Annotated in this window: 58 protein-coding genes and 1 pseudogene (2 of these 59 running past the window's edge); 31 read left to right on the top strand and 28 right to left on the bottom strand. The window is 53.0% G+C overall.

Annotated elements, in window-relative coordinates; all coding sequences use genetic code 11:
* Positions 1-782 carry the 3' portion of an alpha/beta hydrolase gene (locus ACO6S1_RS19145; RefSeq protein ID WP_422344134.1) on the top strand. The gene continues 34 nt to the left of window position 1, outside the view, so only the last 782 of its 816 coding nucleotides appear in the window; its start codon lies beyond the left edge, outside the window; its stop codon occupies positions 780-782.
* A gap of 9 nt (positions 783-791) precedes the next feature.
* Here ACO6S1_RS19145 and ACO6S1_RS19140 read toward each other — a convergent pair whose 3' ends face one another.
* Both ACO6S1_RS19140 and ACO6S1_RS19135 read right to left on the bottom strand, forming a co-directional pair.
* Positions 792-1,946: a serine hydrolase domain-containing protein gene (locus ACO6S1_RS19140; RefSeq protein WP_422344133.1), complete on the bottom strand. Its 1,155-nt coding sequence runs from the start codon at positions 1,944-1,946 to the stop codon at positions 792-794.
* Positions 1,947-2,028: 82 nt separating this feature from the next.
* Positions 2,029-3,183, bottom strand: coding sequence for an N-acetyltransferase (locus ACO6S1_RS19135; RefSeq protein WP_422344132.1), 1,155 nt, complete (start codon positions 3,181-3,183; stop codon positions 2,029-2,031).
* A gap of 190 nt (positions 3,184-3,373) precedes the next feature.
* On the opposite strand from ACO6S1_RS19135, the gene ACO6S1_RS19130 reads away from it, so the two are divergent.
* On the top strand, positions 3,374-4,468 hold the full coding sequence (locus ACO6S1_RS19130) for a fatty acid desaturase family protein (RefSeq protein ID WP_422344131.1): 1,095 nt from the start codon (positions 3,374-3,376) through the stop codon (positions 4,466-4,468).
* 2 nt (positions 4,469-4,470) lie between these two features.
* Here the strand turns inward: ACO6S1_RS19130 and lptG are convergent, their stop codons facing one another.
* Together lptG and lptF are read right to left on the bottom strand one after the other, a co-directional pair.
* Entirely contained in the window at positions 4,471-5,559 is a 1,089-nt protein-coding gene (lptG, locus tag ACO6S1_RS19125; RefSeq protein WP_422344130.1) for an LPS export ABC transporter permease LptG, read from the bottom strand.
* A 39-nt stretch (positions 5,560-5,598) separates the two neighbouring features.
* Positions 5,599-6,810, bottom strand: coding sequence for an LPS export ABC transporter permease LptF (lptF, locus tag ACO6S1_RS19120; protein ID WP_422344129.1), 1,212 nt, complete (start codon positions 6,808-6,810; stop codon positions 5,599-5,601).
* Between the two features lie 124 nt (positions 6,811-6,934).
* Between lptF and ACO6S1_RS19115 the strand changes: the two genes are divergently transcribed.
* From ACO6S1_RS19115 to ACO6S1_RS19100, 4 genes are read left to right on the top strand one after another with little or no spacing between them, the layout of a single operon-like run.
* Positions 6,935-7,417, top strand: coding sequence for a DUF2141 domain-containing protein (locus ACO6S1_RS19115; RefSeq protein WP_422344128.1), 483 nt, complete (start codon positions 6,935-6,937; stop codon positions 7,415-7,417).
* A gap of 35 nt (positions 7,418-7,452) precedes the next feature.
* Positions 7,453-8,427 (top strand): diacylglycerol/lipid kinase family protein, encoded by a 975-nt coding sequence (locus ACO6S1_RS19110; protein WP_422344127.1) that lies wholly within the window; start codon positions 7,453-7,455, stop codon positions 8,425-8,427.
* A 15-nt stretch (positions 8,428-8,442) separates the two neighbouring features.
* Positions 8,443-9,345 carry a hypothetical protein gene (locus ACO6S1_RS19105; RefSeq protein WP_422344126.1) on the top strand — a complete coding sequence of 301 codons (903 nt, stop codon included), beginning with the start codon at positions 8,443-8,445 and terminating at the stop codon, positions 9,343-9,345.
* A gap of 37 nt (positions 9,346-9,382) precedes the next feature.
* Positions 9,383-9,778: a cupin domain-containing protein gene (locus ACO6S1_RS19100; RefSeq protein ID WP_422344125.1), complete on the top strand. Its 396-nt coding sequence runs from the start codon at positions 9,383-9,385 to the stop codon at positions 9,776-9,778.
* A gap of 9 nt (positions 9,779-9,787) precedes the next feature.
* Here the strand turns inward: ACO6S1_RS19100 and ACO6S1_RS19095 are convergent, their stop codons facing one another.
* Genes ACO6S1_RS19095 through ACO6S1_RS19085 form a run of 3 tightly spaced genes read right to left on the bottom strand, consistent with a single transcriptional unit; the run spans position 9,788 to position 12,096 of the window.
* Positions 9,788-10,582, bottom strand: coding sequence for an enoyl-CoA hydratase/isomerase family protein (locus ACO6S1_RS19095; protein WP_422344124.1), 795 nt, complete (start codon positions 10,580-10,582; stop codon positions 9,788-9,790).
* Between the two features lie 21 nt (positions 10,583-10,603).
* Entirely contained in the window at positions 10,604-11,803 is a 1,200-nt protein-coding gene (gene spt, locus ACO6S1_RS19090) for a serine palmitoyltransferase (protein WP_422344123.1), read from the bottom strand.
* A 47-nt stretch (positions 11,804-11,850) separates the two neighbouring features.
* Positions 11,851-12,096 (bottom strand): acyl carrier protein, encoded by a 246-nt coding sequence (locus ACO6S1_RS19085; RefSeq protein WP_422344122.1) that lies wholly within the window; start codon positions 12,094-12,096, stop codon positions 11,851-11,853.
* A 186-nt stretch (positions 12,097-12,282) separates the two neighbouring features.
* On the opposite strand from ACO6S1_RS19085, the gene ACO6S1_RS19080 reads away from it, so the two are divergent.
* Positions 12,283-12,801: a Pycsar system effector family protein gene (locus tag ACO6S1_RS19080; protein WP_422344121.1), complete on the top strand. Its 519-nt coding sequence runs from the start codon at positions 12,283-12,285 to the stop codon at positions 12,799-12,801.
* 2 nt (positions 12,802-12,803) lie between these two features.
* Here ACO6S1_RS19080 and ACO6S1_RS19075 read toward each other — a convergent pair whose 3' ends face one another.
* From ACO6S1_RS19075 to ACO6S1_RS19055, 5 genes are all read right to left on the bottom strand, one after another.
* On the bottom strand, positions 12,804-14,000 hold the full coding sequence (locus tag ACO6S1_RS19075) for a cytochrome P450 (protein WP_422344120.1): 1,197 nt from the start codon (positions 13,998-14,000) through the stop codon (positions 12,804-12,806).
* 69 nt (positions 14,001-14,069) lie between these two features.
* On the bottom strand, positions 14,070-14,996 hold the full coding sequence (locus ACO6S1_RS19070) for an NAD-dependent epimerase/dehydratase family protein (RefSeq protein ID WP_422344119.1): 927 nt from the start codon (positions 14,994-14,996) through the stop codon (positions 14,070-14,072).
* Positions 14,997-15,020: 24 nt separating this feature from the next.
* A complete protein-coding gene (proB, locus tag ACO6S1_RS19065; protein ID WP_422344118.1) occupies positions 15,021-16,130 on the bottom strand; it encodes a glutamate 5-kinase in 1,110 nt (369 codons plus the stop codon).
* Positions 16,127-17,200, bottom strand: coding sequence for a GTPase ObgE (gene obgE, locus ACO6S1_RS19060; RefSeq protein ID WP_422344117.1), 1,074 nt, complete (start codon positions 17,198-17,200; stop codon positions 16,127-16,129). Before obgE ends, proB begins: the two co-directional genes overlap by 4 nt.
* A gap of 83 nt (positions 17,201-17,283) precedes the next feature.
* Positions 17,284-18,585, bottom strand: a complete 1,302-nt coding sequence (locus tag ACO6S1_RS19055; RefSeq protein WP_422344116.1) for an aromatic ring-hydroxylating oxygenase subunit alpha — start codon at positions 18,583-18,585, stop codon at positions 17,284-17,286.
* Between the two features lie 230 nt (positions 18,586-18,815).
* On the opposite strand from ACO6S1_RS19055, the gene ACO6S1_RS19050 reads away from it, so the two are divergent.
* Positions 18,816-19,217, top strand: coding sequence for a hypothetical protein (locus ACO6S1_RS19050; RefSeq protein WP_422344115.1), 402 nt, complete (start codon positions 18,816-18,818; stop codon positions 19,215-19,217).
* A 35-nt stretch (positions 19,218-19,252) separates the two neighbouring features.
* On the opposite strand, the gene ACO6S1_RS19045 is transcribed toward ACO6S1_RS19050, so the two are convergent.
* The gene (locus ACO6S1_RS19045) at positions 19,253-19,975 is read right to left on the bottom strand and encodes a LuxR C-terminal-related transcriptional regulator (RefSeq protein ID WP_422344114.1); all 723 of its coding nucleotides are present in this window, start codon (positions 19,973-19,975) and stop codon (positions 19,253-19,255) included.
* A 445-nt stretch (positions 19,976-20,420) separates the two neighbouring features.
* Here ACO6S1_RS19045 and ACO6S1_RS19040 point away from each other — a divergent pair, with 445 nt between their 5' ends.
* Positions 20,421-21,854 carry a hypothetical protein gene (locus ACO6S1_RS19040; RefSeq protein WP_422344113.1) on the top strand — a complete coding sequence of 478 codons (1,434 nt, stop codon included), beginning with the start codon at positions 20,421-20,423 and terminating at the stop codon, positions 21,852-21,854.
* A 22-nt stretch (positions 21,855-21,876) separates the two neighbouring features.
* Positions 21,877-22,656, top strand: coding sequence for a methyltransferase family protein (locus tag ACO6S1_RS19035; protein WP_422344112.1), 780 nt, complete (start codon positions 21,877-21,879; stop codon positions 22,654-22,656).
* Positions 22,657-22,683: 27 nt separating this feature from the next.
* Here the strand turns inward: ACO6S1_RS19035 and ACO6S1_RS19030 are convergent, their stop codons facing one another.
* The 3 genes from ACO6S1_RS19030 to ACO6S1_RS19020 form a co-directional block, all read right to left on the bottom strand.
* Positions 22,684-23,295: a TetR/AcrR family transcriptional regulator gene (locus ACO6S1_RS19030; protein WP_422344111.1), complete on the bottom strand. Its 612-nt coding sequence runs from the start codon at positions 23,293-23,295 to the stop codon at positions 22,684-22,686.
* The gene (locus ACO6S1_RS19025; protein WP_422344110.1) at positions 23,292-23,744 is read right to left on the bottom strand and encodes a PaaI family thioesterase; all 453 of its coding nucleotides are present in this window, start codon (positions 23,742-23,744) and stop codon (positions 23,292-23,294) included. Before ACO6S1_RS19025 ends, ACO6S1_RS19030 begins: the two co-directional genes overlap by 4 nt.
* 118 nt (positions 23,745-23,862) lie before the next feature.
* On the bottom strand, positions 23,863-26,001 hold the full coding sequence (locus ACO6S1_RS19020) for a molybdopterin-containing oxidoreductase family protein (RefSeq protein WP_422344109.1): 2,139 nt from the start codon (positions 25,999-26,001) through the stop codon (positions 23,863-23,865).
* A gap of 154 nt (positions 26,002-26,155) precedes the next feature.
* Here ACO6S1_RS19020 and ACO6S1_RS19015 point away from each other — a divergent pair, with 154 nt between their 5' ends.
* Complete coding sequence (locus tag ACO6S1_RS19015) at positions 26,156-27,001, top strand: class I SAM-dependent methyltransferase (protein WP_422344108.1); 846 nt, start codon at positions 26,156-26,158, stop codon at positions 26,999-27,001.
* Here ACO6S1_RS19015 and ACO6S1_RS19010 read toward each other — a convergent pair.
* The 3 genes from ACO6S1_RS19010 to ACO6S1_RS19000 all read right to left on the bottom strand — a co-directional run bounded on the left by ACO6S1_RS19010 (position 26,998) and on the right by ACO6S1_RS19000 (position 28,970).
* Positions 26,998-27,654 (bottom strand): DUF2461 domain-containing protein, encoded by a 657-nt coding sequence (locus tag ACO6S1_RS19010; protein WP_422344107.1) that lies wholly within the window; start codon positions 27,652-27,654, stop codon positions 26,998-27,000. The genes ACO6S1_RS19015 and ACO6S1_RS19010 overlap by 4 nt on opposite strands.
* 49 nt (positions 27,655-27,703) lie before the next feature.
* Positions 27,704-28,162 carry an ExbD/TolR family protein gene (locus ACO6S1_RS19005; protein ID WP_422344106.1) on the bottom strand — a complete coding sequence of 153 codons (459 nt, stop codon included), beginning with the start codon at positions 28,160-28,162 and terminating at the stop codon, positions 27,704-27,706.
* A 121-nt stretch (positions 28,163-28,283) separates the two neighbouring features.
* The gene (locus ACO6S1_RS19000; RefSeq protein ID WP_422344105.1) at positions 28,284-28,970 is read right to left on the bottom strand and encodes a hypothetical protein; all 687 of its coding nucleotides are present in this window, start codon (positions 28,968-28,970) and stop codon (positions 28,284-28,286) included.
* A 197-nt stretch (positions 28,971-29,167) separates the two neighbouring features.
* Here ACO6S1_RS19000 and ACO6S1_RS18995 point away from each other — a divergent pair, with 197 nt between their 5' ends.
* From ACO6S1_RS18995 to ACO6S1_RS18985, 3 genes are all read left to right on the top strand, one after another.
* Positions 29,168-30,343 carry a DUF3667 domain-containing protein gene (locus tag ACO6S1_RS18995; protein WP_422344104.1) on the top strand — a complete coding sequence of 392 codons (1,176 nt, stop codon included), beginning with the start codon at positions 29,168-29,170 and terminating at the stop codon, positions 30,341-30,343.
* A gap of 3 nt (positions 30,344-30,346) precedes the next feature.
* Positions 30,347-31,984 (top strand): alkaline phosphatase D family protein, encoded by a 1,638-nt coding sequence (locus ACO6S1_RS18990; protein WP_422344103.1) that lies wholly within the window; start codon positions 30,347-30,349, stop codon positions 31,982-31,984.
* A gap of 100 nt (positions 31,985-32,084) precedes the next feature.
* On the top strand, positions 32,085-33,263 hold the full coding sequence (locus ACO6S1_RS18985) for an LL-diaminopimelate aminotransferase (protein ID WP_422344102.1): 1,179 nt from the start codon (positions 32,085-32,087) through the stop codon (positions 33,261-33,263).
* Between the two features lie 168 nt (positions 33,264-33,431).
* Here ACO6S1_RS18985 and ACO6S1_RS18980 read toward each other — a convergent pair whose 3' ends face one another.
* The 6 genes from ACO6S1_RS18980 to ACO6S1_RS18955 form a co-directional block, all read right to left on the bottom strand.
* On the bottom strand, positions 33,432-34,421 hold the full coding sequence (locus tag ACO6S1_RS18980; RefSeq protein ID WP_422344101.1) for an NAD(P)-dependent oxidoreductase: 990 nt from the start codon (positions 34,419-34,421) through the stop codon (positions 33,432-33,434).
* Entirely contained in the window at positions 34,381-34,752 is a 372-nt protein-coding gene (locus tag ACO6S1_RS18975; RefSeq protein ID WP_422344100.1) for a hypothetical protein, read from the bottom strand. The genes ACO6S1_RS18980 and ACO6S1_RS18975 overlap by 41 nt, the downstream gene beginning before the upstream one ends.
* 284 nt (positions 34,753-35,036) lie before the next feature.
* The gene (locus tag ACO6S1_RS18970) at positions 35,037-35,699 is read right to left on the bottom strand and encodes a PEPxxWA-CTERM sorting domain-containing protein (protein WP_422344099.1); all 663 of its coding nucleotides are present in this window, start codon (positions 35,697-35,699) and stop codon (positions 35,037-35,039) included.
* Positions 35,700-35,900: 201 nt separating this feature from the next.
* Complete coding sequence (locus tag ACO6S1_RS18965) at positions 35,901-37,166, bottom strand: acyl-CoA dehydrogenase family protein (protein ID WP_422344098.1); 1,266 nt, start codon at positions 37,164-37,166, stop codon at positions 35,901-35,903.
* A gap of 1 nt (position 37,167) precedes the next feature.
* Complete coding sequence (locus tag ACO6S1_RS18960) at positions 37,168-38,010, bottom strand: DUF6285 domain-containing protein (protein WP_422344097.1); 843 nt, start codon at positions 38,008-38,010, stop codon at positions 37,168-37,170.
* Positions 38,010-38,567: a phosphotransferase gene (locus tag ACO6S1_RS18955; RefSeq protein ID WP_422344096.1), complete on the bottom strand. Its 558-nt coding sequence runs from the start codon at positions 38,565-38,567 to the stop codon at positions 38,010-38,012. The genes ACO6S1_RS18960 and ACO6S1_RS18955 overlap by 1 nt, the downstream gene beginning before the upstream one ends.
* A gap of 145 nt (positions 38,568-38,712) precedes the next feature.
* Here ACO6S1_RS18955 and fabD point away from each other — a divergent pair, with 145 nt between their 5' ends.
* The 7 genes from fabD to mltG all read left to right on the top strand — a co-directional run bounded on the left by fabD (position 38,713) and on the right by mltG (position 44,109).
* Positions 38,713-39,648 (top strand): ACP S-malonyltransferase, encoded by a 936-nt coding sequence (gene fabD, locus ACO6S1_RS18950; protein WP_422344095.1) that lies wholly within the window; start codon positions 38,713-38,715, stop codon positions 39,646-39,648.
* Position 39,649: 1 nt separating this feature from the next.
* On the top strand, positions 39,650-40,081 hold the full coding sequence (locus ACO6S1_RS18945; RefSeq protein WP_422344094.1) for a GNAT family N-acetyltransferase: 432 nt from the start codon (positions 39,650-39,652) through the stop codon (positions 40,079-40,081).
* A gap of 10 nt (positions 40,082-40,091) precedes the next feature.
* On the top strand, positions 40,092-40,835 hold the full coding sequence (gene fabG, locus ACO6S1_RS18940) for a 3-oxoacyl-[acyl-carrier-protein] reductase (protein WP_422344093.1): 744 nt from the start codon (positions 40,092-40,094) through the stop codon (positions 40,833-40,835).
* 12 nt (positions 40,836-40,847) lie between these two features.
* Positions 40,848-41,384 carry a hypothetical protein gene (locus ACO6S1_RS18935; RefSeq protein ID WP_422344092.1) on the top strand — a complete coding sequence of 179 codons (537 nt, stop codon included), beginning with the start codon at positions 40,848-40,850 and terminating at the stop codon, positions 41,382-41,384.
* Positions 41,385-41,481: 97 nt separating this feature from the next.
* Complete coding sequence (locus ACO6S1_RS18930; protein WP_074205387.1) at positions 41,482-41,718, top strand: acyl carrier protein; 237 nt, start codon at positions 41,482-41,484, stop codon at positions 41,716-41,718.
* 155 nt (positions 41,719-41,873) lie between these two features.
* Positions 41,874-43,130 carry a beta-ketoacyl-ACP synthase II gene (gene fabF, locus ACO6S1_RS18925; protein ID WP_422344091.1) on the top strand — a complete coding sequence of 419 codons (1,257 nt, stop codon included), beginning with the start codon at positions 41,874-41,876 and terminating at the stop codon, positions 43,128-43,130.
* A gap of 7 nt (positions 43,131-43,137) precedes the next feature.
* Positions 43,138-44,109, top strand: a complete 972-nt coding sequence (gene mltG / locus ACO6S1_RS18920) for an endolytic transglycosylase MltG (RefSeq protein WP_422344090.1) — start codon at positions 43,138-43,140, stop codon at positions 44,107-44,109.
* Between the two features lie 91 nt (positions 44,110-44,200).
* Here the strand turns inward: mltG and ACO6S1_RS18915 are convergent, their stop codons facing one another.
* Genes ACO6S1_RS18915 through ACO6S1_RS18905 form a run of 3 tightly spaced genes read right to left on the bottom strand, consistent with a single transcriptional unit; the run spans position 44,201 to position 46,817 of the window.
* A complete protein-coding gene (locus tag ACO6S1_RS18915; protein ID WP_422344089.1) occupies positions 44,201-45,277 on the bottom strand; it encodes a glutathione S-transferase family protein in 1,077 nt (358 codons plus the stop codon).
* 46 nt (positions 45,278-45,323) lie between these two features.
* Positions 45,324-46,118, bottom strand: a complete 795-nt coding sequence (locus tag ACO6S1_RS18910) for an SDR family oxidoreductase (protein ID WP_422344088.1) — start codon at positions 46,116-46,118, stop codon at positions 45,324-45,326.
* A 45-nt stretch (positions 46,119-46,163) separates the two neighbouring features.
* Positions 46,164-46,817 carry a 2-hydroxychromene-2-carboxylate isomerase gene (locus ACO6S1_RS18905; RefSeq protein WP_422344087.1) on the bottom strand — a complete coding sequence of 218 codons (654 nt, stop codon included), beginning with the start codon at positions 46,815-46,817 and terminating at the stop codon, positions 46,164-46,166.
* Positions 46,818-46,973: 156 nt separating this feature from the next.
* Between ACO6S1_RS18905 and ACO6S1_RS18900 the strand changes: the two genes are divergently transcribed.
* From ACO6S1_RS18900 to bamA, 10 genes and pseudogenes are all read left to right on the top strand, one after another.
* A complete protein-coding gene (locus ACO6S1_RS18900) occupies positions 46,974-47,606 on the top strand; it encodes a TetR/AcrR family transcriptional regulator (RefSeq protein ID WP_422344086.1) in 633 nt (210 codons plus the stop codon).
* 336 nt (positions 47,607-47,942) lie between these two features.
* Positions 47,943-48,689 (top strand): annotated as a pseudogene (gene rpsB / locus ACO6S1_RS18895) (30S ribosomal protein S2); the annotation flags it as partial.
* Between the two features lie 386 nt (positions 48,690-49,075).
* A complete protein-coding gene (tsf, locus tag ACO6S1_RS18890) occupies positions 49,076-49,999 on the top strand; it encodes a translation elongation factor Ts (protein WP_422344085.1) in 924 nt (307 codons plus the stop codon).
* 139 nt (positions 50,000-50,138) lie between these two features.
* Entirely contained in the window at positions 50,139-50,861 is a 723-nt protein-coding gene (pyrH, locus tag ACO6S1_RS18885) for a UMP kinase (protein ID WP_422344084.1), read from the top strand.
* Positions 50,862-50,880: 19 nt separating this feature from the next.
* A complete protein-coding gene (frr, locus tag ACO6S1_RS18880; protein WP_422344083.1) occupies positions 50,881-51,438 on the top strand; it encodes a ribosome recycling factor in 558 nt (185 codons plus the stop codon).
* Positions 51,439-51,533: 95 nt separating this feature from the next.
* Positions 51,534-52,202: a polyprenyl diphosphate synthase gene (uppS, locus tag ACO6S1_RS18875; RefSeq protein WP_422346243.1), complete on the top strand. Its 669-nt coding sequence runs from the start codon at positions 51,534-51,536 to the stop codon at positions 52,200-52,202.
* Between the two features lie 3 nt (positions 52,203-52,205).
* Entirely contained in the window at positions 52,206-53,012 is an 807-nt protein-coding gene (locus tag ACO6S1_RS18870) for a phosphatidate cytidylyltransferase (protein WP_422344082.1), read from the top strand.
* Positions 53,009-54,181 carry a 1-deoxy-D-xylulose-5-phosphate reductoisomerase gene (locus ACO6S1_RS18865; RefSeq protein ID WP_422344081.1) on the top strand — a complete coding sequence of 391 codons (1,173 nt, stop codon included), beginning with the start codon at positions 53,009-53,011 and terminating at the stop codon, positions 54,179-54,181. Before ACO6S1_RS18870 ends, ACO6S1_RS18865 begins: the two co-directional genes overlap by 4 nt.
* Positions 54,178-55,302: an RIP metalloprotease RseP gene (gene rseP, locus ACO6S1_RS18860; RefSeq protein WP_422344080.1), complete on the top strand. Its 1,125-nt coding sequence runs from the start codon at positions 54,178-54,180 to the stop codon at positions 55,300-55,302. Before ACO6S1_RS18865 ends, rseP begins: the two co-directional genes overlap by 4 nt.
* A gap of 120 nt (positions 55,303-55,422) precedes the next feature.
* Positions 55,423-55,668 carry the 5' portion of an outer membrane protein assembly factor BamA gene (gene bamA, locus ACO6S1_RS18855; protein WP_422344079.1) on the top strand. The gene runs 2,412 nt beyond the window's last position, so the window shows 246 of its 2,658 coding nt (coding positions 1-246); its start codon is at positions 55,423-55,425; its stop codon lies off the right edge, out of view.

Genomic DNA, 55,668 nt, shown 5'->3' with positions numbered 1-55,668 from the left:
CAGGGCTTTATGTTCTAATTGTCGCATTGGCTTACAGTTTTCAGCGCAATCTGCTTTATTTTCCAGATCAGACGGTTCTAACGGATCAACAACTGAACGAAGCAGAGTTTAGCGCAGTGAGCATAACTGCAGAAGGGACTGGCAAGCTGCTATCCTTGTGGCGCGCGCCCACTGATCCGACCAAACCGGTCATCATTCACTTTCATGGCAATGCTGGCTCTCCGGCTCTGCGTTTGCCCATCTACCAGGCGATGGCGCAAGACGGTGCGGGTGTGCTGGCTGTCGGATATCCGGGCTACGGCGGCAATCCGGGTTCGCCGAGTGAAGAAGCTTTTTACGCGACAGCACAAGCCCATTATGATTGGTTGATCGCTCGAGGCTATAGCGCTGACCAGATTGTGATTGCAGCCCAATCTCTTGGGACCGGTGTGGCGATATGGCTAGCGTCCCGCAATGATGCGTCCGGGTTGATTTTGGAAGCGGCCTATACGGCGATGGACGATATGGCGCAGCGTCAATTTTCCATTCTACCCGCGAAACTGCTGATCAAGGATCGCTACCGCTCGCTTGACCGGATTAATGAGATTAACATGCCGCTGAGCTGGATCCACGGTACAAATGACGAACTTATCCCGTTTGCAATGGGGCAAGTGCTGTTCGATGCAGCCAAGGAACCGAAAACGTCCCATCCGATCCGTAATGGTGGCCATAACGACCTGTGGATGCGCGGTATCGATGCGCTGGTCCGCAGTGATGCGCAGCGCTTTGTTGCGAGCGATTAGCCTTCGCACTCAAGGTGCCAGGAGATTCTGCCATTGTTGCAACATATTATATGCAACAGCGCTGGCAGGGCCGTCGCCGGTCAAAGCTACGGATGCGTATTGGCGATTAACCGGGTCAATCATAACAAATGCTTTCATCCCCGGCATGCCGCCTGCATGTCCGATCCAGAGAGCGGGCTCGCCGTTTTTTCCCGGTGCGCGCATGGCCATCACGCCCAGCCCATAAAAGGTATTTTTGTCAAACATCGGGAAGAGTTCGGCGAACATCTTATCGCGGGTTTCTGGTTTGACGAGCTTGCCGTCCAAAAAGGCCCGCCAAAACAAAATCAAATCTGTTGAAGTCGCCGCTATTGGGCCAGCCGGGCCTGGTGTTCGGATATCGGATTTCTGTTTGTCACTTGGTCTGGGCTTGGCAACGTCGGATACATCGTCATCAGCATCGACCATGCGGGTATTTGAGAGGCCGATTTTGTCGATGATGCGGGTCTGTATAATTTGCGACAATCGCTGGCCATCGACCTGTTCAGCGATTGTGCCCAAAAACAGGTAACCCGTGTTGGAGTAACGCCAATTTTGCCCGGGGCAAAATGGCGCGCCGTGCCTTTTCAAGATTTCAACATTGTCTTTTATATTGAGAGGCTTGGGACCATTTGTTCTCAGACTTGGATCTTCATTGGTGCTATACAGGCCAGATGTATGGTTGAGCAGCATTTCCACAGTGATCAAATCACCATTTGGCACATCCGCAATCCAGTTGGCTAATTTGTCGTCGAGAGAAAGCCGCCCCTCTTCGACAAGTTGCATGATGACAATGGCGGTGTAGCTTTTGCCAACACTGGCCCAGTAATGCAGTTGTTCCTTATCTTCCAATCCCTGTGTTTCTGTCCAGATTGGTCCGCTGTGATTGGCCAAAGCAACGGTCATGCTAGCTGCTTTGGATCTGGCAAACATATCCGCGAACAGGACTGACAAAGCTTCGCGATCCACCGGCATTGGCTCAGGCGATGCTGACTCTGCGGAGGGTAGCGCTATCGAGATAGGCGCTGGGCCAGCATATTTCTCTACGGTGGAGCATTTTGCTTGCTCAGCTGCAGAAAGTGGGGCGGTTACAGCGATTAATGTCGCGGACAGGGGAAGACGAAATGCTGCTTTGAGAGCCATCATATGAGTCATCTCTTATGGATCGCGGGGAGGAATTGCGCCAATACCTAATGCTGCTTGGCTGAAACGGCGATGAATGGGCCGGTCAGATTGCTTTTTCATATAGCGTGTAAACACGATTGATCTTGGACTCGATGGCGTCGGCTATCGCAACCATCCCTTTATTGTCGTCCAGTATCCATCCGATTTCACCGCGCGTTGCCCCATATTTGGCAACGGCTTCCCTGCGGATATATTCTATCATCATAAAGGCCATCTGGCTGGCTAACCGGCTGTTTTGCAACTCTTTGACGACGCCCATAAGCGGCACGCGCATGGTCGGTGATTTGGGGAATTTTAGCCACCAAAGCAGCTTTACCCAGTTAAATGGTAACAGGCTGCCATTCATGTCTTTTGTCCGGTCATTGAGATCGGGTAATGTCATCATGAACGCCACTGGCTTGCCTTCCAGTTCCGCAATCATGATCAGGTTTTCGTAAACGATCGGTTTTAATTTGACGCCAACATGGTCAATCTCGTGATCAGTCAGCGGAACAAACCCCCAGTTGTCAGACCAGGCATCATTGAGAATGTTCATGATGATTTTGGCATCACGGTCAAAATGTGACTTGTCGACTTTGCGCAGCTTCAGTTTGCCATTACGCTCGCCGGATTTCACGATACGGTCAATGAGCGGTGGCAAGCCGTCTTGGATTGGCAGGTGATAGGTAACGAGTTCTTTTACGTTATTGTAACCACGGCTTTCGATCCAGCCTTGATATTCCGCCTTGTGATGTCCCATCATCACGGTTGGGCTATGGTCCTGGCCGGTCGTAAGCAAGCCCGGTTCATCCCAAACAGACAGGCTCATCGGAGCAATGATTCGATCCATGCCCTCTTCTTTCAGCCATTTTTCGGCAGTATCAATCAACCTGCTCGCGGTTGCTTCATCCTCAGCCTCTAGCAAACCCCAATTGCCAGTCCCGGGCCCGAGACCCTGTTCCACGGGCTGTTCGAGCGCAAGATAATCAATATGCGCACTAATCCGTCCAACCGGAAGACCATCTTTCTCTGCCAGGAAAAGCTGCACTTTGGCATGTTCGAAAAAGGGATTTTTCTTGGGGTTTAGCAGCGCATAAGTCTCGGATTTTAATGGCGGCACCCAATGGGGATCATTTTTGTATAGGCGATAAGCCAGTTCAACGAAGCTCTTGCGCTGGGATTTGTTTGTGACCGGGTGGATGACTATATCTGATGACACTGTAGTTATTTGCACCTTTTAAGTGGTTATTTGCACTTAGCTTTGCCAAGCTGTGACGCTAATCAGGCTAATATGTCAAGCGCTTGAGAGCGTCTCTGTGGTGCAACAGGGCAGCGCAAGAAACCATAGCAATGCCATCATGTTGCCATGATGTCCTGCTGTAGGCACCGAATTACGAAGACAGGATAATATGAAACATTCTCTCCCTCAGGCTAACGATGCTGCAAAAGAGGCGGCTTTTGACGACAACGAGTTGATCCGCACGGCTGCGAAAGTCACGCGTGATCTGAATGCTGTGCGTCCTATGATTTACTGGTCGGATTTGCTTGCGTCTACGGTAGTTGGATATGGCGCGATGGTTGCCGCGATCATGATTGACTCGCTCGGCCCGGCAATTTTGGCCGCGATCATATCGGTGCTCGCACTTTATCGCGCGGGTAGCTTTATTCATGAACTGACCCACATCCGCCGGGGTTCCATGCCCGGTTTTCGCTTTGCCTGGAATGCGTTGATCGGCGTGCCACTATTGCTGCCGTCTTTTATGTATGAGGGCATCCATAATCTCCACCATGCACGTACGCGTTACGGAACTGTCGAAGATCCTGAATATTTGCCATTGGCTTTGATGAAGCCATACACTGTCCCGCTTTTTGTGCTGGTATCAGCGCTTGCGCCTATAGGTCTGTTCATTCGCTATGCCTTGTTGGCACCGCTGTCAGTGGTTATTCCGCCACTGCGAAAGCTGGTGGTAGAGCGCTATTCCGGACTTATCATAAACCCAGAGTTCCGTCGCCGCCCACCTGAAGGCGAGTTTAAACGACAATGGTATGCGCAGGAGATCGCGGCCAGTATTTGGGCAATCGCCCTGTTAACTGCTGTGGCGACCGGATTTTTGCCAATGAAGGCCTTTCTGATCGCCGTTGCGATTGCGGCCGGTTCAGTCGTACTGAATCAGATCAGGACATTGGTGGCTCATTTGTGGGAAAATGATGGTGAAGTCATGAGTGTCACCGAGCAATATCTCGATAGTGTCAACGTTCCGCCGCCGGGTTTCCTGCCGGCATTGTGGGCGCCTGTCGGGTTGCGATATCATGCATTGCACCACCTGTTGCCCGGGGTACCTTATCATGCACTGGGTGAAGCGCATCGCCGCATTGCCGAGGCGTTGCCAAAGGATTCAACCTACAATCGTGCCAATCATAGCAGCCTTTGGGGTTTGGTCGCCGGTCTGGTGCGAGGAAGCTCAGGTCATGCCGCCTCCAGTCAAACAGGCGCAGCCAACTGAGCCTATTCCTCGGTCCTGATCAGAACGGTTTCGCCAATCAGGAAAAATAGCATGAACGGTGCCCAAGCTGCCAATATCGGTGGATAGGCTCCTATGGTGCCCATCGCTAGCGAGAAGTTATCTGCAACGAAATAGGCGAAGCCCAACGCCATGCCGAGGACAGCGCGGACAAAAAGCTGACCTGATCTTGCAAGACCAAAGGCAGCTACCGCCCCTAGCAACGGCATCAGCACCGATGATAAGGGGCCTGAAATCTTGTGCCAAAGATTGGATTCCAGTGCCATTGTGGGTCGGCCCGCTTCTTTCAATTCGGTAATCGCTGATCGCAGTTCAAGAAATGAAAGACCGTCGGCATTGACATTGGCGAGGGTAAACTGATCTGGCCGCAGACTATCGCTCAAGGCAACGCTATCTTTCATCTCTTCGGTACCGGTCCGCACGTTAAACTGTGTGACGCTGGTCATTGTCCACCCGGATCCGTCATATCGCGCTTCATTGCCTTCCATTAGGCTACGCAAACTGTTATCCACCCGGTCGTAGATGGTGACATCCTCAAGCAGTACATCATTCCCGCTGCCGGTAACCGTTTTGGCATTGATCAAGTTGTTACCATCCCGAACCCATACATTGGTGCGAACATTGCTGGCCGCCGGAATGGGGCCATATTCCACCTTTTCCCAAGCTGAAAGCCGTGCTGTTGCAGGGGCCACGACAATTTCGTTAAACAGGAACGAAATGACAGCGACTAGCATGCTTGCGATGATCAAGGGAGCGAGTATCTGATGGGCGGACAGACCTCCGGCTTTCATCGATATTACCTCGCTATTTTGATTGAGAGTGGCAGCGGTGACAATGGTTCCGAGTAACACCGCGAAGGGAAGGAACCGCGCTACCAGCTGCGGCGCCCGCAGGCTGACATAAGTCCATAGCTCCGACTGGCCATTGCCTTCATAGGCCATGATACGGCCACTTTCACCCAGCAAATCAAGCGCTTGCAATACCAAGACCAGCAGGGCCAACACGGCAAAAGTGCGTATCATCAGCATCTTGGCCATATAAAAAGCCAAAGTCCGTGACGGAAAGAAATTCATTTCACGGGATCTCCATTTGCAGCTCTTTGGCCTTCTTCACTACTCTTGCACATTGGCCCGCTTTCGATTGAAATTTAATATTGCTTTGAAGACGCCACCAAATTTTGAGAAAGCTTTTTCAAGCGCACCAATAGGTTGCCCGCCCGGGACATGGGCAACCATATGATACATCCATATGATCAAGCCACCGAAGATGAAAAACGGTACCCACAAGGCAATGATCGGATCAACGATACCAAGAGCACCAAGGTCTTCGCCATATTGATTGACCTTATGATAGGTCACAATCATGATGATGGATATGAATACTCCCAGCGCGGAATTGGATCGTTTCGGCGGTATCGCCAAGGCAAGCGCCAAGAGAGGCATCAACAGCATCATGACCACTTCGACCATTCGGTAGTGAAAATTTGCACGACTTTCATTACGTTCCTCAACGGAGCGATCCTTATCCAAGCCGACCTTTACCAGCTCCGGAATCGTGTATTCCAAGTCCTCTCCACCTCTGGATCGAAATGATTCGATGTCAGGCAAGTCGATCGGCAGATCGTGGCTGCTAAAGCTCAAGATTCGGGGTTGTTCGTAGTCCGGCGCGTCATGAATCAATACACCTTGGGAAAGTCGCAGAATAATAGTATCCGGATCATCCGTTGCCAGAAATTGGCCGGTTTCGGCGGTAACAGAGACAATTTGGCCGGATTTATTCTCAGCCCTTACAAACATACCGCTTAGTCGAGTTCCATTGTCGCGGCTCTCCTCAATCCGCATCGTCATTCTTGATCCGAGATTAGTGAACTCGCCAACCTTGATGGAGGCACCAAGCGCGCCAGAACGCAATTCAAAGCGGAGTTCCTCGTAGTAATAACGGGATAGAGGCTGGATAAAGCCGACCAATGCCAGGTTGACCAACATGAGGGCTACGGCAAACATGTAGGGCACCTTCAACAGTCTGGCATAACCTTGGCCAACAGCCCGGAAAACATCCAGTTCAGAGCTTAAAGACAGCTTGCGGAAAGCTAACAGGATACCCAATAAGAGGCCGATAGGGATGCCCAATGAGAGATATTCTGGGATAAGATTCGCCAGCATCCGCCAAACGACGCTAACCGGCCCGCCTTCAGCGGCAACAAAGTCGAAAAGTCGCAGCATCTTCTCAAGCACGAGCAACATTGCGGCAATGACAAGCGTGCTAAATAGCGGAACGGCGATCAAGCGAGCGATATAACGGTCGGTAGAAGTTAGAAATTTCAACTTATCGTCGCCCTCTCACCATGTTTCTGCCGCAAATCATTTTCATAACCACATTCATATTGGGGGCTGATTCTTTATCCGCAGTAGTTTGAACGCGGGTATAACGACTAGGAGTATTTTCGTCATGTTGAAATTTGCGGCGTCTCTTGCGCTTTCAACCATCCTTTTGGCAATACCAGTGTCGGCAGCAACTGCTGGACAGAAAATTTCGAATGATCTGAGCAGATGTAAGTCCGGAAATGGCCCCGCCGTCTTGGTGAACATAAGTGGCGTCAAGGCGTCGTCCGGTAAAATTCGCGTGCAAAGCTATCGCGGAACGAAAGATGAGTGGCTGAAAAAAGGCGCATGGATCAATCGCATTGAAGCACCTGCGAAGAGCGACACAATGACCTTTTGTGTGCCAGTGCCTACCAGCGGCACTTACGGTATTGCGGTACGTCATGACGTAAATGGGAACGGTAAGACCGATATCAGTTCCGATGGTGGCGGTATGTCGAACAATCCGAGCATCAGTATCTTTAATCTCGGCAAACCGAATTACAAAAAGACCAAATTTACGGTTGGTAATGAAGTCAAATCGATCAGCATCAAGATGAAATATCTGTGACGGGCAGATACATAGAAGAAACAGGCACCTAAATAATGGCCAATGTAGCGCTACTTTCTAATCCAAATTCCACGGGCAATCGTGCGATACTGCCGGAAGTGCGCTCCTTTTGCGTCAAAAACAGCGATGTTTTCCACTATGAAGTAGATGCGGTGGACGAGATTACCAAGGCACTGCAGACCATTGCCAAAGTCAAACCCAAAGTGCTTGTGATCAATGGTGGTGACGGCACTGTGCAGGCTGCGCTTACCGAATTGCACCAAGGTGGACATTTTGGTGATAATCCGCCTCCAGTTGCGGTGTTGCCTAATGGAAAAACCAATCTGATTGCGCTTGATCTGGGTGCGGAAGGCAATCCACTTAAGGCGCTCGAACGGATCGTGGAAATGGCCAAGCATGACTTGCATGAGCATCTGGTTGATCGTGAGTTGATAGCTTTGTCAGATGGCCGTAAGGGTAGCAAAGTTGTTCTGGGGATGTTCCTTGGCGGAGCAGGTTTGTCAGAATTTATTTTATATTGCCGCCATAAAATTTATCCATTGGGCTTGCCCAATGCGGCGTCGCACCTGCTGACTGTTTTTGCTGCATTGGCCTCCTTGCTATTTGGCATTCGCGCAAAATTTCTTCCGAACAGGCCATCACCTATCAGCATTTCTTTGATCAGGAAGGGGCAGTATCAGGGTAATTTTGCCATTCTGATTGTCACAACTCTTGAAAAATTGCTGCTGATGCGCCGTTTAACGCGGTCGCGCGGAAGGCCCGGACATCTTCAGTTTATGGCGATTGATCAGAAACCTGCAGCATTGCTGCGGTTCATTTTTTCTGCACTTTTTGGGCGTCTCGGCAAGACCGTGCAGAAGGGTATTCATCTGGAGCAAGGCGATATGATCCGGATCGAAGGTGAAAACAGCAATGTCGTCATGGATGGTGAATTATTCCGTGCACAGGAAGGTCATCCGATTGTTTTGAAATCCACAAAACCGGTATCTTTCCTTCGCCTCGCAGCTTAGGCTATTATCTACCGGGTGAGCTATCTTAAACCCCTCGTAAACACAGAGCTGGCCGAGCCGGTAGAACCGCGAGTGACGGCATTTGCCGAAGCCATTGCGGCGCAATATGGCGATGCCTCCCGCGCCGTGCTCTTTTATGGTTCATGCCTCAGAACCACCCAGCTAGAAGGCCAGATGCTGGATTTCTATCTGATCGTATCCAGCTACGAAGCTGCTTATGGCAAAAGCTGGCTGGTCCGTGCAAACAAGCTGTTACCGCCGAACGTATTTCCGGCAGAGCATGGCGGATTGGTTGCCAAAATTGCGGTACTAAGCGAACAGCATTTCCATAAATTAAATGGCCCTGAAGCAAGTGCTGTGAGTGTTTGGGCGCGCTTTGCACAGCCGTCGCGTCTGGTCTGGTTTGCTGATGAAGCAGCGCGTGAAAAGGCTGTAACGGCAATAGCCCGTGCACCCTTGACCCTGTTCGAGCTCGCTTTGCCGGTCTTGGGCGTTCAGCCGCAGACGCCCATGAGTATCTGGCGTCGTGGGTTTGAGCTGACTTACGGAGCAGAGTTAAGGGCAGAGCGGGCTAATCGTCCCGGGTCAGTGGTGGATGCCGATCCGGAGCGTTATGAACGTTTTGGTCTTGCCACGATGGCGACAATGCAGAATCAGGATCCATCAGAATCCGGGGAATTGACTTTCGCAGAAGCGGATAAGCGTTGGAAGACGCTGCGCCGCAACGGCAAGCTTCTAACTCTGGCGCGTTTGGCAAAAGCTTCTGGCACCTATGCTGGCGGGATTGACTATCTTGCCTGGAAGATTAACCGTCATGCAGGCACAGACTATGTGATCAAGCCATGGCAACGCAGATGGCCGATATTGGGGGCCCTCACAATGTTGCCCAGGTTAATCGCCGGTGGTGCCATAAAATAGGATAGAATGTGCTTTCGCATCTCAGGGAGGCGTTACTATGGCTGATAAACTAACCGACAACCCGGTACATCTGGGACTAGGCGCAACTGCTTTTTCTGAACCCCGTTTCACTGGCGATCCGGCTTGGTACGAGGCCTATGGCCAACGGCACGCTGACGATGGGGCGGAAGGACGATTGGTGTCGCTGCACAAGTTTACAGAGCCGTGGGATGTTTGGGAAATGCATCCCGTCGGGGCCGAAGTCGTTATGTGTATCAAGGGTGAAATGTCTTTGCTTCAGCAATTGGAAGATGGATCAGAGAAACAGATCACGCTCGGAGAAGGCGAATATGCGATCAATCCGCCTGGCGTCTGGCACACGGCGGATGTTGAGGGCGAGGCAACTGCGCTCTTCATTACCGCAGGGCAGGGTACGGAAAATCGCGACCGTTAGGCGATCGAATTAGCGGTCCTTATAGTCCGGCTTGCGCTTGCTAAAAAAAGCCTTGGCGGCTTCACGGCTATCTTCAGTCAGGCTCAGCATCGCTTGCTGCCGGTCTTCAATAGCCATTGCCGCCTCGAAACTCTGGGCATCGATATTGCGATTCAGTGCGTCCTTGGTCAGGCGCAGCCCCATCGGTGCCGTGTCGAGCATCTCTTCAGCCAGCGAAAGACCGGTGCTGAGCAGTTTGTCTTCGTCAACAACTTCACTGATCAAACCGAGTTTCTCGGCACGCTCCGCATGGATGAACCGACCGGTAAGTAGCAATTCCGATGCCAGCGAGGATCCAACGAGCCGAGGCAGGAAATAGCTCGATCCCATATCGCATCCGCCCAGGCCAATCTTGATATAGGCCGCATTCATTTTAAGACTCGGGGCACCATAGCGGACATCGCTTGCCAACAGTAGCGAGAAACCGCCACCACAAGCCGCACCTTGCCCGAGTGTGATAATCGGTTGGGGGCATTGTCGCATCAACTGCATGACGGTGGCGATGCTACGCTGCGTCCGCCAGATGTGCTGGACCTGTCCTCGCGATCCGTCATTTTTCCATGCGCCGATATCAAGACCCGCACAGAAGGCCCTTCCTTCTGCGCGAAACAGGACTACCCGGATATCATGGCGATCCTGCAGCCCGCGAAAATAATCCTGCAGGGCGAAGATCATGTCTTCGTTCATCGTGTTGAGCCTGTCTGGCCGATTGAGTGAGAGAATTTCAATCGCACCGCGCTGTTCGATGAGCAGACTGTTCGTCATTCTTATCTCCCTGGAGGAGGATTAAATCGCTCCAACCGCTTTGCCAGCGGCTTCAAACATACCCAATATCTGATCAACTTGTTCGGTCGTGTGCTCGGCACAAAGCGAACAACGCAGCAGGGTCATGTTCGCCGGTGTTGCTGGTGGCCGCGCCAGATTGACGTAAAGGCCTTCCGCGAGCAGCGCCTGCCACATCATCGCGCCGCGTTCGAGGTCCGGCATGATTACTGCGATAATCGCACTTTGCGCTTCCGGCGTGCCCAACTCAAACCCTAGATCACGCAAACCTTTATGAAGCTTTTTGCTATTTTCCCACAAATGCGCGCGCTTGTTCCCGCTGTGCATCAGCTTGCGGATTGAGGTACTGGCGGTTGCCATCACACTGGGTGGTAGCGAGGCGGTAAACACATAGGGGCGGCAGACCAGCCGCATGATTTCGAATTTTGGGTGGTTCGACACACAGAAACCGCCGACGGTTCCGACGGATTTGCTGAATGTCCCAATGATGAAATCGACGTCGTCGATAACACCTTGTTCTTCGCAAACACCTCGGCCATTCTCACCGATAAAGCCCATACTATGCGCTTCATCCACCAAGGTCATGGCGCCATTTTCCTTGCAGACGCGGATCATTTCTTTCAGTGGCGCCACGTCGCCGAGCATCGAATAAACACCTTCGAGCACAACCAGTTTACCAGCATCGGCTGGCAGGCGTTTCAGACGCTTTTCTAATGCTTCGACATCATTGTGGCGGAACGCGACAATCTCGGCGTTGCCCATGGCGCAGCCATCATAGATGGATGCGTGGCTGTCGATATCGAGGATGACATATTCGCCTTTGCCAGCCAGCGCTGAGATAATTCCCAGATTGGCCTGATAGCCAGTGGAAAAGACCATCGCATGGTCCATGGCGTAAAATTCCTTAAGCGCCTCTTCGCAATCCTTGTGCGGGCTGTATGTGCCGTTGAGCACACGACTACCGGTCGTACCAGACCCGAAATCCTTGAGCGCCTGAAGTCCGGCCTGCTGGACGTCATCATCAAAGGTCATGCCCATATAATTATAGGTGCCAAGCAGGATGGTTTCCTTGCCATTGCATACGGCAACGGTGGGTGATTTCACTTCTTCCATCACAAGGGAGAAAGGGTCTTTCACGCCAGTTGCGAGCAATGTCTCGCGTTCCTGAATTAGCGGATCATATTTACTTAAAAGATCGGTCATTTATGTCTCGTATTTTCATCGGCCTGAATGGGTTAACGATGATAGTGCTACTGATCCATCAGCTTGTTAACAGCGTCGGCAAGTTGGCCAACTGTCTCGATTTCGGCCTGCATGTTCATCGTGATAATGATATCGAATTCGTCTTCCACCGCCGCGACGAAATCCATCACGGTCAGGCTGTCCCATTCCAGGTCACCAGCAAAGGTGGTTGCATCTTTCAGTTCAACGCCCTTGTTGTTGAAAGGTCCGATCAACGCTTCAACTTTGGCCATAATTTCTTCGCGACTTGCCATGTTTAATTCCCCAATATTCCGGCCTGCTTCATTCCAAGCAACCTTTGCCAATATGAAGTCCCCATTGGCAAGCGAATAAGGCCGAAACAGGGCACAAGAATGGGGATATTGACCGTAACTTGCCCAATTGCGCCGATTATGTCACTCTCGCGCTGCATCGGGTCGCGCCTTTGTGGAGGGTGAAACATGACCGAGGACCGAAAATGGCCGGATGAAGTCATCCAATTGTTGCGCACGACCCAGCAACATCACGTGCAACTCAGCTTGATGGCTGACCATAAGGCTAATATGTTGATTGGTGCCACATTCGTGGTTTTCACTCTCGCCATCGGGCAAAGCCATGCAAGCAGTTTTTCTTTGCCTTTGCTCATACTTGCGATTTCAGCATTTTCTGCGGCAGGTCTGGCGGCGATCGCCGTCATGCCAGCGACAAAAATAAGGGCGGATGCCAATCCCAACATGCTGTTTTTTGGTGCGTTTTCCAAAATATCGGAAGACGAGTTTAAAGATCAGCTTTTGTCAGAGAATTTCGTCGATCAGGAAACAGTTTATCGCACAATGCTGCGCGATATCTATCAAATGGGTGTGGTGCTGGAGCGCAAGAAATATCGCTATCTGGGCCTTGCATACCGGGTGTTTCTGCTCGGTTTGTCAATGACTTTCGTAACATATCTGGCGGAGCAGTTTGCCGGACCACTACTTTAAAGTTAGGTCTGTTTCCAGCTGAGCCAGAGTTCTTCAATCGCCCAGACAACACCGCCGCGCATGGCACCTTGCGATTTGTCCGGATGTAAGTGAAAGCGGCCAATTTCCCGAAACCAGGTTTCGTAGAATATATGCAGCTCCATCCGTGCAAGATGCAGGCCGAGGCAGGTATGAATGCCGGACCCAAAAGCACCATGGCGATAATTTTTACGATCTATCGAAACGGTCATGGGGTCTTCGTTGAGCTTTTCTTCCCAACCGATCATTGCGAGGGGACAGATAATTTTCTCGCCCTTGGACAGTTTCTGACCGCCCAATATGGTGTCTTCATTAATCTGGCGAGGCAGGTTGACGAAGCTGTATCGGCGGAGCAGTTCTTCAGTAACATCTGGGATGCAATCGGGATTGTCGATAATCCGTTGCTGCAGGGCCGCATTTGCAGCCAGATGCTTCATGCTGAAGCTGAGTGCATTGACCACCGTGTCCAGACCCGCAAGGAACAGCAAATGTGCGATGGAAAGCAGTTCTTCGAACGACAGGGCGCGTCCGTCAATGTCCGACTGGATGATATGGCTCATCATATCGTCTTTTGGGTCTGCCTGACGCACCTTCACAAATTCGGCTAATATCCCAACGATTTTTTGCTGCACCGCTACGGCTTCTGGCGTACCGGCCAGAGCAAAATTCTCGTTCACGAGTGCGCGAAATTCATCGAACCGCTCCAGCGGCAATCCGAGCATCTCCATAAAAACCGATACCGGAAACCGTGAACCGACTGCGTCAATAAATTCACACTGCCCATCATCCCTTACTGCACCGACGAGCTTATCCGCCCATTGCTGAATTCGGTCCTGCAGGGGGGCAATTGCTTTTTTCTCGAAAAACGGCCGCATCATTTGCCGGTAAGGACGATGTTCCGGTGGGTCCAGAGACAGCGGGATTGTTTTGGGAATGTTTTCTATATGGGGAATCGAAAAATTCTGGTTGGAAAAGATGTTCGGTTTGCGCAACAAATCGATCATCATATCACCGTCGGTAACAATCCAATGTCCACCGTTTTTTGGAGTCCAGAACAGGGGAGGGGCTGTTTGCTTCAGTGCCAGAAAGGCATCATGAACATCAACCTTGATCGCTGGTTCGGCATATATATCGAAATCATGAGTGGGCACGTCGTTGCGTACCGTAGCATTGCTTTCCATAAAATCATCTCCCAGCGCTCAACTATGCGCCTGTTTAGCGGGGATGACAGCTAGTGATTTTAGGAGGCGTCAGAGCCAGTCGTTCTGACGATACCATTTTGCAGTGTCTTTCAGCCCCTGCCGCGTTTCTATTTGGGGTGTCCAAAGTTCGGGCGGCAGGCGTTTGGCCGGGTCGACCGTCCAGTCGTCGTGGCAGAAATAGTTCACCCGGTCTTCGGTTAGTTTGGCTTTGTCGCGACGAAAAAACCGATCAGCTTTTACGCCCAGTTCAAGCAGAAATCTGGGTGTTGCTATAGGTTTTACCCGTCTGCCAATTGCCCAGCCAACGGCTTTTGCGAAACTGGTCTGGGTCCAGCCGCCGGTTTTACCATCGTCAACTTCGAAGATTTGGGCGGTCAGATCTTCATGCTCGGGAATAATCGTCATCAAGGCGCGAGACAAGTCATCGACATGAATGGCCGACAGCCGCCCGTCCGCATCTGGGGGCAGGGTGATGAAGCCCGTTTTTGCCATCTTGAACAGCTCCAGCATTTCGCCGTCTCCAGGGCCGTAAATGGCTGGTGGCCGAATGATTGTCCAATCGAGTCCGCTTGATGCGACGATCTTTTCTGCTCTGGCCTTGGTGTCACCATAGATCGAGAGCTTTGGCAAAGTAGCCGCGAGTGATGAGACGTGAATGAAGCGCTTGCATCCCGCCTTCTTGGCAGCCTCTACAACCGCTAACGTGCCAGCCACATTGCCAGCTTCAAATCCTTCGCGGGTAGGCGCATTTACCACGCCAGCAATATGGATCACCACATCGGCGCCCGTGCATAACACGCTGAGACTTGCCGGGTTGTCCAATGCGCCGCGCACCCATGTCACATTGGGGCGGTCATCCTGTGTCTGGCGGGTGAGGGCGCGTACTGGAAAGCCGGCACGCACGGCCAGGTTGAGCAAGTGACTGCCCACAAAACCGGTCGCACCGGTTATTGCCAGAGTTTGTTTCGTCCGCATGCAGTTACCTGTCCATGCCCCGCTTCACACCAGCACCATCTGGTTCCGGTGTACAACAGCGCTGCGCGGCGCGTAGCCGAGCAAGGCTTCAAGTTCCGAACTGCGTCGACCGATAATCTTCGCACAATCCAGCGCATCATATTCAGCCAAGCCACGCGCGATTACCCGGCCATCTGAATTAGCAATCTCAACGACGTCGCTGCGTTCAAATTGGCCTTCGATGGCAATGATCCCGGCGGCCAGCAGGCTGTTTCCTTCACCCAATGCTGTTGCTGCACCACTATCGATCGTGATTGTTCCCTCTGAGGTCAGGCGACCACCCAGCCAGCTCTTGCGAGCATTGGCATTGCCGTTGGCTTTGAACAGAGTGCCTATATCGGTCCGGCAATAGCGCGCTAGCGGGTGGTCTTCCTTGCCGGATATGATCGATAACTCGATGCCGGCAAGATTGGCAATCCGGGCAGCTTCAAGTTTTGACGTCATGCCGCCAGATCCAAGGCCTGAAGAAGATGAACCATCCGCCATCGCCATTATCCGTGCATCAACTTGCTCGACCAGGCCAATAAACTGGCCTTCTGTCTCGCTGCCGGTGGTGCGGTCATACAAGCCGTCTACATCAGACAGGAGATAGACATGATCGGCAGACGCAGCTTGCGCCACCCGCGCGGCGAGCCGGTCATTATCGCCAAAGCGAATTTCGTCCGTCGCGACGCTATCATTCTCGTTAATCACCGGAACAGAACGATTTTCCAGCAGTTTCTCTAGTGTAGCGGTCACATTGAGATAGCGTTTGCGATCTTCCAGGTCATCAAGCGTAAGCAGCATTTGGGCTGCGGTAATTTCATGTTCCGCCAACAATTCTGACCACAGGCTACTCAGCGCGATCTGGCCAACAGAAGCAGCCGCTTGCGCGTCGGCCAGGCTGGATCGCCCCCCTTTTTCGAGACCAAGCTTGCGAGCGCCCAAGGCAATTGATCCAGAAGATACGATAATGACTGACGCGCCTTCCTGATGGCGTTTCGCTATATCGGCAACGAGTGTCTGGAGCCAAGACCGGCGCACCGCTGCATCGTTGCCAACCAATAGCGACGAACCGATTTTTACGACTATTATATCGTTGGGAGCTGTGGTCACAGTGGTGACCAGTCCGCTTTTGCCCCCTCATCGCCGTCGACATCAATACCGCTGGCGAGTTGGTCTTTCTGTTCGATGGAGCTGTGGCCGCCGACTGCTTCGAGCACTTTGTTCAACACGGCGTCCATACCTTTGCCGGTTGCGCCGGACAACGGCAGCACCTCGGTAGCACCAGCCGCTCGAAGATCATTGGCAATCGATTCCATTAATTCATCGTCAAGCAGATCAGCCTTGTTGAGCGCCAATATCTGAGGTTTCTCAGATAAGCCACCGCCATATTGTTCGAGCTCCTTGGTCACTGTTTTCCATGCAGCCACGGGATCATCGCCGGTTGCGTCGATCAAGTGGAGCAGAACCTTGCAACGCTCGATATGGCCGAGAAAACGATCCCCGATGCCAGCGCCTTCTGCCGCACCATCGATCAAGCCAGGAATGTCCGCCAAGACAAATTCACGGCCCTGATGTTGCACTACGCCCAATTGCGGATGGATGGTGGTGAACGGATAAGCGCCGACTTTGGCCTTTGAATTGCTGACAAAATTAATCAGTGTTGATTTGCCTGCGTTTGGTAATCCCACAAGGCCGGCATCTGCGATCAATTTCAGCCGCAACCACACCGCCGCCTCTTGACCCGGTTCGCCCGGTTGATGCTGGCGCGGCGCACGGTTGGTAGAGCTTTTGTAGCTGGCATTCCCGCGACCGCCAATACCACCCTCGAGGAATAGCTCCTCCTGGCCTTCCTGCGTAAAGTCGAGCAGGACATGTGCCTTGTCCTCGGACAACACCTGTGTGCCGACTGGTACCTTGATGATCCGGTCTTCTCCGCCTGCACCCGTGCGATTGCGGCCAGCGCCACCTTTGCCGCGTTGCGCCTTGAGATGCTGGGTATAGCGAAAGTCGATCAATGTGTTGAGGCCTTCGACGGCCTTGAAGATAATGTCGCCGCCTTTGCCACCATTACCACCGTCCGGGCCGCCATATTGAATATATTTTTCTCGCCGAAAACTGACAGCACCGGGCCCGCCCTGGCCAGAGCTTACATATATTTTGGCTTGATCTAAGAAATGCATGATTGTGCATTTAGGGAAGGGAGAACGGAATAGCTAGGGGCTTGATTACCCAGTTCGATCTCCTTGGTAATCAACGGCAGTTTTCACTCGGCCGCCTGCAGTTGCTCCATTTGTGCCACGCGCGGATCGTTGGGATAGACCCAATCTTCCCCGATGACCTGATCAACGGCGAGATGCTCCGGCACATTGTCGAGGCCGATCATTTTGTCGCAGCTCTGGTGAAAGCTGTAGATGCGCGCTTCCTGATAACTGAGCGGCACGCTTTTAAATCCGTCGCTTTCCATGGATTTCTGGATCATCTCGCCAAATTGCGTGTCTTCGAGGATGATCGGGCTCATGTCGCGGCCATTGGGCTTACTCTCGTCCGGCACCGTCCACAAGTCTGGCGCTGGACCATCGCTCCAGTCCAGCGCCATCGTGACGAGTTCCAACCGGGTCGTGTTGAGCCCGGTTGGCCAGAAAACCAGTGGCGGCACAAAATAATTGGATAGCGGTGACACCCAGTTTGGGAACATGGTGTAGCTTTGCGTGCAAGTGCGGCCTAATTCGCCGACCGTATCAATTTCCTGCCATTCCGGAGGAGAATCAACGGCCCGGACATGCTCGCGGTCGGTTTCCTGAGGGGCAGGGGCCAGCATCCGGGCATGGCCGTTGGGGAAGATAGTGTTCACATTACGTTTGCTGTCAACCAGAGGTGCGACGGTGGTGGGGTGGATGAAGGGCACATGATACACCTCCATGTTGGCCTCCATCGCAACCTTCCAGTTGCAATTGAGGTCGAAGCTATGTCGTGCAGCCAGTCTGATCTTGTCGAACTGAAACTCTTCCCAGTCATTCCAGACCGGACCAAGCCATTGTTTCAGCGGCATAGCGTCATTGTCAAAGTTCACAAAAATCACATTGCCCAGCATCTCGCATTTGACCGGAATGAGGGCGCGGCAGCTAAAGTCGAAATCAGCTGGGAAATCCTGTTTTTCGGGTACACCGACCAGTGTTCCATCGGTCTTGTAGGTCCAGTTGTGATAACCGCACATCAGGCGCGGCGAGCGACCCTTTTCCTCGGTTACTACCGGTGCACCGCGATGTCGGCAGGTGTTATAAAACGCCCGGACTTTGCCATCCATGCCGTGAACAATGACAACCGGCGTGCCGGTATTTTCCCACTTCATGAAGCAGCCCGGTTCGGGGATTTCATCAATGTGAGCCGCGAACAGCCAGCTTTTCTTCCAGATATGCTGTTGTTCCAAATCAAAATATTCACGGGAGGTATAACGCCCCGCGGGAAGATCGGGCAGTTGTGGAAATCCGTCCGGCGGAGCGGAGCGCGATGCTTCCCACTCCATCAGACGTTTGATTTGCGCTATATAGGCGGGGTCCATTGGCATCTTTTATTCATCTCTCCCAATGATGCTGCATGACATGGCGAAGACAGCGCAGTCGATTGGCAATTGTGATAAAAGAGAGTTTTTGCTGCGATAATAGCAAAATAGATAGCCTTTACCGCAGGTCCTATGGATATTGGCCCTTGCCACGCGGTCCCGTGGCGTGACTATAAGATGTTCTAAGAGTTATGGTTTACGTAGATGTAGTGACAAGTATCTGTCTGAGGGAGGACATGTTGAACATTAAAAAGGATTTAGAGGGTTTACCGGAAAGCGCCAAAACCAATCACTCCGACCTCACCCATCTGAAGTTTGCAGCTCATATTGCAGAGCAAAACCGGTTGCGCTCCCGCTTTTTTAATGACCTTACACTTGGTGATCCTGTTTGGGATATCTTGCTAGACATATATGTTTCTGAAAAAACCGATAAACCAACGACAATTGATGCCATTTCCAACCGTCTGGAGACACCAATCTCCCTATGCTTAAGATGCATAGACTATCTTCTGGAGCGCGATGCAGTTTTTGTTAATCGCAATCGCTATATGGCACCGCAATTTCTCTATCTTGCCAGTGAGAAAACCAAGAAACAAGTTGCTGCATGGCTCGACAACTGTCTGGCATCATTACCATAATCTTTCTTTATTCGTAAAATTCAGATCTGACTGTGCTAGGTCCGGACCAGGTCCATGCTTATTGCTTTTACCGATGCTGATGTTCGGTCATGTACATCAAGTTTGGTGAATGCCCGTCGCATATAGCTGTCGATAGAGCTCTCGGACAATCCCAATATGGTGCCAATCTCGGAATTGGACTTTCCCGTGGCGGCCCACGCGATGATCTGCATCTCCCTTTTGGACAATGATTTGTCTATCCCATAGAGATCCGGCGTTAATTGGCAAAAACGCAAATGTGCCATTTGTGCGAAAATGTGAAATCGCAAACCGGCCTCACGGTCCATCACTTGTTCGTATTTGGGCCTGCCGAAAGATGCCAGTCCGTTGCGGGACTGCGGACCGAAAAGAGGGAATATCCAACCCTCATCCATATCGAAGCTATTCGCATCTTGCTTCAGATTCTGGAATGCCTTCGCGCTTTTTGTAAAATTTGCAATTTCAGTCCAGCGAAATGCCGCACCCTTAAGAAGGCTGTTCTCGGTTGTTATATGGCCCTGTTTGATTAAGCCGATCATTGCAAATTTCTGGAAATTTTCGGTTGAAATACCCGCATATCTGATGATGGTTTCAGGGTGTGTTGGTTTTCGATGCGGTGGAGGGCAAGCATAGATAGTAGCGCGAAACCCATATTTTCGTGCAATTTCGAGAATATATTTCCAAAGCTCAACGGGACTGCCGCACCGGTCCAAACTACCAATCTCATCAAAGGTCAACATTGGTCCTCGCTTTTTACACTCTGAAACATATCTTCAGTTCTATCCTTGGTCTGCCACGCAATCACGTGACGCTGATTTACGGCACTGGACACCGGTCTAGTTCACTGGGTCTGTTTAGTAGTTTGCCATCAACTTGCTGGACTTTGTTCGTCAGACCCCACAAATCTGATAATTCACTGTTCTAATTTGGATTATTTCACAGCATGTTAGAAAATGTGGTCAAGTCATAATTTACCAGACAAAAGGTTTTGGTGCTTCGGCATTCGCGTTTTCCCAGATTGATGGTTCAATCGATTGAAAGCGAACTTCAAGTCATCGGAACGAGGCAAAATTTTACTCGGTAAAATCCCCTAGCAATCGCCAATGTTGACAGAAGCGCCCCATTATAGCTATTAAGTATCCACTGGATACATATAAACATGCGAAAAATTTAGAAGGGAAAATCATGCCCCCCCATGAAATAGAAACACGATTTGGAACATCGCGGCGCAGGTTACTTGGTGCATCGATGGTAGGTGCTGGCACAATGCTTTCTGGTCTTGGCGCTAGCGCAACTGGTGCAACACTAAAATCAAAAGGCAATATATTGCTGAACCGCGTTCCTGACCTGCCAAAAGGGCTTGTGGATGCGGTGAACTTCCCGCTGATCGAGGCCATTCACGGCCGGCGGTCGCGGCGCTTTGCCCGCGGCGCATCCATCTCTGAAGGGCCGCTGGCTTATACGTCCAAACAAAGCCCTGAAGCCCTGTCGGAGCTGGAGCAGATGCTATTGTTGACCACTGTCGCAGGCAATACCGGCTGGTCAAATCTGATCCCCCATAATCCCAACTATCTGCCGCATATCCCCAACTATGCCGGGGCTGCGGGCGGCCGGACATTTCCGTCCTGCGCGGGGTTCCAGATTACCGAGTTTTTCTACACTGACGACAACGGCGTATATTTTCTGCCCACCCGCGACATGCCAGCGACCAGTGCAACCAAACCCAATGGCGAGACTGATCTCAAAGCCTATCTGGATGCGCATAAATCGCGGATCGTGAAGATTGCCGATGGCCGTCTGAACATACCCACGCGGCCGGAACATATGGAGATGCACAATGAATGGTGCGCCAATGTGCCGGGCAGCACGATGATCTTTCCGGTCGCAGATCTGGCGCAGCATATCATCATGGCGCTTTGCTATTTTGTTCAGGGCGGTGTGTGCATCTATGATGATATCAACAACCGCCCGATCCCGGGTCTGGAAAAATTCAAACATCTGGTTGACCTGGAGAACCCGTACCCAATGACTTATGTCGAGCAGGTTAGCGCGAATGAAGTGACGGTCGAGCTGTCCTGTTCCTGCTATGCAGGCGCACTGATGCTGCAGGCCATGGGTCTAGGAGGCTGGATGTATGACGGGCTCAATCCGTTCAGCGTGCTGGGCGCGAGCGGCGATCCCGACGTACCCGGTCTGGGCTTTCGCTTTGACATGTTGCCCGATGAACCCTTGCCGCATGTCACCGGACTGGAGGGCATATTGGAAGGGCATTGCCAGCCCCATTTCAAGAATATGCGCGCTGCGGTTGAGTCCGTGGTAACCCGCAAATTTGGCAAAGGCGGCCCGTTCAACAGCGCGACGCCCGGTCACTATAAAGAGACCGATGCCGTTCGCCGCAGTGCTGCGCCAATCAATGACGAGTTTATCGATTGCGTGGCGACGATGGCTCAATATGTGCAGGATACCTTTGGCCGCTTTCCAGCCAAAGTGCCCGCGATTCTGACCCTGATGTACCTTCAGGCGCACAAGCTCGATACCGGCTTTTATGACACCTATTTCGATCATGGCGCTTATCTGAAAACCCACGCGGATCATTACAAAAACTGGGCTTCGGCCTGACGCGCTTCAAAGGAAAACCGATATGTTACGCAAAAGCCTTATGTTGGTCTACGCCTTGGGTGCCTATATTCTCAGCATGGTTGCGCTTGTCTACATCATGGGTTTTCTGATCGACTTTGGCGTGCCCAAGGGAATAAGCGGTGCAGGCGCAAAGGATGGCGAATCCTTTGCGCCTTGGCCCGCCATAATTATCAACACAGGGCTAATCGCGCTTTTCGGTCTGCACCATTCGATTACCGCGCGGACATCGTTTAAACGCTGTTGGACCAGGATCATCCCCGCGCCCATAGAACGGGCAACCTACCTGTATATGACCGTAGCCATTACCGCGCTGCTGATCGGCTTCTGGCAACCCATTCCGATCACGATATGGCATGTCCAATCCAGCCTGGCGGCGGGTTTCATCTATGCAGGATATATCAGCATATGGGCGATGATGGTCGCGGCCACATTTCACTTTGGCCATTTTGGATTTCTGGGCCTCGCGCAGGCCTGGCAGAATTTCCGGAATATCAAATCCGCGCCAGCCAACATGACCGCGCGCTATCTTTACGCGCTGGTCCGCCATCCGATCAGCCTCGGCTGGATGGTCGCCCCGTTCCTGACGCCGCATTTTACCGTCGGTCATCTGGTTTTTGCGGGCGCTACTCTTGCTTACATCTTGTTGGCAACGCCGTTTGAAGAAGCTGATTTGATTGAAGAGATAGGAGAACCCTATCGCGACTATCGTGATCGTGTGCCGGCTTTTGTGCCGTTTGCCAAACGCCCCCCTGTTAAAACTGTTCCGCAACGCAAATTTTGACCGCTAATCCGACAACCGGATGTGGCATCATTCGGTTGGACTTTTTCCAGTGGTCCACAGGGGTTGAAGCGCTTCGTCTGGTGCCGGCCCCAGGCCTGAGACCGCGAGCAGTTCATTGATAAATTCTTCATCCGGACGGGCCTTGAGCGTGCCTGAGCTGTGCAGTCCGACGCCACCATGAACAAGCATCCAGTAGCGCATCACAGCCCGGCGCTTGTCATCGTCGCTACCTTTTTCAGGCGCGAGCACCGCTATTGACGTCGCGATCATCGCATCGGCACCGCTGCGCAACTCGGGCACGTTTTCAAACTCCGCGTAGCTGCGGTTCATCATGATGGCATAGAGGTGACGGTGGTTCAGCGCGAAAGTTGCATAGGCACGCACAAATTCCGCTGCATTTTGGGTCTTGCCGAGTAAGGCGGAAAGCTCATGATATCCAATGGCGGCGACCGCCGACAACAAGGTGTCCTTGTCGGCAAAGTGATTGTAAATCGCGCGGTGCGCCACACCGATTTTTGTCGCCAGAGATCGCATGCTAAGCTTCTCGGCGCCTTCTTCATCAATCCGCTGGCGCGCCAGGTCGAGCACCGCCTGGCGCAAATCACCATGATGATAGTTATCGCGGCTTTTTTTGGTCAAGCTGCCGCCTTCGAAACGTGCCAATCGACCTGCATGGTCGCCACCTCTGTTTCGGTTTCGTCACGCATGGAAACTTCCACAGCGAACTGGACCTTTCCGGCGTCATCAAGCTCACTCAATAAATCAGCTGCAGGCTGGGACAGTTTGGCGAAAGCCCAGATGGGGCCTTTCGCCACTTTGACGTAGCGGATGGACGCACTGGCGGCCACGGGTCTCACCGCCATCAACACGGAGATAAAACCTCCGGCCATCGCTGCACCGGATGCCGCTTCACCGAGTGTAAACAGCGCACCAGCATGCTGACTTCCGATATGATTGAGTGTAACATCCTGCGCCGGGAGCAATGTTTCGCCGACACCATCTTCTATTGAAATCAGTTCAACCCCGGTATGGGTGGCGAATGGAACAGTCTGGGAAATGCTTTCCCGTATCATGTCATATGGTGTCATAGCGGCCCTTATATATCCGGTGGATATATTTATCTCAGGCAACTGCGATATTGTCAATCAAAGACTTGTGTAACTGCCGCGTTGGGCCAGATCTAGTCCAGATCCGTGGTTGACCTGATCAAGCGGCACTCACCCTCACCGGGATCGCGCTTTGTATGGCCTGACCGGTAATCGGATCGAGATAGTCATTGTCCACAATCAATCGATTGGTCGATCCGCCCTTGGTCATCACGTCATCCTTGCCCGCCTCGCTATCGCCAAAGGCGTGGCTCATCGAGATAACGCCCGGGCGAACTTTTTCATCCGCCTTTGCCATGCCGAAGATGGATGCGCTGGGAGAGGTGATTTCGATGATGGCGCCATCGCTAATCCCCGCTTTGGCCATATCTTCAGGATTGATGAACGCCGGATTGGTCGGCATTTTCTCAACCAGTTTCGGGAAGGGATGGCCGTTGCTGTTGTAGCGATGCTTGGACCGGCGTGAGATCAGGCGGAAGTCAAAGCCATCCTTAACGGGGTCATTGGCCGCGTAATCGATCAACTGGCTCGGCATGGCACCTGCGTTAAGGTCGAAGCGGTTTTCGCTGTCCGGATCGGCCGGCCCGACAATCGGGTGCAGCTCGTCGTAAGTGATCGCCGCGCCCTTGCGTTCGAGCGCCGCCGCATCCGCTTTGGCCTTGCTTGGTTTGAGCAATGAGCCTTCGGAAATCAGGTCGAGAACGGTCGCCTTGTCGGGACATTCATCCATCGAAACGGAGCCGCCGGGATAGTTCATTTCAATACCCATATGCTTGGCGAGCCACCAGAGCATTTCATATTCGTCCATCGTGTCACCGGGTGGCGGAACCATGGCCTCGGTATAATGGGCATAAGCTTCCTCGGTGAAGGCATCGGAGACGTTGTTAATGTCTTCGCGTTCCAGGCACATGCTGGGCGCCAGAATCATGTCGGCGCGTTTGGCGCTGGCGGACATCCAGGGGTCAACCTGAATGAACAATTCACATTCTTCGAGTGCGCGACGGACCTTGTGCTGATCGGGGAAGGCAATTTCGGGGTTGCCACCAATCGAGATCAGCGCTTTGATCTGGCCTTCTCCCGGCGTTAAAATCTCGTCAGCCAATACATTGCATGGCATTTCTTTGCCCAGATGACCGAGGCCACGAATGCGGGACTTGGGAAAACCTTCGCCGAACATCGGAACAGGCGGAGCAACTTGTGCTTTTTTTGGGGCGCCGCTGACGGGATTGAACACCATCGGGGCGGAGACCCTTTCGCCTTCCTGATTGAAACGGGCGCATAATATGTTGAGCGATGCCACGAGATATTCGGTAAGCGTGCCATTACCCGCCATTTCCGGACCCGTTCCGGTCACGACGCGGCCTTTGTTAGCGCCAGCGAACATGCGCGCGGCTTTGATCAGTTCGTCCTTGTCCACGCCGGCGCGCTTTGCGGCAACATCGGGCGTCATCGATTTGACCGCTGCTTCCAGCTCTTCAACGCCATCCACATGGGCCGCGACGAAATTCTGGTCGAACAGCTTTTCAGCGAAAATGACGTTGAGCATGCCAGCGAGCAGGGCAGGGTCCTCGCCCGGTTTTACCGGCAGATGGACGTCGGCCCGCCGGGCCATGTCACTGACGCGCGGATCAGCGACGATTAACTTGAGCCCGCGTTCCTGTGCGTCCTGCAGACCGCGAGAGGGAGAAGATGTCGGCATGCCGCCGGAATAATGCGATACGATCGGATTGTTGCCGACAAACATCGCCACGTCTGAATCGGTGAAGGCATTGCCGCCACCCATCCACATGCCATATCGCGCGGTCGTGAAAACTTTTGCGGGCTGGTCAACGGTGACGCTGGTGTACCAGTTGCGCGAGCCGATTCCCTGCGCAAAAGCGTAGGATGTGCCAAGCACAGCACTGTTCTGAAACGCGTTGGTGCCGCAATACACTGCGATGCTGTGGGGACCGTGCTCTTCAACCATTTTCTTCATCTGTGCGCCTGCAAGTGCCAAGGCGTCTGCCGTTGCAATGTCCTTGAACGTGCCGTCTTTCTGACGGATTTTACTGGTGATCATCCGGTCAGGCAGGTTGTGCATATCGGTGAGTTGACGACCTTTGATGCAGGTATAGCCTTTGAAGAGATGATCTTCCTTGTCACCGCGCACCGCGACGACCTTGTTATCCTCAACATCAACCAGCATCGCACAGCTGGCATGACAGAAACGGCAAAAACTTCTCTTGGTCTCGACGGCCATAATATTCTCCTAATGCCGCGGAGTTTATCATGGGCTGCCGCTGGCGCGACTGACAAAACTGTTTGGATCATCCGGCAGGAAACCGCCGGTGTCGGTGCGTCTGTTTTCCCAATATCATATATGCTAGATGAGGAAAGGGAGATGGGAGTCGACAATGTCATTGATAAGCGACTTTATCGCGGGACGAACGCCGCCGGATTTGTATGAAACCTATCTATCGAACGGGTTGTTCATGCCCTGGGCCGATCCGCTTATTGAGGCTGTCGCGGCCTCGGGCGCTTGCCTCGATATTGCCTGTGGCACGGGTGTTATTTCCCGCAAGCTTTCTGATTTGCCTGAGGTAGTAACATTAGCGTCAATAGATGTCGCACCGCCAATGATTGCCAAGGCAGAAGCCCTGCAACAGGAATATGGTTGTGCGCCGCGCGCGAAGTTTCAGGTGGCGAGTGCACTCGAATTGCCATTTGATGATGACATTTTTGATGCGGCGCTATGTCAGCAGGGGTTACAGTTCTTCCCCGATAAAGTGCTGGCATTGCATGAAGCGGCGCGAGTTCTAAAACCCGGCGGCCGTTTGGGTGCTGCTGTCTGGACTTCGGCGAATGACGGTAATCCGGTCTTTGGCGCTTTTGAGGACATATTGGCGCGCAACATCGGCAGTGATATCGTTCCGATCGCCCCGTTCTCTTTTGGCGATCCGGAGGAAATCCGGTCGGTCGCCGAGCAAGCCGGACTGGATGTGCAAGCGGTTGAACGCCGGGAGATGATCACGACTTTGCCAGCGGTGCGGGACTTTGTGCTGTTCGACGTAATCTTCCTTGGCCGCCCAGGTGCCGATGGCGCTTTGCAAGCGGTCATTGATCCCGCAGATGACACGGCGGATGAACTGATCGAGACAATTATTGCTGAATTAAACGATGCGGTCCGTCAGTATGTGCAGGATGATGGAACTCTAAAATCGCTAACCACAACCCATTTTCTTTTGGCAAAAAATGCCTAAAACTCGACCCCCATCGCATCAGCCACAAACCCCATAAGCGGCGCGACCTTTTCAAACTGTGCCTCAACTGCATCTTCAAATTTCGCGGACGTCGCTAGCTTCTCATCCGCGTTCTGAAAGCTGAAAAAGCTTTTGCGGCGCAGATCGTCGATCAAAGGATGCTCTGGATCGAAACCTTTGGGTGCTCGAACCAGTTGATCGCCGCGCAGGTCTATGCCTTCGACCGCTTCTTCCCAGCGGGCAGGTTTGTCGACGATACGCTGACGGATATTCCGTAACGCTTCACCCTGCGGGCCCCAGACACCGCCGCCAAAGAAAACCTCTCCGGGGCCGAGATGGACATAAAATCCTGGTGCATGAGCATCCTTACCTGCTTCATGGCGAAACTGGCACCCGACATGGGTTTTATAGGGGCTTTTATCCTTCGAAAAACGCGTGTCGCGATAGATGCGAAAGCGGCTGCCGCCATTTGGGCGAGGATCGACCGTTATATGGGGGCTTATGGCCGCGACCCGGGGTGCCATATTGATGATGAAATCAGTGACCGGATCGACGACCTCTGCTTCATAGCGTTTCTTGCGCGCCTTGAACCATTCGCGGTCGTTATTTTGTTCCAGTTCCCGCAGAAAGTCGAATAGTTCCGGGCCAATCATCGCAGTCTCCCCAAATAGAAGACCAATTTGTCAGCCCGGAACAGGGGAGTCAATTCAGGCTGCTATCCCAATTTTCAAACTGCCGGTTGCCGATAAAGCCGATTGCCTGAACGCCGGATCGTTTGACCGTGGCGATGGTGTGATCAAATATCTCATAGCGCGCGTTGGCATCGGTTTGCATATGGAGCTGTGGCTTGTCGGGATCCTTGAGCATGGCTGCCAGACGCGACTTGAGCTGCGTTTCATTTACGGATTTACCATTCCAAAGAGTTAGTCCGGCACTGTTTATACGCAAAAGGTTCACTTTTGGCGGTTCACCGGTGCCCGGGATCGGTGGTGGCGGCAATGCGACCTCAACCTTGTGGGTGGCGATGGGAATAGAGAGCATCAGCATGACCAAGAGGACCAGAAGCACATCGATGAGCGGTGTGATATTGAGTTGCGACATTGGCTGGCTGTCGGAAACGCGGATACCATGCTGGCGAAACTTTGGTCGATAAGTTGGCATTTTCTCTCTCCCGTTTTGACTTATACTCCCATTAACTACGTGTAATGTTATAACATCATACGCAATTTTGAGAATTACGCAAGTTTGACCAACGGTGACCAATCCTGATGCCAAGTAACGCCTATCGCGATACTCTGCGGAGGCCGCTATGTGTTCGCGTTGTCTTTTCATTGAAGCTTTTGCCAAGGGCAGAGCCAGCAATCGTTACTTCGGAGTTTTTGACATAAGTTCGCCCATCGGGCGCTCTGGCGCAGCTCGTTTGGAGATTGAATGTGTTGATACGAGCCAATACCGACGGCTTGAATGATTTCGGCGCAGTCAGGCTGTAGGTCAATATCGCGGGAGATTTTTTGTCTACTGTGACTCGCCCGGTGAGATGCTTCACGAATTTCTTGCTGGCTTTTTCGTCCGGGTCCGGCAACGGTTTGAAAGCATAGGTTGCGGTCGTTGCGGTTTGGCTTATCAATCGTGCGCTTGCCGGAATGCTCTTTGCCATCTCACTGCACCAGAAGCCTTTATAGCGACCATTTTCGATTTCCTTGACGGCTTTCTTGAATTCATCGGACCAGTTGGATTTTGCCGGACGGGAAACTTTCAAACGCTGACCAGCGGGACTGCTGGGATTGATCCGTCCGGCGGCATTCATTTCGCTTGTGACATAGCTGATATCATAGGAATAGATCGGCCCATTTTCTGGCGCATTGAGCGCACGCTTTAGTGGCGTTTGGGCGAGGGCAGGGGCGGACGCCAGCAAGCATGATGATATCACTGCCAGGCGAAGCGATAAGGAACAGGGAGAATTTTTCATGGCAGGTTTTCCGTTTAGAATTTGCAAGATGGGATTGACAGATCAACAGAAACAAGACGAGCTGGTATTGCCAAAACCGTAAACCGTTCATCGTTTTACCAGAACATTTGATGGATAAGTTTCTCTTAATGAGGGTGTGGAAGGTCGATTTAAAAAGCCCCTTGCCTTATTCTCCAAATTGGCGAAAGCTACAAGCTATGTCGGGGGAATTTGAAGCTGCCGGAACGGCCATCGAGGGCGCATTGATTGCAAAAGCAGTCGAGAGCGAGGGCGGTGATGCGGCTGGAAAGCATTCCGGTGACTGTCTCAATTGCGGAGCGCCTGTTACTGGTAGCTATTGCAGCAACTGCGGACAGCCGCTGCATATCCATCGGTCGATTGGCGCGTTTTGGCACGATATCCTGCACGGCGTGCTGCATTTTGAAGGCAAGTTCTGGCGCACGCTGCCGCTCCTGGCCTGGAAACCGGGAGAATTGACGCGGCGCTATATCCACGGCCAACGCGCCCGGTTCATCTCTCCCATGGCGCTATTCCTGTTTTCCGTGTTCATGATGTTCGCGGTCTTTTCCTTCATCGGCGATCCTTTCGGCAGCGAGGATTTGTCGGTGGCCGATACGGCCATTGAGCGCAGCTTTGTGGAACAAGCCGAGCTCGCGGACGAGCAGATTGCAACCAAAACCGCCGAGCTGGACACGGCTTCCCCCGAGGAACGCGTGGTGTTGGAGGAAGAGATTCTGGATCTCAAGAAATCCCGCAATATCATGTCCAACTTCATCGGAGAAGATGCGCCCTATCCTGAGGTCAGCCTGAGTGACGGAGACGGTCAGCTTGGCAATTATACCGCCGAAGAGGTGAAGGAGATCGAATCCCGGATCGAGGATATCAAGCAAGGCAATGTCCTGAACGCTGACAGCGATGTGACATCTGGATCACCAGAATTCGATGCGTGGCTCAAGGGGACCTTTGAAAGGGTCAGCTCCAATCCTGATCTGCTACTCTACAAGCTCCAGGCCAATGGCTATAAATTTGCGTGGCTGCTGATCCCCATATCGCTGCCCTTTGTCTGGCTGACGACCATCGGACGGCGCGGATATCATTTCTATGACCATGCGGTTTTCACGACCTATTCAATCAGCTTCATGTCGCTGTTATTCATTACATGCGCCTTGCTTGCGACATTCGGAGTTTCCGACGGGATCTGGGGTGGATTGCTGATATTCTATCCGCCATTTCATATGTACCGGCAGTTACGCCATGCCTATAAGCTCTCGCGGATTGAGGCCCTGCTCAGACTTTCTGCTTTGCTTGTCTTCACTGTCATCAGCATGACATTGTTTTTCGCCATTCTCTTGGCAGTTGGGATTTTGGGATAAATTATGACCATGAAAATTGATCGTCGCCAGTTAATGGCTCTGGGTACTTTCGGCCTCGGCGCAATGTCTGCACCTGCCTATGCTTCCATGGCCAGCGCACGCGGATTCACTCATGGTGTGGCGAGCGGTGAGCCTTCGCAAAATTCGGTGTTGCTCTGGACCCGATATGTTGGTGGCGGCGACAACAAGCTGACCGTTGAAATGGCGCAAAATGTTGATTTCTCCGGCGCGAAAATGGTCGGGGAAGTGACCGCATCGGCCAGCCGTGATCATATTGCGAAATTTGTCGTTTCGGATCTGGCACCTGGCCAATGGTATTTCTATCGTTTTGTTGCACCGGACGGGTCCAAATCAATGACCGGCCGCACGCGCACGCTGCCACAAGGGCCGACCCAGAAATTCAACCTTGGCGTGTTCGGTTGTTCCAATCTGCCATTCGGTTACTTCAATGCCTATGCCCATGCCGCTCAGCGCAGCGATCTCGATATGGTTATGCATACCGGCGATTATCTCTATGAATATCCCGTCGGTACCTATCCCTCCGAGAAGCAAGCGCTCGCAGGGCGGATGATTGATCCGGGGCATGAGATTGTCCAGCTCGCCGACTATCGCCTGCGCTATGCCGCCTATCGCAGTGACCCTGATTTGCAGCGCATTCATCAGATTTACCCGATGGTCGCCATGTGGGATGACCATGAATTCACCAATGACGCCCATATGAGCGGCGCGCAAAATCACCAGCCGAAAACCGAAGGCGACTGGGAAGTGCGCAAGCGCGTTGCCGAGCAGGTCTATCGGGAATGGATGCCGGTGCGGGATCTCGACCTGAACTTGGGTCGGTGGAGCGAATATCAGATCGGCGATCTGGCGACATTGTTCATGACCGAAAGCCGAATTGGCGGGCGTAGCGAACCGGCGGATCTGGAAGCTGCCCTGCAGGGTCAGGAGAATATCCAGACCGCATTGCAAAATTTTCGTGACACGATCTGGCAGGACCCCGAGCGGCAGATGCTGGGCGCGGTGCAGGAAGCGTGGCTGGCGGAAGCGATGCGCAAATCGCGAAAGTCGGGAACCAGGTGGCAGGTTTGGGGGCAACAATGTGTGATGGGCGAACTGCGCCTGCCGCAAGAGGCCGTCAACTGGCTGGCAGATGATGCGCCGGCCTTTGCCAAGGCGCGGGTTGCGATTGGCGCGCTGGCGGCCAAAGTCGGCCTGCCGATCAATCTCGACAGTTGGGATGGCTATCCCAAGGCGCGGGAGCGGGCGTTGATGGGCGCGCAGGAGGCCGATGCTGATCTGATCGTGTTGTCGGGTGACAGTCATAATGGCTGGGCGTTCAATCTGGAAACCAGCGGCGGTGCGGCCGGCGTGGAATTTGGCGGGCACAGCGTGACCTCGCCCGGGCTCGAATCCTATCTGTCTGGCGCAGACCCGGCGACAGCAGCGCGCGCCGTTCAGCAAACCAACGATCAGCTGCAATGGTGTGATACATCCAATCGCGGCTATATGACGGTTTCCCTGACGCCTGAAAAAGCAATATCGACCTGGCATTTCCTCGATACGATCCGTACAAAGTCGACGGCAATGAAGGGCAGTGAGAGCCGCACTGTGATGCGCGGGCAACGGTCTTTGATGGTCTAGGCTTCAACTCACAACTATTTGTCCTGAACCTCTCGACATTCCTATCAAAGTTGCGCAAAGCAGCGGTTCCGTAAAATGAAACACCGGAATTAGAGAAACCATGTCTGAAGAATTCTACCGCATCAAACGCCTGCCGCCCTATGTGTTCGCTGAAGTGAACGCGATGAAGGCAGAGGCGCGCGCCCGCGGTGAAGATATTATCGACCTCGGCATGGGCAATCCCGATGGCGCGCCGGCCAAGCATGTGATCGACAAGCTTTGCGAAACGGCCAATGATCCCACCGCACACCGTTATAGCGCGTCCAAGGGTATCAAGGGGTTGCGCCTCGCGCAGTCCAAATATTATAAGCGCCGCTTTGATGTGGATCTCGATCCCGAAAGCGAAGTGATCGTAACGCTCGGTTCCAAGGAAGGCCTCGCCAATCTGGCGCAGGCCATCACTGCGCCCGGCGATGTGGTGCTGGCACCCAACCCGTCTTATCCGATCCACACTTTCGGGTTCATCATTGCGGGTGCTGCTATCCGCTCGATTCCCGCGGCACCGGGTCCGGATTTCTTTACCCGGCTCGAATATGCGATGAGCTACAGCGTGCCGAAACCATCGGTGCTGGTGATGGGCTATCCATCCAACCCGACCGCCTATGTCGCCGATCTCGATTTTTACCAGAAGGTTGTCGATTTCGCGCGCGATCACAAGCTTTGGGTGATCAGCGATCTTGCTTATGCGGAAATCTATTATGGCAACACACCGACCCCTTCGATGCTGGAAATTGACGGGGCGAAAGATTGCGTGGTTGAATTTACCAGCATGTCGAAAACCTATTCCATGCCCGGCTGGCGTATGGGTTTTGCCGTCGGCAATCAGAAACTGATCGGCGCGCTGACGCGGGTCAAATCCTATCTCGACTATGGTGCCTTCACGCCGATACAGGTCGCCGCCACGGCAGCACTGAATGGACCGCAAGATATTATCGACGAGAACCGCGCGCTCTATAAAAAGCGCCGCGACGTGATGGTCGAAAGCTTTGGCCGCGCCGGTTGGGATATCCCTCCACCAGAAGCCAGCATGTTTGCATGGGCACCGATTCCCGAACAGTTCAAACATCTCGGCTCCATGGAATTTTCCAAGCGCCTGATTGCCGAAGCCGGCGTCGCGGTGGCCCCGGGTCCGGGCTTTGGCGACGAAGGCGAAGGCTATGTCCGCCTAGCGCTGGTCGAGAATGAACAGCGTATCAGGCAAGCGGCGCGGAGCATGAAGAAGTTCCTTAGTCAGGGGTGATCGGAAAAGAGGGGGAGGGTTTTGATAAACCTCAAACTCCCACCACCCCCCGTGCTCCGCATCAAGTGCGGAGCACCAACCACCAGCTTTGCCTACCTATCTCTTCCCAAAGTTCACACAAATCACACAGCCTCCTTTCTCCCTTTCACGCTCCAAAGTTCACACAATTCACACCGGTTCTTCCAGATCATCAAATATCCCGCTGCGCTCCAGCAAGCCGCTGCGATCGGCGCGCTCCCATTGCAGATCATCCCATTCTTCGCGCTCGGCAATATCAAGATCGGAGACATCAATATCCTCCGGCGCCATCGCCTGTATCTTCTCGCGTTCGCTGTGGAGCGCGATGGTCGCCAGCAAATCACTGTTGGACAAGGATGATTGCGGCTGTGTACCGACTGTCCGGCCAGAGGCTTCAATCTCCTCGACAAGCTCAGCGCAATCGCTGCCCTGTCCGATGCCTTCCAGCAGATCATCAAAATGCTCTGCTGCCACCCGTGCCGGATTGCCTTTCACATCCAGCCCGTCCGCCATCTTGTCGAGCCGTGCCAATGCCGCCAGAAACAAGGGCGCGCTCCAGCGCTCTCTGGTGCCCACTTCCTCGCCCTGATGCCCGGTGATCAGCACATTGGGAAAGGTGATAAGGCGCGCAAATACGTCGTCCTGAATGCCGCGATTTGAAATATCTTCAAAAAAGAAGTCCGCTTCCTCTTTATAGACATCAAGCCCCAGTGCTCCGATTTTGTCGCTTTTGAGCCCGCTGATCAAGGCGGCACTATCCACCACGGCGCCCCGACTGGTATTGATCAGCACTACACCCGGTTTCATCGCTTCAATTGCGGCGTGATTGATCAGATGATGGGTCTCTGGTGTTAGCGGGCAGTGGAACGTGATGATATCTGATGCAGCGAACAGATCCTTCAGAGGCACAAAATCGACCGGTACCGGCATGTTATCCGGGTCAGGATAGCGATCAAAAGCGAGCAACTTGCAACCGAAACCATGCAAGATTTCTGCAACGGTTCTACCGATTTTGCCAGTGCCGACAATGCCTATGGATTTGCCTTTCAGGTTGAAGCCTAGCAACCCCTCCAACGACATATTCCCTTCTCGAACGCGGTTATAGGCCCGGTGGGTTTTGCGGATGAGGGTGAGCATCATTGCCACGGTGTGCTCGGCAACAGCGTGGAGAGTAAGTCGGCACATGGGCAACCGCGATCCCATGCTGTGCGGCTGCTTTCAAGTCGACATTGTTAAAGCCCGCACAGCGCAGGGCAATCAAAGCAATGCCAGCCTGCTTTAAAGCCGCCAGTATCTCCGCGTTCAATTCGTCATTTACAAACACGCAAACCGCTGACTGATCGGTAATCAATCGCACCGTATCATTTGACAGTCGAGGTTCGAAATATGTCAGCTTGTTGATCGAACCCGCATTGGCAATATCCAGAAATTTGCGGTCATAATCCTTGGTACTGAATATCGCGACTTTCATGATCACTCTCCTGCAGACCTGCAGACCGTTTAACCGAGCTTCTCATTTGAATGTGGGCGGGATAATGCTTCAATCCGGTTTAATACTTAAGACCATCCTATACGCCCACTTCCTCCCCGGGCACGGTCTTCAAAAAAATGTTTTGGCGGCTGCGCGAATAGCGTCAGGAATATTTCATGTGATTTCTAATGTCCGTTTTCGCGTCCAAAGTGGAAATTAGCACACAAACAAAAAGCCCCGCCAGATTGCTCGGGCGGGGCTTTGGGGTAAATTTAATTTTAGGCTTATGCGTAGCTGACTTTCACATTCGCTTTACGCTGACGACGCATGGCTCCGCCAACTGCACCGAAACCAAAGATCATGAAGGCCCAGGTGGCTGGTTCAGGAACGGCACCCATCGCGCCAATAAGCTGGATATAGGGCGAAACGCCCGAATAACCGCCTGTTGTCGGACTATCAAAACCGCTGATATTTGCATTTCTGGATATCTCGGTAATGCCATTGGCGGTGAGGTCTTGTATAATCCAACGCCCGGTCAAACTGACACCATCACCCAAAATACCAAGATCATAGGTGCGTCCGGCCAGGAAGGTAAAAGAAAGCGCGTCGGTATAAAGAAATCCGGCTCCTTGCGCATCGAACGCCTTTGTCTGGCTGAACAGGACATCGCCGGTACCGCCGTTTAAGGCACTGTCAAAAATCAGAAATTTAACATTCTGAGCGTCATTCACGCTTGAAAAAACGCCAAATTGACTGATTGTGACGTCCTGAGCAAATTGCAATACCGCTGCATAGTTCCGATCAGATCTACGCTCTTCGGTGACACAAGTTGCAGTTCCGCAAAGCGGCTCACCGAGTGCCTGACTGTCAAATAAAACACTGGCGGTTGCCGGTGTGGCTGCAAATGCTGCAACAGCCGCAGCAGTTGCGAATAAAAATTTCTTCATTGTGAAAACCCCCTTTTTGAATGGCCTCCCTAAGGCCATCGGCAAGATGTCCGTCAACATCCGCCCGTTTTTGCGATCCCTAACGAATTGTTAACACGCAAATACAGGATATTAAAGTCATTTTTATCCAATCTGGAAAAGTGTCTCTAACTGCTACAGGTGGTTGAGCCTGACATTAGCCTTTAAAGCAGACACAAGGCCTCACTTGATAAACTTGAACATATGCCCGCCAATTTTCCGCATCTGGATTTCTTCCGATCCTTCGGTAATCCGGTAGCGGCGGTGATGGCGGTAGATATGTTCAAACGGCTTGTGGCGCGAATAGCCCATGCCGCCATGGACCTGCATCGCGCGGTCGGCGGCGTCGCAGCATAGGCGGTTGGCGCGATAGTTACACATGGAGACCTGCGCCGAGAGATATTTGGCGACATCAACCTTGGGCATGCCGTCCATTTGGGATGCTGTTTTATAGATGAGCTGGCGCAGCATGGCCGCTTCTGTATGGAGTTCGACCAGCGGAAACTGGATCGCCTGATTGACTGACAGGGGCTTGCCAAAGGGTTTGCGCTCTCCGGCATATTTGACGGATTCATCGATGCAATATTGCGCGGCACCCAAAGAGGATGCGGCTTGGCGGATCCGGTTTTCGTGGACAAAATGCTGCGCGGCGGCGAGGCCCATGTCGAGGTCGCCCAATATCTGGTCCGCCGGAATCCAGACATTGGTAAAGCTGCATTTCGGGTGGTCGGTGGGCATGTTGAATGTCCACATATATTCTCCGATTTCAAAGCCCTCGGCGTCTACCGGGACAATGAAACAGCCTATGCCTTGCGCATCACCGTCCTTGCCGCGGTGGCGGGCAAAGGTCATGACATGGCTCGCGACATGCAGGCCGGTGGTCCACATTTTGTTACCGTTGATCAGCCAACCATCGACGCCATCGCGCCGCTCGGCGACAGCTGTCGTGTCCATCCAGGTCGCATCGGAGCCGTGATGTTCCTCAGTTAGACCAAAGCACCATTTCATCTCGCCCGCGAGCATGGCGGGTATGCATTCCTTTTTCTGTTCCTCGGTTCCGAAGTCACGCACCATTAAAGGTTGGACCAGATTGCCGACGATGGAATTTTCATTCTGCAAGTCATTATGGAGACCAAGGCCTTTGTGCGCGAGATGTTCGCGGATCCGCGCCATGCCGAGATTGGACCCGTCCTTCCCGCCAAATTCCTTGGGCAGGGCGTAGCGAAAATGGCCGGCAGCATCCGCGGTGCGACGCATCTCGTCGAGCAGGTCTTCCCATTCCTTGGTCGGCAGGCCCTGATTGTCCCAGTCGGTCCGGCTGTCCTCGCGGCGATGGTCGAAAAAGCGGATATTGTCATCGCGCCGCTCAATCGGCTTGATTTCGGCTTCGATAAAATCATCGAGAACGGTGAGGTAATCTTCAATATCCTGTGGAATTTCAAAACTCATATCATGGGTTCCATTTGTTGAGGGCAACGGCAAGGCCGGCATATTTGGGCTGGTCGATAGACAGGCGTTCCAGCGCAGACAGCCTGAGATGATCCCACAGCCCGGGATGTTCGGGACTTATGCGCCCTTCTGAAAGGGCGGTGCAAAGCTGTCCATGGTCAAATCCGATAGCTTTCAGCCGTTTATCCGATGCTGCTTTGAAAGCCGGACCGAAACGCGCCTGACGTTGCGCAATACCAAGGGCATTGCCAGCCACGCGGGACTGGAACCGGTCATGCCCTTTCAGGTCTGGTTGCACGTTTTTACTATTCCATTCCGAGAGTGCGGTCAGCAACTCATCATAGCCGGTTTCGCCCCTGGCATCCTGTGCTTCGGGCAATTTCCAATCCAGCTGAGTGCAGAATTGCCGCGGCAGTATCTCTTCGAACAGCAGGGCCAGGTCAATTTCGACCTCCGAAACCCGGCGACCGATAACGGTGCGCTCCAATGAGCGATCGCCATGGCTGCGCCATATTTCACCCATGACCATACAGGCAACGCCCCACCAGACAGTGGAATAGATCAACCAGAAACGGAAGCGGTCCGGATCAACACCTTCGCCGCTGTGCCTTGCATATGCGGCGAGGAAGGCTTCCGCGCTGTCAAAGCCGCCGGCAACTTTCTCATAATGGCCAAAACGCCAGCTGGGCGTGCAGAGATAGGCAAGGTCCTGAACCGGATCGCCTAGTCTGGCCAATTCCCAGTCCAGCACCGCGGACAGTCCGGTGGGGGCGATCATGAGATTGCCCATGCGAAAGTCGCCATGTACGAGTTTTCTCGCCTCGCTATCCGGCGCGTTTTGCATCAGCCAGTGAAAGGCATATTCATAGATCGGGATGGCGCGCCAATTTCGTCATATTTATCCTTTTGCAAACCGATGAGATCCAGCGGCGAATAATATTCGAGGCTATCGGTCAATGATTCCGGATCAATATTGTGAATGTTCCATAGCTCTGCCGCGCATTGGTCGGTCAATTTGCTTTCGGCTTCCGCAAAGTCCGGATTGCCCAGGATTTTGTGGGGCAGGGTCTCGCCCTCCGCCTTTTCCATCACAAAGCCTTCGCCAAGGCCGTCTTCTGGCGACAGCCTTGCCCGGACGATCGGGGCCGTCACACCAGACTGTACGGCGAGATCGATGACATCGGCCTGCGTGGCCAAGGGCACGCCGCGCAATCCTTCATCATCAGGGGATATGCCAGCCGGCAAACGACGCAGCACAAATTCCTCGCCGCCATAGGCAAAGGCCCAGCTTTCCATGCTGGCCCCGCCCGAAAGTCGCCTGAGGTCCGACAGCTTGCCGTCTGTGCCCAATGCCTTGCGGCAAAAAACGGTCAGTTTCTGTTCGGAAAGCGCGTTGTTCATCAAGGAAGCTTAATTGCTCGGTTAAAACTTGGCAATCGTAATAGTGGCGCATTAGTGATAGCGATTTACGCCGTGATACTTGCATGCGGTTCCATTCCCTCTTACCTGCAGGGACAACAAATCAACTATCCGATAAGGGGCAAGCATGAGGGCGTTTATTTTTCCAGGACAGGGCAGCCAGGCAGTTGGCATGGGCAAGGCGCTTGCCGAAGCCAGCAACACGGCGCGTGAAGTTTTTCAGGAAGTCGATCATGCGCTGGAGCAAAATCTCTTCCGGCTGATGTGCGAAGGGCCGGAAGACGAACTCACTCTCACCGAAAATGCACAGCCGGCGATCATGGCCAATGCCATTGCAACCATGCGGGTAATGGAAAAAGAGGGCGGCAAGCCCATGGCAGACCTGTGCACTTATGTTGCCGGTCATAGCCTCGGCGAATATACCGCGCTTTGTGCAGCAGGGGCATTGAACCTGACAACAACTGCGGAATTGCTGAAATTGCGCGGCCAATCGATGCAAAAAGCCGTTCCGGTGGGTGAGGGCGGCATGGCCGCTCTGCTTGGCGCCGATATCAAAAAGGCTGCCGGTCTGGCGAAAGCCGCATCGCAGGGCGATGTCTGTACGGTTGCCAATGACAATGACCCGACACAGGTGGTGATTTCCGGCCATATGGCAGCGATTGAACGCGCGATTGCCTTGGTAAAAGATCATGAGATTAAACGCGGTGTGTTGTTGCCGGTTTCAGCGCCATTTCATTGTTCGCTTATGCAACCCGCAGCCGAGGCGATGGAAGAGGCGCTGGCTGAGGCCAGCATTTTGCCGCCTGCCGTTCCGGTTTTTGCCAATGTGACGGCCAACGCGGTTACCGAAGCCGATGAAATTCGGCAGTTGCTGGTGGAGCAAGTTACCGGAACAGTGCGCTGGCGGGAGTCGGTATTGAACCTATCCGAGGCTGGCGTGGAACAGTTTGTCGAATTTGGCGGCAAGGTGCTTGGCGGCATGGTGAAACGGATCAACAAGGATGTCGAGACGACCAGTCTTATATCCATGGACGATATTGAAGGTTTTCTGAAGGGTATTTGATTTGGCGGACTTGGAGGCCATAGAAATATTTGAGGTCACCAACGACAATATCGAGTTGATGGACCATGTTGCTGATGACCTGTTCGACAATCCTGTAGTTCCCGCGAAGTTGACCGCTTTTCTGGCGGAACCGACACATTGGATGGTGGTCGCGCTGCTGGATGGACAAGTGATCGGCAAGTGCACGGCGATGGTCCACAAGCGGCCAGACAAGGACGATGAGCTTTATATTGACGAGATCGATGTCATTGAAAATCTGCGGCGGAATGGAATAGCCAAGAAGATGTTGGCAAAAGTGCTGGAGATGGCAGATGAACGCGGCTGTGAAGAATGCTGGCTAGGCACGGAACAAGATAATATAGCCGCTCGCAGACTTTACGAATCCAATGGCGCCAAGGCCGAAGACTTCGTTCTATATTATTTGGAATATTGAGGAATTTTATATGTTTGATCTGACAGGAATGACCGCGCTGGTAACCGGCGCATCGGGTGGCATTGGTTCCGCAATTGCCAAGTCACTGGCTGCGCGCGGCGCAACCATCGCTTTGTCCGGCACGCGCAAGCTGACTTTGATGGATCTGATCCCGGAGCTTGCCGGGAATGGTCATGTTGTCATTCCGTGCGATCTATCCGACGCCGAAGAGGTAAATGAACTTGTCCCGCAAGTGATCGAAAAGCTGGGTAAGCTCGACATACTGGTCAATAATGCGGGAATTACCCGTGACGGGCTGGTCATGCGGATGTCGGATGAAGACTGGTCTGATGTGCTGAACGTCAATCTGGAGTCCGCTTTCCGTCTGGCCCGTGCTGCAGCGCGACCGATGATGAAGGCCCGTCACGGCCGCATCATCTCCATTACGTCGGTGGTCGGTGCCACCGGTAATCCCGGGCAGGTCAACTATGTTGCCTCCAAGGCCGGACTGGTCGGCATGTCCAAGGCGCTCGCACAGGAACTCGCCTCGCGCGGTATTACCGTGAATTGTGTTGCCCCCGGTTTTATTGCAACGCCGATGACAGAGGCCCTTACGGATGCTCAGAAAGACGAGATTAACCGGAAAATTCCCGCCGGAAAAATGGGAACGGGCGATGATATTGGCGCCGCCGTAACTTATCTTGCCAGCAATGAAGCCTCCTATGTCACGGGCCAGACGATCCACGTCAACGGCGGCATGGCGATGATCAGCTGATCGGTCGTAGAGATGATCCACGCCTTGTTTTTTCTGGCGATGGCAGCCAATCCGCAATCGGCGATGCCGACCGAAGGGCTGCTAACGATTGAAAACCTTGATTGTGTTAGCAAGCAGGTCTCGGCTGAGCAGGCGCGCGATTATTTCTCGATGGCACGCAAAGGTAAGGAAATCGACGCCTTCCTGTCGGCAAAGACACTGACCGGAGACTGTCAGCTTGAACATGGCTGGAGCGATGTTCAGACGCGAAGCGCATTTCGAATATCCTTGATGGACGGTTGGCTACTACAAGAAGGGTTGGTTGAAAAAATCCAGGAACTCGGAGATTTCAAGCCATTTCTTGACCAATATTATCTCGATAATGTGAAGCCAACAGGCCGTTATATGCTGGAGGATGTTTTTCTGTCCGGTAAATTGGACAAGGATTTGTCTGAAGCGGGTTATCCGGAAGACAAGGAATTGCGGGAATTGGTATATAATTATTGGGAGTGGCGCGGTGCACTATTCGGTATCGAGCAGAACTTCCGCAACGGTGAATTGAGTAAATAAAAAAGCATAGATTCACAAAGCTGCGCTTGCCCTCTTGCAAGCAGCGCGCCATGCCACTAGGACAAAATAGAAATTTACTAACGAAGAAGGAACTCTCATGAGTGAGACTGCAGACCGCGTAAAAAAGATTGTTGTTGAGCATCTTGGCGTTGAAGCCGACAAAGTGACCGAAGAAGCGGCATTCATCGATGATCTGGGCGCTGACAGCCTCGATATTGTTGAGCTTGTAATGGCGTTTGAAGAAGAATTCAGCGTTGAAATTCCTGACGATGCGGCCGAAAAAATCGCGACGGTCAAAGACGCGATCGATTTCATTGACAACAACAAGGGTTAATTGATTTTGGGATGCGGCCACATCTGTGTGCTGCCATTCCGGGGCCAATGATCGCTAAATGATTACAAAGCGGCTCACCGGCCTGGGAAGAACTTCCTGAACCGGTGGCCGCTTTTGAATTGGGGCTTAGGCAAGCCCGAAATAAGGAGCATAGCATGCGTCGTGTTGTAGTGACCGGACTGGGTTTGGTAACGCCTCTTGGCGGAGATGTGGAAACAAGTTGGAGCAACATATTGGCTTCAAAATCTGGTGCTGGAAAGATCACGCGGTTCGATGCCTCTAACCAGAAATGTCATATCGCCTGCGAAGTGAAGCCGGCCGACCATGAATATGGTTTTGATCCAGACAAACGCGTGGATCACAAAGTCCAGCGTCAGGTTGATCCATTCATTGTTTACGGTATCGATGCCGCAGGTCAGGCGTTGGAAGATGCCGGCCTGACCGAGATGAGTGATGAGGAGAAGCTGCGCACTGGCTGCTCGATTGGCTCTGGCATTGGCGGATTGCCGGGAATTGAAAAAGAATCTCTCGTCCTGCATGAGCGCGGCCCTGGACGGGTGAGTCCACATTTTGTCCACGGACGGCTTATCAATCTGATCTCTGGTCAGGTTTCGATCAAATATGGTCTTATGGGCCCCAATCATGCCGTTGTGACTGCCTGCTCAACAGGTGCGCACAGCATCGGCGATGCAGCACGGATGATCGCTCTTGATGATGCGGATGTGATGTTGGCAGGCGGTGCCGAGGCGACAATTTGCCCGATTGGTATAGCCGGTTTCGCACAAGCCAAGGCGCTGTCGACCAAACGCAATGACGACCCTACTGCTGCTTCACGTCCCTATGATAAAGACCGCGATGGCTTTGTAATGGGTGAGGGCGCGGGCGTTGTGGTTCTCGAGGAATATGAACGGGCCAAGGCACGTGGCGCCAATATCTATGCGGAAGTGGTCGGCTATGGCCTCTCCGGCGACGCGCACCACGTTACGGCACCGCATCCCGATGGTGTCGGTGCCTATCGCTCGATGGAAATGGCATTGAAACGCTCTGGCCTGACCACCGCCGATATTGATTATGTCAACGCGCATGGCACTTCGACTATGGCGGATGTCCTTGAACTGGCCGCTGTGCGCCGCTTGTTCGGTGATGATATCAAGACCATGTCGATGAGCTCGACCAAATCCGCTATCGGCCATTTGCTTGGCGGAGCAGGTGCTGTCGAGGCGATTTTCTCGATATTGGCGCTGCGTGACCAGACTGTGCCGCCGACGCTGAATCTTGATGATCCGGAAGAAAGCTGCGCAGATGTCGACCTGGTCCCGCATGTCGCGAAAAAGCGCGAAGTCAAAGCGGTGCTGAGCAACAGCTTTGGCTTTGGCGGAACCAATGCCAGCGTCATCATGAAGGCGGTATAGCGCAATCATGCGGCGCTTCGGTTGCCTGATTCTTGTCGTCGCGGCGGTCATTATTGGCCTGGTAGCCGGTAATTTCATCTATGGATGGAACGCGGGCGGGCCGCTGGAGCAGGAGCGGACATTTATCGTCAAGCCGGGCTCCAGTCTGGGCATGGCGGCTAAAGCGATGGAAGAGGAAGGCGTAATCAAATCCGCTGATGCCTTTATCAATCGTGCAAAAATATTCGGCGGATCGGAACCGATAAAGGCCGGCGAATTCGTTATTCCAGCAGGGGCAAGCAATGCCACGATATTGGACATCCTTCAGGGTGGGAAAACGGTGCAACGTCTGATCACGATACCGGAGGGCACGCCCTCTATCATCGTGCATGAAAAACTCATGGCCGAAAAACTGCTGACCGGCGATATCCCGGTTCCCGAAGAAGGGTCGCTTTTGCCGGACAGTTATAGCTTCGAGCGCGGGGAAAGCCGTGCGGCGGTCGTCGCGCGGATGCAAAAGGCGATGAAGGATACGATCGCCGAACTATGGCCCAAGAAAACCGCGGCCAGCGTGGTCAAAACACCCGAAGAAGCCATAATTCTGGCGGCAATTGTCGAGAAGGAAACGGCTCTGGCACGCGAGCGGCGGACCGTTGCCGCTGTCTATAGCAACCGGATCAATCGCAACATGATGCTGCAGGCTGATCCGACGATTATCTATCCGATCACCAAGGGCAAACCGCTGGGACGGCGCATTCGCCAGTCCGAAATTGCCGCGGTGAATGATTATAATACCTATTCGATGGTTGGTCTGCCCAAGGGGCCAATTGCCAATCCAGGACGTGCTTCGATCGAAGCAGTGCTCGATCCGGCGGACAGCGATTATCTTTTCTTCGTAGCGGACGGCAAGGGCGGGCATGTTTTTGCCAAAACGCTGGCGGAGCATAACGCCAATGTCGAAAAATGGTTCGCCATCCGCCGCGAACGGGGCGAGATGTAATTCCACACATATGCTTCATCCCGAAAGCGGACGTTAGGATAGAATAATTAGGAACGTGCACAACTAGATAAAAGATTGCCTCTAATAACCACTAAGGAAGCCCGCCTTTGAATACATTCATGGCTTTCCCAAAGGGCAGATGATTGTCACTGTTGAAACCGGATAGAGTTGAAGGCTGTGCATTCCAAAGAACTGTGGCTTGAGAATAAGGCAGCAATGCTTTGACCGACTTTTTCTGATTGGTGGATAGCAATTCAAACCGGCGGCGTAACTCTTCGAGGCACCAAACGCGATATTTTGATGCGGCGATATCTTGGTAATCGCAACCTTGAACTGTCATATCGAAGCGCTCCTCATTTTCGGCAAAAGCTTCTGCATTGGCGGTTAACTGTACCAGATGCGTTTCACAGATTTCTTTCAACAATGGCGCGGCGTCGTCCGGTATCTGTGATACGAATTCTGGCTGACCTTGATTTTTGGCATGCCACATCCGGGCGACCCATTCGAAAACTGCTGGTGCGGTGTTGCGCATGATTTCCTGTGGCGTGGGGTCCTGGCCATAATGCCTGAACATCGGCCCCATCATTCCGAAGTCAGCCAGTGACGGTGCATTTCCCAAAAGAAATGGTCGCTTCTCCAACATCGCCGTCATGGCTATCAATGCATTGTGGTAGCTCTGCTCTATATGGTGGCGCGTTGTTTCTGTGACGCCATCTCGTTTGACATAATGGCGTACCTGCCGACGAACGATCATCCGCAATCTCATCCATCGGGGCAGTTTCAAATGTCCTGTAACCTCGTCAGTCAAAACGTTCGAGGCGAGCATCCGATCATTGGCGTACCACCATCGATAGTACATTGCTGACCTCCACAGCCATTCATCCCCATAATCTTCTATGAGATGCGAAATGAAACCCACGACCGGATCGTCTGGCAAAACAGGATTGCCCGTATGTTGCGTTTCAAGATGCATGATCATGGGCGTGGTGTCCGACATCCACTTTCCATCATCATCGACAATCGGCATCTGAACCGCGCCGACCTTTTTCTTCAGCATTTCTGCATCACCATAAGGCATCGGCAGAGGTGTGTAGGCAATATTCTTGTACCGTAAATAGGTTTCCAGTTTACCGGTATAGTAGGAAATCCGTGATCCGTAGACTATCATATAGCCCTCCTGTTATTTTCCGTGACCTTTTCGTTCGCCCTGCTCATCAGAAAATGGCGCTATACTGACCGCCATCAATCACGATATTCTGGCCAACGATGAACCGTGCCAGCGAACTGCAAAGAAAAGCGGCCATCGGTGCGAGATCATCGGCATCTCCCATAAATCCAGCAGGAATGTGATTATGTTCCTTGAAGTGCGCTCTTACAATTTCCGGTTTGGGCTCAAGGCCGAATGCATCCGCATAAGCACCCATGATTTCCGATGCGCCCTCTGTAGCAAACATGCCGGGCAAGAGATTGTTCAGTATAACGCCATGCGGAGCAATTTCTCGGGAAACACTGGCGGTATAATTGAGCAATGCGGAGCGTGCCGGGCCGGACATCAGCCGCCAGATCATCGGGTTCTTGGCAGAGAAGGTGGCGATGTTCACTATCCTACCCCATCCTTTTTCCTTCATTACGGGAATATAGTTTCGCATGATTTCAATCGGCCCGATCAAGGCAGTCTCCACTGAATCTCGCCACATGTCGGCCGATACCTTCAGAAAGTCTCCGTTTGGATCAGGCGGCTTAATCGTGATCGCTAGAATGTCGGGATCGGGACAGGCGGCGAATAGAGCCTCTCGACCAGCCTCGGTCGAGGAGTTTGCAACAACCGGCGTTACTGGCACATCATATTTCTCTGCAATTTCCTCAGCAGCTTTTTGCAATCGGGCTTCGCCTCGGGCAGTAATGATCAGCTCAGCGCCGGCCTCCGCGAGACGTTCAGCGGTGGCGCGCCCCATGCCGGCACTGCCGCCGGCCATGATCGCTTTCTTTCCCTTAATCATCAGATCCATTTTCAGACTCCTTCGGTCATTGGAACATTTCGGTTTCTTGCCAGATTAGCTGCCTGGATCGCGTCGCATCCCCGCTTGGTCGAGACGCCAACGCAGTGTATCAATACGGTCCTGGCCAAAAAATGGCTCTCCCTCGAAGACCATTGTCGGCACGCCCCAATGGCCTGATTTTTCCAGCAATCTGTGGTTTTTCTCAATCTCTGCCTTGGCATCATAATGAGCAAAAGCGCTTTCCATTTCGGCAAGGTTCAGGCCCGCCTGCTGAGCAGCAAGAGCTAAATGATCAGCTTTGTCCCAGTTTTTGGTTCCGCCCCACAAAAGAGCCGCTACATGACGAGCGAAATCGATACCTTTGCCCTGCCGCTCTGCCTCCACGCCAAGCATCGATAATCGCCAGATATAAGGCTGGTCTTCCGGTACCTCATAGGTTTCCAGGTCCTGGACAACCGGATCCGGCTTCGGCCAAAAAAAAGGCAATCCAAGAAACGCTGCCCGGCGCTTGGAATCCATCACTATGTATCTGGGACGCTTTTTGTCGGCAGCATCGAACACCGTCGATTTGGCACGCAAAGCAATCGGCAATACCGGGCGCAACTTAACACGCACTGCAAAATCCTCACGCAGTTTAAGAAGGTCAGGAGTGACGAGATAGGAATAGGGGCTTCTGAAAGACCAGAATATGTCGACACATTTGGGCATTGTCTCTCCTCCACACTTTCATTCCGCGGCACTAATTCAGCAAAAAAGGTGCCGCCCGAATCATTAATTAGGTAGTAAAACCTAATATTAGGTATTATGTACTAATTTGCAATTCCATTTTGCAAAACGCATTAAACTGGGAGGATATTGGGACCGATGAAACAGCGCTCAGCCACTGCTTCACGAATTTTGGAAGCCAGCAGGCACGCATTTAATGCAAAGGGTTATGCAGCCGCATCGGTCACGGAAATTGCGGCGTCCCTGGATATCTCGCAAGGCAATCTGACCTATCACTTTCCCACCAAGCGCGATCTGGCAAAAGCGCTCGAAGAAGATGTGCTGCTTTTGATGAAAGACCATCGTGCAGCGAAGAAAACCGGGACGGCGGCTGAGGAGTATATCGATCATTTGCTGTTTGGGATGCAGTTGACGTGGCGTTATCGCTTCCTCTTGCGTGACCGGCTTCATTATGCTGGCGAACCAGTTGGTCAGCGACCAGATTCAGAGCTGACAGCCGATTATGAAGGGCTTGTCGCACTACTCAAGCGGATTGATAAAGAGGGTCTTTTCCTACGAGACAAAGGTCAGAGCATTGATGTCCTAGCCAGATCTCTTTGGATCGTCAGCCGCTACTGGGTCGATTATCTGCGCGAACTCGAAGGGCTTGAACAGGTCAGTTGGGCCGATCAAAAGCGCGGCATTGAGCATCATCTTGCGGTTCTGTTTCCATATCTAAAAACTTCTGCACGAAGAGCTTTTGAGGCAGCATTAGCCCAGCGGGCGATATAGAGGATTTCGGGCCAGCCGCTTCGGATAAAATTTCTGTCGTTGCGCTCGTAACAAGTAATCAGGCAGGTTTGTCCAGCATTCACTGTTGCGCCTAAAGCGGACATTAGCCTGTTCCATATCCCCAGATCCTAATATCTCCTTTTGAATCCTGTATTTCGCCTGCTATTGCGCTGACCCTCAACGTTTCTCCAAATTACTCCTTGCATTTCGCCGCGCACCGCTCTAACGGCACGCTCATTCCACATGGAAAGCGCTCATACCGGTGCTGATACCGGCCTTTCAGGTCGTTTGAGGTTCTCAGCTTTCCAGAGGCATAACCGGATAAGGAGAAATATTATGGCGGCCCCTGTCGTCACCCTACAGCAATTGATTGAAGCCGGAGTTCATTTCGGCCACCAAACCCACCGTTGGAACCCGAAGATGAAACCATACATCTTTGGAGCCCGTAACGGCGTCCATATTCTTGATCTGTCGCAGAGCGTGCCTTTGTTTGCTCGCGCGCTTGATTTCATCGCAAACGCGGTGTCTTCTGGCGGCAAGGTCCTGTTCGTTGGCACCAAGCGTCAGGCGCAAGAGCCTATCGCTGAAGCAGCCCGCGCCAGCGGCCAGCATTTTGTAAACCACCGTTGGCTCGGCGGCATGCTGACCAACTGGAAAACCATTTCCAACTCGATTCGCCGGATGAAAACGCTTGAAGAGCAGCTTTCCGGTGACATGGCCGGTTTCACCAAGAAAGAAGCCCTGCAGATGACGCGTGAGCGTGATAAGCTGGAACTGTCTCTTGGCGGCATCCGCGACATGGGCGGCATTCCTGACGTGATGTTCGTTATCGACGCCAACAAGGAAGAGCTTGCGATTAAGGAAGCCAATGTTCTGGGCATTCCAGTCGTTGCGATCCTCGATTCCAACGTTGATCCCAGCAACATCGCCTTCCCGGTTCCCGGCAATGATGATGCGGCGCGCGCCATTCGCCTATACTGCGAATCCGTGGCTGCTGCAGCAACGAAGGGCGGCCAGGAAGCGGCTGTTGCATCGGGCAAAGATCTCGGCGCAGAAGTTGCTCCACCGGTAGAAGCGATTGTTTCCAGCGAAGCCAATGCCAGCGCAATGGCTGCTGGTGAAGCGGCTGCGGTTGCAGAAATTGTTGAAGCGGCTCCAGCTGCGGAAGCGCCTGCGGCTGAAGAAGCGCCTGCTGAAGAAGCGAAGGCTCCGGCCAAAAAGCCGGCTGCCAAAAAAGCGCCAGCCAAGAAAGCGGCTGCGACTAAGGCTCCTGCCAAGAAAGCGCCGGCCAAAAAGGCTGCTGCTAAAAAGGATGACGACAAGAAAGCCGACGAAAAGGCCTAAGCTTGAAGCGTCTCGGTGCGGTCATATATTGACTGCATAGGAAAATGGCGGGGCGGCATCGGTGCTGCCCCTTCATTTTATTAGAAACAAAACATTCTCACCCACGAAAATTGAGGAAGATAAAAATGGCTATTACCGCAGCAGCAGTGAAAGAACTGCGCGAGCGCACCGGCGCTGGCATGATGGATTGCAAAAAAGCATTGAACGAAACAAATGGCGACGTCGAAGCAGCGGTTGATTTGCTGCGCACCAAAGGCCTTGCCGCCGCTCAGAAGAAATCAAGTCGCACCGCGGCCGAGGGCTTGGTCGGCGTGGCTGTATCGGGCACCAAAGGCGTTGCAGTTGAAGTGAACAGCGAAACCGACTTTGTGGCTAAAAATGACCAGTTCCAGGCATTTGTGACCGGCGTGACCGAAGTCGCACTGGGCTTGGGCAGCGATGATGTCGAGGCTTTGGCAGCGGCGGACTTTCCTGGCGGCGGTACGGTTCAGGACACTCTGACCAACAATATCGCGACCATCGGCGAAAATCAGGCGATCCGCCGGATGAAAACCGTTGCCGTCAGCAGCGGTGCCGTTGTTCCCTATATCCATAATGCGGTTACCCCGACCATGGGCAAAATCGGTGTGCTGGTGGCTTTGGAAAGCACCGCGGGCGCAGACGTTCTGGAGCCGCTCGGCAAGCAGATTGCAATGCATATTGCTGCAGCCTTCCCATTGGCGTTGAACGCGGATGGTCTGGATCAGGACATGCTCGAACGCGAGCGTGCGATTGCCGCCGAGAAAGCAGCCGAATCCGGCAAGCCCGCGAATATCGTAGATAAAATGGTTGATGGCGCGATGGCAAAATTTGCCAAGGAAAACGCATTGCTTAGCCAGATTTTTGTCATGGATAACAAGACGCCAATCGCTCAGGTTGTCGAGCAGGCAGGCAAGGACGCTGGCGCTGAAATCAAGCTGACCGAATATGTCCGCTTTCAGCTGGGCGAGGGCATCGAGAAGAAAGAGGAAGATTTCGCTGCAGAAGTTGCAGCGACTCTCGGCAACTAACCTGTTGTATTTGCTGCCATTCGATTGTTTGGCGCATTAACACTTGGCGCAATGGCGCGGACTATCTATGGTCTGCGCCATTGTCATATATGGGGCTGATCAGACGTCAAGGCGTCACAGTTTGTGGGATGGATTTTGCATGAAAAGACCAGCGTTTAAGCGCATTTTGCTGAAGCTTTCGGGTGAAGCCCTGATGGGTTCGGGCGAATTCGGAATCGATCCGGAAACCGTGAATCGGATCGCTGCCGAAGTGAAGTCGGCGAAAGAAGCTGGTTATGAACTGTGTCTCGTCGTTGGCGGCGGCAATATATTCCGCGGACTGGCGGCAGCGGCCAAGGGTTTCGACCGGACGAGTGCCGATTATATGGGCATGCTGGCAACCGTAATGAACGCGCTGGCGGTGCAAAACGCGCTGGAACAGATGGGCTGTGATACACGGGTTTTGTCGGCCATTCCGATGGCCAGTGTTTGTGAGCCCTATATCCGCCGCAAAGCGGTTCGCCATCTGGAAAAGGGCCGGATTGTGATATTTGCAGCCGGCACCGGCAATCCCTATTTCACAACCGATACCGCTGCGGCCTTGCGTGCTGCGGAGATGGGCTGTGAGGCGCTGTTCAAGGGGACCAGCGTGGATGGTGTGTATAATGCCGATCCGAAAACAAATCCGGATGCGGTGCGCTATGATGCGCTCAGCTTTGATCAGGTTCTGACCGACAATCTGAAAGTGATGGATGCCAGTGCGGTTGCCCTGTGCCGGGAAAACAACATCCCGATTGTGGTGTTTACAATCCGTGAAAAAGGCAATCTGGCGACAGTACTTGGCGGCGGCGGTACGGCGACCATCGTCGGTGCAACGGAATAGAAACTGGGAGAATTGAGCGATGGCACAATATGATAAAGCTGGTCTTGAAAAGCGGATGAACGCTTCTCTCGAGGCTTTGAAACACGATCTGAGCGGATTGCGGACAGGGCGTGCCAATACCGCTTTGCTCGATAGCATTACAGTTGAAGTATATGGCTCGAAAATGCCGCTTAACCAGGTGGCAACCGTTTCGGTTCCTGAACCGCGGATGCTGTCTGTTCAGGTGTGGGACAAGGGCAATATTCAACCCGTGGAAAAGGCGATCCGGTCGGCGGGATTGGGACTCAATCCCATGATTGATGGTCCCAATATCCGACTGCCTATTCCTGATCTCACCGAAGAACGCCGCAAGGAATTGGCCAAGATGACTGGTCAGTTTGCAGAAAAGGCACGGATTGCGATCCGCAATGTCCGGCGCGACGGCATGGACGACATCAAGGCCGATGAAAATAAGAAGGAAATCAGCGAAGATGACAAGAAGCGGCTGGAGACCGAGGTTCAAAAACTGACCGATCAGATGATCGAAGAAGCCGACAAGCTGTCGACCGCCAAAGAACAGGAAATCCTTACACAGTGAGGCTTGCGCCCACCAAGAAGGGATCGGTAGATCCCGATCAAGGGGCTGCGCAGGTGGCTGATCCGACACATGGCGCGCGTCATATCGCGATCATCATGGATGGCAATGGCCGCTGGGCCAAGAAAAAGCATTTGCCCAGAGCATTGGGACATAAAAAGGGTGTCGAGGCCGTTCGCGATATTGTCCGCGTGGCTGGCGAAATGGGCATAGAGGCGATGACCCTCTATGCTTTTTCGTCGGAAAACTGGAGCCGGCCAGCGGATGAAGTTTCCGATCTGATGGGGCTGCTGCGACAGTATATTCAATCTGATATAGATGAATTCGATGAAAACGGTATTCGGCTGAAAGTTATCGGTAATTACAAGGCGCTGGATGGCGACATCGTCGCATTGATCGACAAAGCGCTCGAGCGGACGGCCAATAATGACCGTATGACATTGGCGATCGCACTCAATTATGGCGCGCAGGATGAAATGCTGCGCGCTGTTCAAAATATTGCAACATCCGTTAAACAGGGTGATCTGGAGCCGGATCAGATTAATATCAACCATATGTCGAGCGCGCTCGATACCGCTGGCCTACCGCCATTGGACCTTCTGATTCGGACCTCGGGCGAATTGCGCTTGTCTAATTTTCTGCTCTGGCAGTCAGCCTATTCCGAACTCTATTTCACCGATACATTATGGCCTGATTTCGACAAGCGCGAGCTTCAGCGGGCATTGAAGTCTTTTGGCGACCGGGATCGTCGTTTCGGCGGACGGTAAGTCATGAATGATCCTGCAAGCCCGGCAAAAAAGACACCCAATGAACTGGTCACACGGATCATTGTCGGAGTCGCACTTGTTGCTGTTACCATCGGAACCCTTGTCGTTGGTGATCATTGGATTGGCAGGCACGCTTTCTGGTTGCTGATCGTATTGATGTCACTGGGTATATTATCCGAATGGGCAGAACTGACAGAGCGGTTGGAGAATAAACGGCTTGCTCTCTATGCTTTGTCGGTTCCGCTTGCGATCATGTCTTACATGGCGGCCGGCCCGTCATTTCTGGCGCTCGGGTTGATCTTTGGAGCAGCGATGTTCATCGCGGTCTTTGATCGTTCTGCCAAATTGGCATTTGGTATAATTTATGCTGGCTTACCAGCGCTTTCTATACTTTATCTACGAGGTATTGATAACGGTTTGCTGATCGTGTTCTGGACACTGGCGCTGGTCTGGGCGACCGATATCGGAGCATATTTTTCGGGACGCGCTATTGGCGGCCCAAAGCTGGCGCCAACCTATAGTCCGAACAAGACGTGGGCGGGGTTGATCGGCGGCGTGATTATCACGGTATTGTTCAGTTTTGCCTTGCATGTCTATTTCCAATTGCCAATCCAGCTGGTGCTTTTGAGTATCCCGCTGGCTGTGCTGGCGCAAATGGGAGACTTGTTTGAGAGCCAGATGAAGCGCAGGGCAGGGGCCAAAGATAGCGGTACGATCTTTCCCGGTCATGGCGGCGTGATGGACAGGCTTGACGGCTTGATTCCTGTGGCGCCGGTGGTAGCCGTAATCATGTTGTTTGGCAGCCAATGACACAAGGCGCTGCGCGAACGATATCCATATTCGGGGCGACGGGATCAGTTGGGACATCCACGCTGGATCTGATCCGGCTCGAGCGCGAGAAATATCACGTCGTCGCGCTAACTGCTAATAGCGATGCGGAAGGGCTCGCGAAGCTCGCCAGGGAATTTGACGCAGAGGTAGCGGTCATTGCCGACGCCAGCCGATATGAGACTTTGAAAGGCCTGTTGGCAGGCACCAGAACCGATGTTGCGGCAGGACCTGAGAAGCTGGTCGACGCTGCTCGGCTGGGGGCTGACTGGACGATGGCCGCGATTGTCGGATGTGCTGGCTTACCGCCGACTCTGGCCGCGCTGCAATCTGGCAAAACGGTGGCACTGGCAAACAAAGAGGCGCTGGTTTCTGCCGGTGATCTGATGATGGCACAGGCGCGAGAAGCGAACGCAACTTTGTTGCCGGTCGATTCTGAACATAATGCGATTTTTCAGTGCCTGCAGGGTGGACGGATTGATCAGGTGCGAAAAATTACGCTGACCGCTAGCGGTGGTCCATTTCGGACATGGTCCAAAGAACAAATGGCATCGGTAACGCCTGCGCAGGCCGTAGCGCATCCCAACTGGGATATGGGGGCCAAGATTTCTGTCGATAGCGCGACGATGATGAACAAGGGGCTGGAGCTCATTGAGGCCCATCACCTGTTCCCGGTGGGGCTCGATAATATTGACATTTTGGTCCATCCCCAATCGGTCATTCATTCGATGGTGGAATATCACGATTGCTCGACATTGGCGCAGCTTGGATCACCGGATATGCGTATCCCCATCGCCAGCGCCCTGGCGTGGCCGGAGCGGATGAAAACCGATTGTGTGCCACTGGATTTGGCCAGAATCGGCACACTTGACTTTGAAGCGCCGGACGTTGACCGCTTTCCAGCCATAAAGCTTGCGCGCTCGGCTATCGAGGCGGGCGGAGCGGTTCCGGCAATCTTGAACGCGGCCAATGAAATTGCCGTCGCAGCCTTTCTGAGCGGCCGTGTTCAGTTTCTGGAAATCACCAAGATTGTATCACGCATGATTGACGGCTATAGCCCGCCGGAACCGAACGATCTTGCGGATATTTTCGCAATTGATAAAGAAACGCGCATGCGAGCTACGGCCATGATTGAGGATGTTAAAGTTTGACCGAGAATCCCGGTATATTGGTAACCTTACTCGCTTTTCTGATCACCATCGGAGTCCTCGTGTTCATCCACGAAATGGGCCACTATCTGGTGGGGCGCTGGTGCGGCGTGAAAGCGGACAAATTTTCGATCGGCTTTGGTAAAGAGCTGTTCGGCTGGAATGACAAGCGCGGCACGCGGTGGAAAATCTGTGCATTGCCACTAGGCGGCTATGTGCAATTTGCTGGCGACATGGATCCTTCCAGTTCGACCAGCGAAGATTGGTTAAAACTCCCGGCTGAAGAGCGAAATCAGACGTTTCAGTCCAAATCCCTGTTTAAGCGCGCGGCCATTGTTTTCGCTGGTCCTGCGATCAACTTTCTCTTCGCTATCCTGATATTGGCCGGATTCGCGCTAGCTTATGGGGAAAGCGTGACCCAGCCGGTTGTCGGAACAGTTGCTGAAAATTCTACGGCCGAGGCAATTGGTCTGCAAAATGGAGACAAGATTCTGGAGATTGATGGCGAAACAATTACGCGTTTTTCGGACCTATCGCGTGAGATTTCGATAATTCCAGACGAAGAAGTAGAGATCAAGTTCGAACGGGATGGTTCGGTTTTGACCGAAAATGCAACAATTGGGGTTCGTATCGAGGAAGACCGGTTCGGCAATCAATATCGCATCGGCCTGTTGGGCATTTCTCCCGGCAGTATCGAGCGCCGGGATGTCTCGCTATGGGAAGCACCTATCATTGCAACGCGCCAGACGGGCGAGATTGTGGATTTGATTGTCACGACATTGGGGCAGGTAATTAGCGGCCGACGTTCCATCACCGAACTGGGTGGACCGCTGAAAATCGCACAGGTTTCGGGCGAACAATTCGTTGCCGGACTGAACCAGTTCATATTCTTTGTAGCGTTAATCTCAATTAACTTAGGGTTCATCAACCTCCTGCCAATCCCCATGCTCGATGGGGGGCATTTGATGTTCTACGCCATAGAGGCAGTTCGGCGAAAGCCAGCTAATGCTATGGTTCAGGAATGGGCATTTCGATCGGGTTTTGCGCTTGTCGTGATGTTCATGTTGGTGGTGACATTTAATGATTTGGCCTCTTTCGGACTGTTCAGGGCATTCTCGGGCTAGTCGTCCGTGGATTGCCCATTGATTGATAGCTCTGGTTGGGGCAGGGGGTTTCGCAAATGCTGATGCATATTTTGCACTGGTTGGTATTTTTGAGTTTTAGGCGTGAAAGCGAGTTTGTCTGTGAAGCATAAAAAACGGCTCCTGCCCATATTGTTGAGTGGTACTATTTTGGCAGGGATTGCGGTGCCTGTGCACGCACAGGAAGCGCCCGCGGTTCAGCCTGGTCTGACGACCGACGACACAATTCGGTCGATTGTCGTCAATGGCTCGCAGCGGCTCGAGCCCGGCACCGTCCTGTCTTACATGAAGTTGCGGGTTGGCCAGACCTATACACAGGAATCGGCTGACCAGGCGCTCAAAGACCTG

The organism is Parasphingorhabdus sp. (assembly GCF_965233695.1).
Classification (GTDB): Bacteria; Pseudomonadota; Alphaproteobacteria; order Sphingomonadales; family Sphingomonadaceae; genus Parasphingorhabdus.
The sequence above is the reverse complement of the archived record's forward strand: the minus strand, read 5'-3'. Positions and strand labels throughout refer to the sequence as shown.

Excerpts from the sequence above, each read along its gene's own strand:
- ACO6S1_RS19140 (WP_422344133.1), bottom strand. The coding sequence starts at position 1,946 with ATGATGGCTCTCAAAGCAGCATTTCGTCTTCCCCTGTCCGCGACATTA.
- ACO6S1_RS19130 (WP_422344131.1), top strand. The coding sequence starts at position 3,374 with ATGAAACATTCTCTCCCTCAGGCTAACGATGCTGCAAAAGAGGCGGCT.
- lptG (WP_422344130.1), bottom strand. The coding sequence starts at position 5,559 with ATGAATTTCTTTCCGTCACGGACTTTGGCTTTTTATATGGCCAAGATG.
- ACO6S1_RS19115 (WP_422344128.1), top strand. The coding sequence starts at position 6,935 with ATGTTGAAATTTGCGGCGTCTCTTGCGCTTTCAACCATCCTTTTGGCA.
- ACO6S1_RS19110 (WP_422344127.1), top strand. The coding sequence starts at position 7,453 with ATGGCCAATGTAGCGCTACTTTCTAATCCAAATTCCACGGGCAATCGT.
- ACO6S1_RS19100 (WP_422344125.1), top strand. The coding sequence starts at position 9,383 with ATGGCTGATAAACTAACCGACAACCCGGTACATCTGGGACTAGGCGCA.
- ACO6S1_RS19095 (WP_422344124.1), bottom strand. The coding sequence starts at position 10,582 with ATGACGAACAGTCTGCTCATCGAACAGCGCGGTGCGATTGAAATTCTC.
- spt (WP_422344123.1), bottom strand. The coding sequence starts at position 11,803 with ATGACCGATCTTTTAAGTAAATATGATCCGCTAATTCAGGAACGCGAG.
- ACO6S1_RS19085 (WP_422344122.1), bottom strand. The coding sequence starts at position 12,096 with ATGGCAAGTCGCGAAGAAATTATGGCCAAAGTTGAAGCGTTGATCGGA.
- ACO6S1_RS19080 (WP_422344121.1), top strand. The coding sequence starts at position 12,283 with ATGACCGAGGACCGAAAATGGCCGGATGAAGTCATCCAATTGTTGCGC.
- ACO6S1_RS19075 (WP_422344120.1), bottom strand. The coding sequence starts at position 14,000 with ATGGAAAGCAATGCTACGGTACGCAACGACGTGCCCACTCATGATTTC.
- ACO6S1_RS19070 (WP_422344119.1), bottom strand. The coding sequence starts at position 14,996 with ATGCGGACGAAACAAACTCTGGCAATAACCGGTGCGACCGGTTTTGTG.
- obgE (WP_422344117.1), bottom strand. The coding sequence starts at position 17,200 with ATGCATTTCTTAGATCAAGCCAAAATATATGTAAGCTCTGGCCAGGGC.
- ACO6S1_RS19055 (WP_422344116.1), bottom strand. The coding sequence starts at position 18,585 with ATGCCAATGGACCCCGCCTATATAGCGCAAATCAAACGTCTGATGGAG.
- ACO6S1_RS19050 (WP_422344115.1), top strand. The coding sequence starts at position 18,816 with ATGTTGAACATTAAAAAGGATTTAGAGGGTTTACCGGAAAGCGCCAAA.
- ACO6S1_RS19045 (WP_422344114.1), bottom strand. The coding sequence starts at position 19,975 with ATGTTGACCTTTGATGAGATTGGTAGTTTGGACCGGTGCGGCAGTCCC.
- ACO6S1_RS19040 (WP_422344113.1), top strand. The coding sequence starts at position 20,421 with ATGCCCCCCCATGAAATAGAAACACGATTTGGAACATCGCGGCGCAGG.
- ACO6S1_RS19035 (WP_422344112.1), top strand. The coding sequence starts at position 21,877 with ATGTTACGCAAAAGCCTTATGTTGGTCTACGCCTTGGGTGCCTATATT.
- ACO6S1_RS19025 (WP_422344110.1), bottom strand. The coding sequence starts at position 23,744 with ATGACACCATATGACATGATACGGGAAAGCATTTCCCAGACTGTTCCA.
- ACO6S1_RS19020 (WP_422344109.1), bottom strand. The coding sequence starts at position 26,001 with ATGGCCGTCGAGACCAAGAGAAGTTTTTGCCGTTTCTGTCATGCCAGC.
- ACO6S1_RS19015 (WP_422344108.1), top strand. The coding sequence starts at position 26,156 with ATGTCATTGATAAGCGACTTTATCGCGGGACGAACGCCGCCGGATTTG.
- ACO6S1_RS19010 (WP_422344107.1), bottom strand. The coding sequence starts at position 27,654 with ATGATTGGCCCGGAACTATTCGACTTTCTGCGGGAACTGGAACAAAAT.
- ACO6S1_RS19005 (WP_422344106.1), bottom strand. The coding sequence starts at position 28,162 with ATGCCAACTTATCGACCAAAGTTTCGCCAGCATGGTATCCGCGTTTCC.
- ACO6S1_RS19000 (WP_422344105.1), bottom strand. The coding sequence starts at position 28,970 with ATGAAAAATTCTCCCTGTTCCTTATCGCTTCGCCTGGCAGTGATATCA.
- ACO6S1_RS18995 (WP_422344104.1), top strand. The coding sequence starts at position 29,168 with ATGTCGGGGGAATTTGAAGCTGCCGGAACGGCCATCGAGGGCGCATTG.
- ACO6S1_RS18990 (WP_422344103.1), top strand. The coding sequence starts at position 30,347 with ATGACCATGAAAATTGATCGTCGCCAGTTAATGGCTCTGGGTACTTTC.
- ACO6S1_RS18985 (WP_422344102.1), top strand. The coding sequence starts at position 32,085 with ATGTCTGAAGAATTCTACCGCATCAAACGCCTGCCGCCCTATGTGTTC.
- ACO6S1_RS18980 (WP_422344101.1), bottom strand. The coding sequence starts at position 34,421 with ATGATGCTCACCCTCATCCGCAAAACCCACCGGGCCTATAACCGCGTT.
- ACO6S1_RS18975 (WP_422344100.1), bottom strand. The coding sequence starts at position 34,752 with ATGAAAGTCGCGATATTCAGTACCAAGGATTATGACCGCAAATTTCTG.
- ACO6S1_RS18970 (WP_422344099.1), bottom strand. The coding sequence starts at position 35,699 with ATGAAGAAATTTTTATTCGCAACTGCTGCGGCTGTTGCAGCATTTGCA.
- ACO6S1_RS18965 (WP_422344098.1), bottom strand. The coding sequence starts at position 37,166 with ATGAGTTTTGAAATTCCACAGGATATTGAAGATTACCTCACCGTTCTC.
- ACO6S1_RS18960 (WP_422344097.1), bottom strand. The coding sequence starts at position 38,010 with ATGCAAAACGCGCCGGATAGCGAGGCGAGAAAACTCGTACATGGCGAC.
- ACO6S1_RS18955 (WP_422344096.1), bottom strand. The coding sequence starts at position 38,567 with ATGAACAACGCGCTTTCCGAACAGAAACTGACCGTTTTTTGCCGCAAG.
- fabD (WP_422344095.1), top strand. The coding sequence starts at position 38,713 with ATGAGGGCGTTTATTTTTCCAGGACAGGGCAGCCAGGCAGTTGGCATG.
- fabG (WP_422344093.1), top strand. The coding sequence starts at position 40,092 with ATGTTTGATCTGACAGGAATGACCGCGCTGGTAACCGGCGCATCGGGT.
- ACO6S1_RS18935 (WP_422344092.1), top strand. The coding sequence starts at position 40,848 with ATGATCCACGCCTTGTTTTTTCTGGCGATGGCAGCCAATCCGCAATCG.
- ACO6S1_RS18930 (WP_074205387.1), top strand. The coding sequence starts at position 41,482 with ATGAGTGAGACTGCAGACCGCGTAAAAAAGATTGTTGTTGAGCATCTT.
- fabF (WP_422344091.1), top strand. The coding sequence starts at position 41,874 with ATGCGTCGTGTTGTAGTGACCGGACTGGGTTTGGTAACGCCTCTTGGC.
- mltG (WP_422344090.1), top strand. The coding sequence starts at position 43,138 with ATGCGGCGCTTCGGTTGCCTGATTCTTGTCGTCGCGGCGGTCATTATT.
- ACO6S1_RS18915 (WP_422344089.1), bottom strand. The coding sequence starts at position 45,277 with ATGATAGTCTACGGATCACGGATTTCCTACTATACCGGTAAACTGGAA.
- ACO6S1_RS18910 (WP_422344088.1), bottom strand. The coding sequence starts at position 46,118 with ATGGATCTGATGATTAAGGGAAAGAAAGCGATCATGGCCGGCGGCAGT.
- ACO6S1_RS18905 (WP_422344087.1), bottom strand. The coding sequence starts at position 46,817 with ATGCCCAAATGTGTCGACATATTCTGGTCTTTCAGAAGCCCCTATTCC.
- ACO6S1_RS18900 (WP_422344086.1), top strand. The coding sequence starts at position 46,974 with ATGAAACAGCGCTCAGCCACTGCTTCACGAATTTTGGAAGCCAGCAGG.
- tsf (WP_422344085.1), top strand. The coding sequence starts at position 49,076 with ATGGCTATTACCGCAGCAGCAGTGAAAGAACTGCGCGAGCGCACCGGC.
- pyrH (WP_422344084.1), top strand. The coding sequence starts at position 50,139 with ATGAAAAGACCAGCGTTTAAGCGCATTTTGCTGAAGCTTTCGGGTGAA.
- frr (WP_422344083.1), top strand. The coding sequence starts at position 50,881 with ATGGCACAATATGATAAAGCTGGTCTTGAAAAGCGGATGAACGCTTCT.
- uppS (WP_422346243.1), top strand. The coding sequence starts at position 51,534 with ATGGATGGCAATGGCCGCTGGGCCAAGAAAAAGCATTTGCCCAGAGCA.
- ACO6S1_RS18870 (WP_422344082.1), top strand. The coding sequence starts at position 52,206 with ATGAATGATCCTGCAAGCCCGGCAAAAAAGACACCCAATGAACTGGTC.
- ACO6S1_RS18865 (WP_422344081.1), top strand. The coding sequence starts at position 53,009 with ATGACACAAGGCGCTGCGCGAACGATATCCATATTCGGGGCGACGGGA.